The sequence below is a fragment of the Bdellovibrio sp. SBM16 genome (assembly GCF_056175625.1).
In genome coordinates, this window is record NZ_JBJKJG010000015.1 from 57672 (window position 1) to 115038 (window position 57367).

A 57367-nucleotide genomic window follows, 5' to 3' on the forward strand; every position below is an offset into this window, starting at 1 on the left:
TCAAAAAATCCCAGCTTCTGGGCGGGCAAAGCGGTGGTTTCGGTTAAAAACCAAAGATGGTGGGTCAGCACTCTGGGTATGCGCTGGGTTTTTTCCTGGATAACATAAGCCAGCACCATGGCATCCATCGCCGTAAAGCCGGAGTGGTTAGGTGCAATGATGATCGGTCCGCTGGTGGGGATATTTTCTACGCCTTCAACTTCGACGCGAAAATATTTTTTAAGAATTTCCATGAACAATCTGGGAAAAACTTTATACAGCAAATCATCGGCACCGAGTGACTTGAGGTTAAAAACTTTTTCGTTGGGTTTTTTAAAAAAATTGATCATGATTATTCTATGAAAAAATATATCATGGCCATCGATCAAGGAACAACCGGTTCAACTGTCATTTTAGTGGATCAAGGCGGAGGTCTGGTCGCATCAGCGGATCAGGATTTTCCCCAAATATACCCGAAGCCGGGGTGGGTCGAACATGATCCCCGCGATATTTGGGAGTCGGTGTCGCAATCGGCGCGTAAAGCGTTAAGTCAGATCGGTGCCAATCCCGGTGATGTGTTAACGATCGGCATTACCAATCAGCGCGAAACTGTCGTTGCGTGGCGCAAATCAAATTCGGAAGTTTTGCATAATGCCATTGTCTGGCAGTGCCGCCGCACAACCGAGATGTGCAATAAATTACGTGCTAACTGGCAACGTAAAATCAAAGAAAAAACCGGACTGGTATTAGATCCGTATTTTTCAGCGAGCAAAATGCGCTGGATGATCGAGAATGTTCCGGCCGTTAAAAAGGCCTTAAAAGAAAATGATCTGGCATTCGGTAATATGGATACTTTTTTGATGTGGAAGCTCTCGTCAGGAAAGACTTTTGCCACGGATGTAAGTAATGCATCCCGTACCATGCTGATGAACCTAAAAACTTTAGCCTGGGATAAAGATTTATTAAAACTTTTCAAAGTTCCGCTTTCGGCACTGCCGCAAATAAAATCGTCGGCCGGAGCCTTCGGTGTAACCCATAATGCCGGTTTTGTGAGTGATGGCACGATGATCTCAGGGGTTGCTGGTGACCAACAGGCAGCACTTTTTGGCCAGGCCTGTTATCAGGCCGGCGAAAGCAAATGCACGTTTGGTACCGGCAGTTTTATCCTGATGAATTCAGGAAATAAAATTTTAAAATCAAAATCTAACTTACTCACCACAGTTGCTTGGAAAATCAAAGATCAACCGGTGCAGTACGCGCTTGAAGGCGGAGCCTTTATCTGTGGGGCTGCGGTGCAGTGGCTGCGTGATGGTTTGGGGCTAATCAAAGAAAGTTCTGAAGTTGAAAAATTGGCAGCAGAAGTTAAAAATACAAACGGTGTTGAATTTGTGCCGGCTTTAACGGGGCTTGGTGCGCCTCACTGGAAGCCTGAAGCGCGGGGAGAATTAACGGGTTTAACCCGTGGCACGACAAAGGCGCATATCGCGCGTGCCACCTTAGAGGCTATGGCCCTGCAAAACGCTGATATTTTATTATCGATGCAAAAAGACTTAGGTAAAAAAATTAAAAAATTGCGCGTTGACGGCGGGGCCTCGGCGAATAATTTACTCATGCAACTGCAGGCTGATTATTTGCAAACTCAGGTTGATAGGCCTCAGCAAATTGAAACAACTTCGATGGGGGCTGCGTACTTAGCTGGAATCGGTGCCGGGGTATGGAGTTCGACTGCCGAGATTAACAAAATCTGGAAGATCGACAGATCATTTAAACCGGCTATCGTTAAAAAAGATTTAGCAGCCAGACAGAAATCGTGGACCAAAGCGGTGAAAAAAGTCATGGTCTAGGGCTTGCCGTTATTTAAAAAAAATGAGCGTTAAGACTTATTCTTAACGCTCACTAAGGTGTGTTCTATTAAATAGTCTATCCATGATGGATCGTGAGGAGGGGCCTTGCGATCCATTTTTATTTAAACTACTGAATATATAAATCTGTGGTCACTGTAAATGGTGCTGGATCATTTAAGTCCGAACCAGACACTTTACGTTTAACGTCAACCTGGGCGCGGATTTGGTTTCCGGCTTTTAGGATTGAAGAGGCTTTGCTTCCTAATAATCTTGCCAGAGTTACTTCACCGTTAGCTGCTTGCGCTTGTTCGCGCGTTACAGTTTGTGGTGTGTTGATCGCACGCAATTTTCCGTTTTTAACTTCAAATAAGCTTAATACGTATTTAGTAGAAACTTCGGTAAATTGTTCAGTGGTATCAGTTAATTTAATATATGCATTGATGCCTTGTTGGTTTGGCGCAGTTAACTGAACTCTAGAAGAGTCAGATAAAATCTGGATATCTTCTGCAGTTAATACACGGCGGTCGTAAACAGCAGTGCTTTGAAACGACAGTTGGCCGTTGGCGATTACCGAACCAGTGCGGGTCGTTTTAACTACCGCACGGATCTTTGAGTGCGCAGGGATTTGCGCCTGCACAACTAAACCGGTTTTGCCGTTAGCTAATGATGTCGCAATTCCGGTTTCAATAACAGCATCAGTTGCTAAATCGCGAACTTCAATCTCAGAAGTAGTTTGTACTTTAGCGTGCGTGATTAAATCGTTAAAGCTTACTACAAATTGATTTAAAAGCGGTGAGTACACAACCTGTAAACCTTTAAGTGTACCAGCACCTGCATTTGTAGCATCAAACAGCGGGGTTAAGCCTAACTGCACGTTGATGATCTCGCCTGATTGCGTTTGTGAAATCACTTTGTAACCATATAGTGAATTCACCGTGGCAACAGAAACTTGACCCGGTTGGGCTGAAGTTAAAGTGACTTTTAGGGTCTCAGATTCATGAGCAGCTAACGCGGCATCTTGCGGGAACGAAACGATAACCTGGAACTGCAGCTGGCGGTCAAAAACCGTTTGTGTTTCGGTTTTGCAGCATTTTGTTTCTTCACGGTATTTCGTTACGGTACGCGTGCGGGTTTCTTCACGGTAGCGGGTTTCATCACGGTATCTGGTCACTTCGCGCTGGTACGGTACACGCACGTTACCGCATTGTTGATCAGTGTAAGGAACCTGAACTGTGCGGCATTCACGTTCACGGTAAGGAACCTGAACTGTGCGGCATTCATGACGGGTGTAAGGAACGTTGTTGCAAACCTGTTGGTTTTCGCAACGCTGAGTTGGGCCTGTTCCGCTATCGCAAACACGACGGGTTTTGCAGACTCTTTGGCCATGGGCGTTTGTGCCACATTCTTCAACGTCGCGGCACTGACCTGGTTCGCCGGGAACTAGGTAACATTTCTGTTCGTTGCGGCATTCGCGGCGGTAGTCAGTCACGTTTTCACAGCGTTGTTCGTTGCGGTAACGGGTCACGTCTTCGCAGCGTTGTTCATTGCGGTAGCGGGTGACATTTTCGCAGCGGTATTCATCGCGGTAGTCAGTTACATAATCAGTGTAAGGAACTTGCACAGTGTATGGAACCTGAACTGTGTATTGTTCTTCGACCTGATAAGGTACCTGCACTGTATATGGCACCTGTACTTGCTCTTGGCGGTACAAGTTTTTTGATAGACGTGCCACGGCCTGGTGAGCAGATGCCGCTGTGCGAGTAATCACCTGAGAAGTTTGCTCAGATGGTGCCGAATTGGCTGTAGCAGTCATGCTTAATGCGGTGATGGCTGCAGCAAATAAAGGCAGAAATCTTTTAAATTGGATCATTGTGTCCCCCTTTTTTTTGAACGGGAGACATAAGAGCAACAAGAGTGCCGAAATTTGTCGGCTCATTTGGTGATAAAATGGCTATTTTTCAAATATTATTCTTCAAGTTGAGTTTCTAAGAACTCAACTTCTTCGATTTCATCGACATCGCCCTGAAACTCGCGCTTAGAGGCCATTTCGATTTTTTGCGATAACTTGGTTTGTAGCGATCCATCCGAGTAAGCGGCTAAGACTTTAGAGTAACGGGTGGTGGCTTTAAAGATGGCCGGGCTCGAGGTGAGCAGGATCGTAAGACCAACGGCAGCCAGCAGGATAGTCTCAGTTATGGCGGAATTAATGACCTGCACATTCTTGCTGCGCGCGACCGCAGAGTAAATTTTTTTGTAGAACAGCAAAGGGATGACCGGTGCCAAGAATATCATTAGCACGTAAAAGAACATTGTGCTGATCGACCAAAGCTGCTGGGCACATTGCACGTTGCAGCTGACTTTGATGAGAAACTGGTATTTCTGGATAAGTAGCGAGCCGAAGTATTTGAATTGAAAATACATGAACGACAGGGCCAGTAATCCGATGATAAATTTTAAGCTGATCACGCCGTATCGAAGATTGGGTTTTACGCTTTCGACCAGGATATCTTTATAGAACTTGTAGCGGTTGGGGTGCGATTTTTCCGGGTTTTCATGCAGGTAGTTTTCAAATTCAGAGAGATTATCCACCTCTTCGGCAAAAAAGCTCATGATGGTTTTGTAACCATCACCGTTTATGAACTCAATGACAAAGTGGCGCTGTTTATCTTCGGGAAAAACCAGGATTTCGTTGATGTTTTCCCATGCAATGACAATGGGCTCACGGCGATAGACTTCTTTAAGGGCCTGCCAGCTAAATACGCGGCATTGCAAAGCTCTTAATTTTGAGTTTGGCCTGATAATCAATCCCATAACTGCTTATCGGTATTTTAGAGTAAAAACTTGAAATAATTCCCGGCAACTGTCAAAGCTTTGGACAGCGGTTTTTGCCTGTAAAGCTATACCGTTAAGCCTACATTTGGCGCACATTATGTACTAGTAGAAATTGTCAGAACATTGGCAACAATCGACTGGTACCTCATGTGTTTAAGCCCCTCTTGAACCATGAGGTTTTTTTGTTTTTTCTCCTCTGAAAACGCACTGTGACACATAGAGAAATTAGTTACCTCTTTGCAACGCTCAAGATACGCTATTCAACATCGTATTTTGACATTGCGAAAGGATTGCCAACGTGTCTGCAGATTCAAAACCAACACCTATCCCAGAAATCAGACGTCTAAAAGATTTAAATACTCTTGTGAGCTTATCAAAACGCCGCGGCTTTGTGTTTCAAAGCTCAGAAATTTATGGCGGCCTTGGTAGCTGCTGGGATTACGGTCCGTTAGGATCGCTCATGAAGCTAAACGTTAAACGTGCCTGGTGGAATGCCATGACCAGAAGAGCTGATATCGTTGGTCTTGATGCCGCTATTCTTATGCATCCAACAGTCTGGAAAGCTTCGGGCCACGTTGATGGTTTCTCGGATCCATTGGTTGACTGTAAAGACTGTAAAACACGTTTCCGCGCTGATAACACAGAATCATACATTAATAAAAAGCAATGTCCGGTTTGCGGCAGCAAAAACTTATCCGAAGAGCGCCAGTTTAACCTGATGTTTAAAACCCACATGGGTCCATTGGAAGATTCGGGCTCGGTGGTTTACCTGCGTCCTGAAACAGCTCAGGGCCACTTTGTGAACTTTCAGAACTGTCAGCAGTCGTCTCGTTATAAAATTCCGTTCGGGATTGCAGCGATTGGTAAATCTTTCCGTAACGAAATCACGCCGGGTAATTTTATTTTTCGTACCCGTGAATTCGAACAGATGGAGATGCAATATTTCGTAAAACCGGGCACTGATGAAAAATACTTTGCTGAATGGAAAGAGCGTCGCTGGAACTTCTATACAAAATACGGCATCCGCGAAGAAAACTTAAAATTCAAAGATCACGATAAATTGGCTCACTACGCGCGTGCGGCAGTGGATGTTGAGTACAAATTTCCGATGGGTTTTTCTGAGTTGGAAGGTATTCATAACCGTTCTGATTTCGATTTAACCCAACATGCGAAATTCTCTGGTAAAAACCTAGAGTACTTCAACGAAGCAGAAAAAGAAAAGTATATCCCGTACGTGATTGAAACTGCGGTGGGTTGTGATCGTTTATTCTTAGCGTTTATGTGCGATGCCTACCGTGAAGAAGTCACAGTGACAAAAGATGAAACCGGTAAAACTTCAGAGGACGTGCGTGTGGTGTTAGGCTTACATCCTGATATCGCGCCGATCAAAGTAGCAGTTCTTCCGCTATCGAAAAAAGATGAGTTATCACTGCCGGCTGAAGCCTTACGTGATCAGCTCGCAGAAGATTTTGATGTGACTTACGATGAAACCGGTTCGATCGGTAAACGTTACCGCCGCGCTGATGAAGTGGGCGTTCCGTTTTGTGTTACTTACGACTTTGACACGATCAATGACGGTGCCGTGACAGTACGTCACCGCGACAAGATGACTCAAGAACGTGTTAAAATTAAAGAATTAAATGCTTACATCGCTGTTCAATTAAAACAGTTTAACAACTAACGAAAGAAAAGGATTGTGTAATGGAGACTACAAACACAAAGACTTATACTAAACCAGAGAAGTTCGTTTATTACTTCGCAGCGGGTGAAGCTGAAGGTAATGCGGGCATGAAAAACACCCTTGGTGGTAAAGGGGCCAATCTAGCTGAAATGACAGCGATCGGCTTACCTGTACCTCCGGGTTTTACGATTTCTACCGATATCTGTACAGCCTACTACGCTGAAGGTGGAAAATTGCCTGAATGGGTAAGACCAGAGGTTTTAAAAGCCTTATCTCGTGTTGAATCTAAAATCGGTAAAAAATTCGGTGATACCAATAACCCGTTATTAGTGAGTGTCCGCTCCGGTGCACGCGCTTCAATGCCGGGGATGATGGACACGATCTTAAATCTGGGCTTAAACGACCACACGGTTGAAGGTTTAGCAAAATCTTCAAACAACCCGCGTTTTGCCTGGGATTCTTACCGCCGTTTTATCCAAATGTATTCTGATGTGGTGATGGGAATGAATTCATCACTTCTTGAAGTGACTTTAGAAGATTTGAAAGCTGAAAAGGGCATTCACTTAGATACCGAGCTTTCAACTGAAGATTTAAAAAAATTAGTTAAAAAATTTAAAGATATGGTTCAGCAAATGACCGGCCAGAGTTTTCCAGCTGATCCGATGGAGCAACTGTGGGGGGCGATCAGTGCAGTATTTAAATCATGGAATACAGCGCGCGCGATCACATACCGTGAGCTACACGATATCCCGGCCTCGTGGGGAACTGCAGTTAACGTACAGTCGATGGTGTTTGGTAACTTAGGTGATGATTCAGCGACCGGTGTTGCATTTACCCGTGACCCTTCAACGGGGGCAAAAAAATTCTACGGTGAATTTTTAGTCAACGCCCAGGGTGAAGATGTGGTGGCGGGAATCCGCACACCACAGCCGATTTCATTATTAAAAGAAATCATGCCTGAGCCATACGCTGATTTAGAGACCATTTACAAAAAATTAGAGACTTACTTTAAGGATATGCAGGATATCGAATTCACAATTGAAAAAAACAAATTGTGGATGTTGCAAACCCGTAACGGTAAGCGCACGGCAAAAGCGGCTTTACAGATTGCCTGTGACATGATTGATGAAAAATTAATTACTGAAGACGAGGCGATCTTACGTTTAGATCCGTCATCGTTAGATCAGTTATTGCATCCGACTTTGGATCCAAAAGCTGCAAAAACACTGTTGGCTAAAGGTCTGCCTGCCAGCCCGGGTGGTGTGTGCGGACAGATCGTGTTCACGCCGGAAGATGCCGTTGAGTGGAGAGAGCAGGGTAAGAAAGTTATCTTGGTTCGTGTTGAAACTTCTCCAGAAGACATCGCCGGAATGGTAGCAGCCCAAGGTATTTTAACTTCTCGTGGTGGTATGACGTCGCATGCGGCAGTTGTTGCGCGCGGTATGGGTAAATGCTGTGTAGCTGGCTGTTCAGAAGTTGAAGTGGATTATACGAATGAACAAATGCGTGCCAAAGGGTACAACCTTAAAAAAGGCGATGTAATCACATTAGACGGTAGCACCGGTGAGATTTACTTGGGTGAGGTAAAAACAATCGAACCTAAATTAGACGGGGCTTTTGATCGTTTGATGAAGATGGCTGACGGTGTTCGCAGATTAAAAGTTCGTGCTAACGCTGATACACCAAAAGATGCGCAAACGGCGCGTAATTTCGGGGCAGAAGGTATCGGTTTATGTCGTACTGAACACATGTTCTTCGGTGCAGATCGAATTGATGCTGTCCGTGAAATGATTATTTCTGAAACTAAAGTTGAGCGTGAACGTGCATTAGAGAAATTACTTCCGATGCAAAGAGATGATTTTTACCAGTTATTCCAGATTATGGACGGGTTTCCGGTGACGATCCGTTTATTAGATCCGCCGTTACATGAGTTCGTGCCGCACACTGATGAAGAAATCCAACATTTCTCTCAGCGTGTAAAGATGGATGCAAACCGCGTAAAAGCAAAAATTCAGGCTCTACATGAGTTTAACCCGATGTTAGGTCACCGCGGTTGCCGTTTAGCGGTAACCTTCCCGGAGATTTATCAAATGCAGTCACGTGCTATCGCCGAAGCGGCAGCAAAGTTAGTGCAAGAAGGTAAAAAATTAGTTCCTGAAATCATGATTCCGTTAATTGCCACAGCTAAAGAACTGGAAATGTTACGTGCGCAAACGGTTGAAGTTGTTGAAACAGTGATGAAAGAAACTAAAACTAAGTTTGATTATCAGGTAGGTACGATGATCGAGCTTCCGCGTGCAGCAGTTACAGCGCACGAGATTGCTAAACACGCTGATTTCTTTAGTTTCGGTACTAACGATTTAACGCAAACAACTTTAGGTCTATCGCGTGATGATTCGGGCAGATTCCTAAGCAGTTACGTAAGCCAGGGTATTTTTGCCAAAGATCCATTTGTTTCTATCGATCAGGTAGGTGTGGGTACTTTAGTGAAGACAGGTGTTGATCTTGGCCGTCAGGCAAAGGGTCAGTTAAAAGTCGGTGTTTGTGGAGAGCATGGCGGTGATCCGGATTCGATTGAGTTTTTTGAAAATGTAAATTTAGACTATGTCAGCTGTTCACCGTTTCGCGTACCAATTGCCAGACTTGCGGCAGCTAAAGCACATTTAAAGCGGAAGAAAAAGTAGCTGGGAGTAATGGTAGTGCAGAAGTTGTTACTTGTAGAAGATAATGAAGTCATAAGAGTGTTAGCAGCTAACACTCTTAAAGAGTTTTCGCTTTCGATGGCGTCGTCGTTAAAAGAAGCGCAGTCTTTAATGCAAACTAATAATTTCGATTTAATTCTTTTGGATATCGGCTTACCTGATGGTGATGGCTTGGCATTTTTAAATCAGCTAAGTTCAAACTCTGAATTTCAGGTTCCTGTGATAATTATTAGCGGTAAGACTGATATCGCCAATAAGGTGACAGCCTTTTCATTTGGTGCCGAAGATTTTATAGGTAAACCATTTGACCCCATCGAATTAAAAGCTCGCGTGGCCGCAAAGCTTAAAAAACTCGAACAGGCCAAAACCAATTCAGACATATTAAAAATCGGTGACCTTTTGATAACGGTTAGTAAGCAAAAGGTCGTTATCCAAGGGGCCGGTTCTGAGCAGCTGCCGGTTGATCTCACAACTTTAGAGTTTAAACTTCTCTTAGCATTGGCCAAACATCCCGAGCGTGTTTATTCGCGCGAGCACTTGTTAGCCGAAGTGTGGGGCGATGATTTGTCAGTTACTTCACGAAGTGTCGATACGCATGTAGCGCATTTGCGTAAAAAAATTCATAAATCAACAGTTAAAATCGATACTGTGATTCGCAGTGGTTATCGTTTGTTGTTAGGTTCCTAGTTTTTTACATCGCATTTTCTCTGAGGTCGTGGCGAAAAATTGCAGACAGTAGTTCGGTACAGTAAGTCGGATTTAATGGTTTATGGACGAAACAATCTGCTTTTCTTTTTTTGATGCTAGTAAACTCAAAATACGCGTCTTCGGGAATGCTTGAAGCAAAAATAAAAAAACTTCCCTTGATGTCTGCTTCTTGTAAGAGGTCGATGCCGGTTTTTCGGCCTGACAATATAATATCGGAGATAATAAGATCATAGGTGTTCTTTGCTAACATTTCGCTGGCGATGAAGTCATTATTTGCCCAGTCTAATTGGAATGGTGAGCTGGTGGCGCGCGCAATGATGTCGCTCCAAAGGCCTTTAAAAAATGGATTATCTTCGATAAGTAGTATTTTAAAAGACTTCATATGCGAATCTCCTGTTTGGTTAAAAAAATCATCGGCCGCCGCAATCCTGCATTAACCGATGATCAAGATTTGTGGCACACACGTGACCTTGTTAAAACGTATGTACCTGTACTTGATATATTTATCGGCAGGTCCTGTGTTTCTGGGATTGTGCTGATGTTAAGATATCTAAATATTAATCAGCTAAAATAGTGGGCGTTGTCTCAGAATAGGATTTGAGCACACTAATCATGGGATGTGCGGCGTTGCGGCATGTTGGGGAGAATCTCTCATGTCCACCACTTTTCATCATTGACTCAACTCACCAGACCAAAGGACAGTTATATATAGTTATCCGTTCTATCCCTTATCCGTGGCCGAGCCGTGGATTATAAACCATTTTCTTCGCAAAAGGAGTTTTGCTTTGAGAATTAAAAAACTAGAACTTATCGGTTTTAAATCATTTAAAGATCGTACAGTTATTCAATTCGACGCAGGAATCACAGGTATCGTTGGACCCAACGGTTGTGGTAAATCTAATATCGTAGATGCCTTAATGTGGGTCATGGGTGATCAATCAGCCAAAGACTTACGTGCATCGCAAATGACAGATGTTATCTTTGCCGGCGCAGAAAACTACGCCCCATTAGGGTTATGCGAAGTTTCCTTAACTTTAGAAAATGATGGCGGTCCATTCCCTGCCAAGTACTTAAAACACTCTGAGATTATGGTGACTCGTCGTCTTCACAGAAACGGTGAAGGTGAATACTTTATCAATAAAGAGCCATCACGTTTAAAAGACGTGCAAGAGATCTTTATGGATACGGGTGCTGGTTCGAAAGGTTTCTCGATCATCGCCCAAGGTATGATCGGTAAAATTGTAACCTCTAAGCCAGAAGATCGCCGCATGTTAATCGAAGAAGCGGCAGGTATTACGAAGTTCAAAGCCCGTAAAAAAGAGTCGCAACGTAAATTACAGTCAACAGATCAAAACCTGGTGCGTTTACAAGATATCATCGGCGAATTAAAACGCCAAATCGATTCTTTGCAGCGTCAGGCTCAGCGTGCTGAACGTTACCGTACCATCAAAACTCAAATCGAAGATTTAGAGTTATGGTTATCATCGGCGCAATACGTTGAATTAGCCCGTGCGGCTAATGAAGCCCAGGCTATTTTTAACGAAGCGCAGGCTCTGGAAGTCGGTTCTGAAGCTGATCTTTCTGCCATGCAATCACAACTTGAAACAATGAAGTTGTCGGTGCTTGAACAGGAAAAAGCCGTTGAAGACCGCCAGCAAGAATTTTTCAATCAGCAAAGTGCCGTTCAAAAGAAAGAATTAGAAATTCAAGAACTACGTTTTACCTTAGAACAGGCTAAACGTAATGAACAAATGACGGGTAATATCTTAAGCGAGCAGCAAGCTCGCTATGATCTATTGGCCCGTGACCAGGAAAATCTTCAGGCTCAGGCTGATGAGTTAAAAGCGGAATCAGAATTTTTAGCTGAAGAATCATTAACTAAAGCGTTAGCTTTCAGTACTAACCAAAAACGTTTTACTGAAATTGACGAAGAACTAACTGTTAAGCGCCGTGAGCAATTTGCTTTAGGCCAATCTGAGTCGGCTTTAGATGCTAAATTAAACTCTTTTAACGGCCAGCGATCGGAAGTTGCCGACCGCTTAGCGGATGAAGAAATTAAATTAGCTGAATTACGCGAAACACATCACGAGTTTGAAATTCGTCGCCGTAAAGTAACCAATGAATTAGACCAGCAACGCCAACTGCAGTTAGACTTGTCAAATGATGCTGAATCATTCGAGGCGAATAAAAAGATTTTGACTGAGTCAGTTCAGAAAAAACAGATCGAAGTTCAGGAATTTAAAGACAATTTAAATGAAACTGCTTCGCGTCTTTATGGTTTAGAAAACTTGGCGCAAAACTTCGAAGGGTTCGAAGAGGGCGTTAAGCAGGTTATGCTTTGGTCAAAAGCACGTACTGAATCATCAATGAACGCCGATGGGACAGTAAATGAAACTTTCCATCCGGTATCAGAAGTGATCGAAGTTCCAAGTGAATTTGAAATCGCCATGGAGGCGGCTCTTGGTTCTAAATTACAGATGCTTTTATCAAGCAAACAAGAAACAGCTTTAGAAGCTGTTGACTATTTAAAAGCAAACAACACCGGCCGTTCTTCGTTTTTTGCAGGCCAAGGTGAAAAAGCCTTAGCACCTGCCGGAAACCCGGAAAATGAATCTGGTGTTATCGGTTTATTAAATAAAGTAGTTCGTTCAGATGAACAATTTTCGCAATCAGTAGAAAACATCTTATCCGGTGTGGCGATTGTGGATTCAATCCGTACGGCGTTGAACCTGCGTCCAAATTACGCCGGTTGGACTTTTGTTACGACCGATGGTGATACCTTATCAGCTGATGGCGTATTAACTGGTGGATCAAAAGATTCGGCAGAGTCAGGTGTTTTAAAACGTCGCCGCGAAATCAAAGAGTTATCTGATAAGAAAAACGAATGGTCTGGTAAATTAGCTTTAGCCAATGCCGCTTTAAAGAAAACTGAAGAGCAGTTGGCTAATGTATTAAATGACTTTGAAGGCGCACAAAAACGCCGTTTAGAGCAAGAAATCAAAGTAGCTGAATTACGTAAAGACTTAGAGCGTGCTGATAATGAACTTCAACAGGCAGCCAATGCTGTTGAAAGACAGGATAAAGAAGTTCGCCGTTTAACAGAGCAGTTGCAAATGTTAGACGAAAAGATTTCTGAAATGACAGAAAATCTTGTGAATTTACGCACGCAAAAAGTTGATCTTGAGACATCAATCACATCATTATCGTCTGAGTACGAAGCGATGAAAGATGGTTTTGAGACCCAGCAGGCGGAAGTGACTGATTTACAAATCAAGTCAGCTTCTAAATCACAGGAATACCAAGGTTTAGTGCGCCAATTAGAGATGGTAACTAAACAGGTGAACGAGCTTTCGCACCAATTAAACCGTATGTCTGAAGAAGCTGAAGGTTATTCTTCACAGATGACCGAAGGTTCTTATGCGCTTGAGCAGGCGAAAATCGATTTTGAAAGAATGGTTCAGGATATCGAGCATAAACGTTTGGATTTAGCTCAGTTTAAAAACCAATTCGAAATCGAAACTGCGGATATTCGTGCTTTAGAAGAAAAAGTGATCACGACTCAGCGTGAACGTAACGAACGTTTACAGCGTATGTCTGAGTCACAATTAAAACTTGAATCAGCAAAAATGAAAGAGCAGAACTTGATCGAGCAAACTCGTGAAAAGTACATGATCAATCTTCCGGATGTTATTGAAAAATACATCGGCCGTGAAGGTGATCCGGTTGCTGCTGTTGAAGAGCTAAAAGAATTACGCGAAAAATTAGCAAAAATCGGTGAAGTGAACCTTTCAGCAATTGCTGAGTTCTCTGAAACCCAGGAGCGCTATGCGTTCTTAACCAAGCAGCACGAAGATCTGACTGAGGCGAAAGAACAACTTCGTAAAGTGATCGATCGTATCAACAAAATCTGCTCGAAACGTTTCAAAGAGACTTTTGATCTTGTTAACGAAAGATTCCAAAAAGTGTTCCCTGTATTATTCGGCGGCGGAGAGGCGATGCTTCAGATTATCCACGACGAAGAAAAAGGCGAAATGGGTATCGAAATTATTGCCAAACCTCCGGGTAAGAAAATGCAAAGTGTAACGCTAATGTCGGGTGGTGAAAAAGCCCTGACTGCGGTTGCCGTCGTATTTTCGATCTTCTTGGTTAAGCCGTCTCCGTACTGCTTACTGGATGAGGTTGACGCGCCACTTGATGATGCCAACGTTTTCCGTTTCAATGACTTAGTTCGTGAGATGGCTAAACGTTCACAAATCATCGTTGTGACGCACAATAAGCACACGATGGAAGTTGCTCAGAAACTATACGGTGTGACAATGCAGGAACGTGGCGTTTCTACCATGGTTTCTGTAAGCCTTGCCGATATCAAATAGCAGTGTTAAAACTCGGCGGACTGCCGAGGAGGCACAGCTAAACTATGAGTGAGTCGCATTCTTATCAAATGAATATTCTTTTAATAGCCATCGTGGTCATCGCGCTGGCTATTTTTATTCCGGTTCTTTTATCTGTATTTAAAAAGAAAAAGCCTTATACGCCGCCGCCGTTAGATAACGCGCAGGCCGATCAGTTTCCTCTTCACAGGGAGGAGCCAACGCCGCCTACCGAGTTGCCTGAGTTTATCGCGCAGACTGCGCCTAAACACGAAGAACCGGCGCTGTACAAGGCGATTTCAGTTGATGAGTTTGAAACCAAGGTTGATATCCATCAGGCACTTTCAAAAACGAAAGACAGTTTTTTTGGCCGCATTAAAAATGCATTTTCAAACACGGATAAGAAAAAAGTTTTAGAAGAAATTGAAGAAGTTCTTTACACCAGCGATCTTGGTCCTAAGACGGTACAAAAACTTTTAGATAAGGTAGATTCTGAGTTATCAAATTCAGAGATGGCCGATATCAGTAAAGTAAAAAATGCTTTATCGGAGCAAATGCAGGAGATTCTGTTAAATATCCACGCTTCACAGAAAGATTCAAAACTGGTTTCAGATCTTGTAAAAAAGCAAGCTGATGGGCCTACGGTTTTAATGATCGTCGGAGTAAACGGTGCTGGTAAAACGACTTCAATTGGTAAAATTACGGCGCAACTGGCGCATCAGGGTTTTAAAGTTTTAGTTGCTGCCGGTGATACTTTCCGTGCGGCCGCCGGCGGGCAGTTAAAAGTCTGGACTGAGCGGGCCCAGAACGCCAATGGTCATGTCGAAATTTTCTGGCCCGATAATGTAACTGATCCGGCGGCAGTGGCTTTTGATGCTGTTAATAAGGGTAAAGCCGGTTCATATGACTTCGTGATTTTAGACACTGCCGGGCGCTTACATACCCAGGGTCATCTGATGGAAGAGCTTAAAAAAGTAAAACGTGTAATGGCAAAAGTGATCGCCGATGCTCCCCACGAAACCTGGATCGTGCTTGATGCCAACTCTGGACAAAATGCCCTGAATCAGGCGGTCGAATTTAATAAAGCTTTAGAAGTGACCGGTGTGGTGTTAACCAAAATGGACGGTACGGCTAAGGGTGGTGTTGCCCTGGGTGTTGTCGATCAGCTGGCTAAACCGATTCGTTTAGTGGGTTTAGGTGAGAAAATCGGTGATTTAAAAGTCTTTGAACCAAAAGAGTACATTGATTCCATTCTGGGTTAAGGGTTTAATATCTTTCTAGATGTTAAAAGTTTTCTGGCCCGTTTTCTTATTTTCGTTTGTTACTTTTGCGCAAAAGGCACCGTCGGTTATGTCTCTGCCAAAGCTTTCGGTGCTGCAGACCCAAATCAGCAGTTGCGGACTGGCATTTCCTAACTTAAGTAAGATTACCAACTACAATCAGCTCTATGCGGCCATAGACGCTAAATATCTGCTTTTTTCAGAGAAAATACTCGAGCGCGAGCTGCGTTACCGCTCAAAGGGCGTTGATTACAAATTGCGGGTTAACAACGATATCATGTCGCTGTTTCGGGTTGGCGAAGAAGAGCGCGTAACGCCAATGATGATTGATATCCCTAAGCCTATTGATGCAAAGCAGAAAATCGCCACTGTTAAGGGTAAAATCCGACAGCTTACCCTCAATGCAAAAATTGAAGAGGACTGGGGCCAGTACTTCGAACAGCGTGAAAACGGTGTTCAGATCGAATACAGTATCCGTAATTCTAAAGTCAGCCAGATGAAAATCAATCTGACCAAAACTAAGCAGGTTTTGGATTGTAAAGTGAAGAATAATTCTGAAGTTTGTTTTTGTCTTAAATAATACCTAGAAAAAGCACTTGCGCAGGCCTTCTTTAGCTCCTTATACTTATCTATGTAAGTCATTGTTTACTTTGGAATTTTCCAGATTTTTAAAGAGATAAAAAACAACGGCGAAATTAAGTGAGCTGCTTACCGCAGCTTTGGAAACTACAGCATGAAGCACGACGCAAAAAAGGTAGATCAGATAAAGGCAACAACTAAGCCCACTTTCGATTTTAAAATCGCAGGTGTTTCTTATAAAATTAAAACGTCGCACGATGAACAAACACTGCAACAGCTTGTTGAGTACGTGGACGGTAAAGTCTCTGAAGCCATGAAAGCGACAAAAAACTCTTCTTTTCAAAATGCGGCTGTACTAGCTTCCCTTAACATCGCCGAAGAAATGATTCTTCTTAAACGCAGAGCCCAAGCCGAACTAGAAAAACTAGAACAAAAAGCCCTTAAGCTCGCCCAGGAAATCGAAAACACCAAAGCCAACAAGACATTAAGTATGTAATTTAAATTACATCGATACTTTAACGTTTTGAGGTTTTAAAATGTCGCAACCGACGAAATCTTTAAAAAAAGATTTACGAACTGCTGTTATCGCCGAGACGCTTTCACGCAGTGAAGGTGAGCGTTGGCTTGCGTCTGAAAAAATCCAAAAGCATCTGTCACAGTTTTCACAAAATCAATCCGGCTACTGGGGCGCTTTTAAACCGCTGCACTCAGAGCCGCAGGTAAACTTCAATCAATTGAATCCGGCAATTAAATGCTGCTATCCAAAAGTTAACGGCGATGACCTGGAATTTTATGCCGATGTTAAACAGTGGCACAAATCGGCGCTGCAGGTTGAAGAACCTCTGGATGGTCAGAAAGTGCCGCTTTCTGATATGGCCGGTATATTTGTGCCGGCTCTGGCTTTTCATGCCGACGGCCACCGCCTTGGCAGGGGCCGTGGTTTTTATGACCGCACGTTAACCGACTTTGTCGGCTTAAAAGTCGGCGTTTGTTATCACTTTAATATTTTAAAATCCGTACCGACTGAAAGTCATGATGTGGGTATGGATTATATCATTACCGATGAGAAAATTATTCAACCTCACGGGGGTAGGACCCCTCAGGGAAATACAGGAGATCAAAGATCATGGAACTAGTCATTGCCGCCGTCGCAGGATTAATTATTGGCGCATTCGTAGTTTTTGCAGCAATTCGCATGCATGAAAACAGCACCAAAAAAACAGCCCAGAGCGAAGCTGATAAAATTATCAACAAAGCAAAATCTGAAGCTTCAAAAATCAAAAAAGATTCTGAAACTAAGGCCAAAGATTTTGAAACTAAAGCGCGTAAAAATGTTGAAACCGAAATCAACAAACAAAAAGCGCAGTTAAAAAACAAAGAGTCGCAGTTAGAGCGCCGTTTAAAAGAAATTGAAGACCAGCATAAACACAGAAACGAAGAAAACGTCAAATTCGAGCAGTCGTTAAAAGACCGTCAGGAAAGAATTCATATTTCAGAAGCCCGCTTACGTGAGTTAGAAAAAAACACGCAGGATCAGATCCAGTTCGTACAAAAGAAATTAGAAAACGTTGCCGGTATGTCACAAGAGCAGGCTAAGCGTGAACTGTTTCAGGTCTTAGAGGAGTCAGCGAAAAAAGAAGCGGCTGCCAAAATTGCAGAAATCGAAGAGCAGGCAATGAAAGAGTCGGAGCGTAAAACCAGAAATATCATTGCACGTGCGTTAGCCCGTTTTGCTTCTGAATACACATCTGAGAGAACAGTTACAGTTATGCAACTGACTTCTGATGAGATGAAAGGTAAAATCATCGGCCGTGAAGGCCGTAATATCAGAACACTTGAGGCGATGTGCGGAGTGGATTTAATCGTAGATGACACGCCGGAAACAATCGTGATCTCAGGTTTTGATCCGGTTCGCCGTGAATTGGCCCGCCGAACAATTGATAAATTAATGGAAGATGGCCGTGTCCATCCGGCGCGTATCGAAGAGGTTGTTGAAAAACAAAAATCTGAGCTACAGAAATCAATGAAAGAAGAAGGCGATAAAGTCATTACTGAGCTTGGATTAGCCGGTATGCACGGTGAACTTGTGAAGTATGTTGGCGCGTTGAAGTACCGTAACTTGCACGCTCAGAATGCTTTAAACCATTCATTAGAAGTTGCTCATATCTCAGGACTTCTGGCGGCAGAACTTGGTTACAATGTAAAAATGGCTAAACGTGCCGGCGTATTACACGGTATCGGACTTGCTGCAGATCATTCAATGGAAGGCAGCTACGCTCAGGTCGGCGCAGAGATTGCGAAAAAACTTGGCGAAAATGAAGAAGTTTGCCATGCGATTGCCTCACACAATGAAGATAAACATCAATCAGTGTTAGCGTGGATCGTGCACGCAGCAAATATTTTATCAAATGCCCGCCCAGGGGCCCGCCGTCCGCAAATGGATAGCTTTATCAACCGTCTAAAAGAGTTAGAATCTATTTCAAATTCTTTTGATGGCGTTATTAAATCGGTGGCGTTACAAGCGGGTCGTGAAGTGCGCGTGTTAGTTGAAAGTTCACGTGTAACGGATGACCAATCAGTGATGTTAGCCCGTGATATTATCAAAAAAATCGAGCGCGAGATGCCGCATGCCGGTGGTGTAAAAGTGACTGTAGTACGTGAGTCACGCGCAGTTGAGATTGCGAGATAGTTAATGTCGTTCTTAGACCCTAAGGAGCAGTTAGAGTTAATCAAGTTTGGCACGGTTGATTTTATTTCTGAAGCTGATTTTTTAAAGAAACTTAAAAAAAGCAAAGAAACCAACAAGCCGTTGCGAATTAAGTTAGGGGCTGATCCGAACCGTCCGGATATTCATTTAGGTCATACGGTGGTCATCAACAAACTTAAGATCTTGCAGGATCTTGGCCACCATATTCAGTTTTTAATCGGGGATTTTACAGCGTTAATCGGTGATCCTACCGGTAAGAACACCACACGCCCTATTTTGTCGCGTGAAGAGATCGAGGAAAATGCCAAGTCGTACGCGACGCAGATTTTTAAAATCTTAGATCCAGATAAAACCGAAATCGTTTACAACTCAGCGTGGTTGTTAAAATTAACGTCGATTGATTTCATTAAGCTTGCCGCCCAGTGTACGGTCGCGCAGATGATCGAGCGCGATGATTTTACCAAGCGCTATAAAGCCGGTACACCGATTTCATTACACGAGTTTATGTATCCGCTTTGCCAGGGCTATGACTCTGTGGCGATGAAAACCGATTTAGAACTGGGCGGAACCGACCAGAAGTTTAATTTACTTATGGGACGCACGCTGCAGGGATCATACAATCAGGAACCGCAATGTATTTTAACGATGCCGATTTTGGAGGGCTTAGACGGTGTAAATAAAATGTCTAAGTCGTTAGATAATTATATCGGAGTGAATGAGTCGCCGAAAGACATGTTCGGTAAAACGATGCGTGTATCTGATGATCTGATGTTTAGATATTACGAGTTATTAACTGATCTGCGTCCAAACGAAGTTGCACAGTTAAAAGCCGATGTCGAATCGAAGAAAAAACATCCGCGCGAAGTCAAAGTGAACTTAGCTAAGTTTTTAGTGGCGCGCTTTCACTCGCAGGCAGCAGCACAGGCCGCTGAAGATGAATTTAACCGAATTTTCGTCGAAAAAGGATTACCTGATCAGATCGACGATTTTAAAATCAAAGCCCAGAATATCGGTTTAGTGCAGTTAATGACTTTAACTGGAATGACTGCGTCTAACGGTGAAGCCGCACGCTTAGTGGCCGGTGGCGGTGTCAGCATTGATCAGGAAAAAGTATCTGATTCAAAATTAAAACTGGATCTTAAAGCCGGGGAGTCATTTGTACTTCGCGCCGGTAAGAAAAAATTTATAAAGATCGTGGTGGAGTAGACTATGCGTATTAAGTTTTTACCTTCGGGTACAGAAATTCCAGTCGATCCGTCAAAAAGCCTGTTGCAGTTGGCAACAGAGAACGGCGTAAAAATTAAATCTGTTTGCGGTGGGGTGGCTTCATGCTCTGAATGCCGCATTAAAGTTATTGAGGGGTCTCACTGCATACCTGAACCGTCTAAAGCAGAGCTGAATCTGATCGGCACTTCGTATTACTTAGATGGCCGCCGCCTGGCCTGTCAGATGCGCTGTTTTGGTTCGATCACGGTAGATTTAACTGAGCAGTTAAATAAGGCCGACACGCAAAAGAAGATCAAGGGTATGAAGATCAAAGATCAAAAAGAAATTCATGCAAAACAAGACACAATGATCTTAAGCGAATCTAAAGATAAAAAAGGTTAGCCGTAGGCTTTATCAATAGTAAAATTTTTGATTTTACCGTTAACGGCTTCGTATGTTAATTGGATCGGGTTGCAGCAAACTTCACAATCTTCGATATAAGTTTGCGAACCTTCTTCGGATACATCCAATAACATCGAGATTTTTTCCAGGCAGTACGGGCACTTAAAGAATTTTTCAACTTCCATTTCTGTATCATATCGAGACACCCGGATATCGGGAAGTGACATTCGACGTCTAAAAGCTGGAATCTAAACGTTTTTTTGTCTTGAGCTGCGATTTACGAGCTTTAGGATGGTCGATAGATTGCTCTAAATAGCTGTCTATGGGCAAAATAATCTTATTTTCATTAGTTTTATGTACCTGCGTTTTGTTCGGCTTTACCGACCAGGCTATGGCGCAAGGCATGTGTGTAGACATGTTTAAGCAAGATCAGTCGGCACTGGTTATCGAGCGCATGACCCAGATCGAAAATAGCGAGTACACGGCAGAGTTTAGAAAATTCGACCTAAAAGTGCGTAACTTAGAAAAACGTATCCGTAAATACGCTGAACTTACCGGCTCTGAAACCAATCGTTCACTGGTTGAAGCTGAAACCTATGCCGCAAAAATTAAAGATCAGGTGCGTTTAGGTTTAACAACCAAAGTGGTCGAAAAAATCGGACCGTTATTCAAACGCTACGAAGTAGATATTCGGCTTTCGCAACGTCTTAAGACTGAAATCGACTATTTAAATTTACAACTGACCAATGAAGCTTCGCCGGTCCGCAAAAGCGAAATCGAAAAACTAATCCGTGGCAAACAAGCCGAAAGAAACGTCTTAGATAAACACATCGGCCAGAACTACTACCGTTATGTCACTTTAAAAGAAGCCTTAAACCACATGGCAAACTCTAAAATCACCGTCGTTTCTGAGCGCGCTAATACGGTGCTGGCCGAGTTAGAAGCCTTGGCCACCAACCATGCCGCCACTTACAAATTGCAGTTTAAAAAATTCAGTGTTGAGGATGTAAAGCGCTATGTGCAGTCAAATATTAAAAGCCAACACGCTTTATTAAAAAAAGCGGCCATTGATGAGTTTTTCCTGATGTTACGTTTAATGACGTTCTCTGGCCCGATTGTTAACGGCATTAAATCTGTGCTTTATAAAATCCCGGAGAAAATCGTGATGGGTCCATTTATTGTGCCGGCAAGAAAAGTAATTACCGAGGCTTTTAGCGTTGGCTACAACAAGCATTTACGCAGCACTTATCTGGAAGATATCGAAATGATTATCGAGGCAAAATCGCCGCATGAGCAGTACGAGTTACTGCGCTCGTTGAATGTTAAATCAGAGCGCCCGAATGAATTATTAGAGTTATTTTCGCGTGTTACTGAAAACACGGAAGAGTGGGAAGCTATTAAATCGGTAGCTTCAACCAAAGCTTCTGAAAACGTGCACTACCAGAAATTTTATGAGCGCATTTTGGAAGCCGATAAAGCGGCATTAGAAAAAGATGCGTTTCCATTATACTATCAGGAATCAGGTGCCAACCAGTTTGGTAAAATAGTTTTAGGTACTTATGTTGGCGGCTATATGGGGCATAAATATTTGCAGGCTAACCCTGAACTTACACAGTCATTCCTTGATGGGTTAAACACTTTTACCACAGCTATTCACGGTTTGTTTTAATTTTAAAAACTAACTTATAAAAATAAAAAGGGAGAGTTAAAAAACTCTCCCTTTTTATTTTAATTGCGAATTAAAAACTAATCGCGGGCGCGTGATCTTTCAGAAGGACGGCCACTTGGACGGCCACCACGGAAACCACCGCGAGATCCGCCGCCAGAAGCCGCACGGCCTTCGCTGCTACGACCGCCGCGGAAACCACGCTCAGGACGATCACCGCGTTCAGCGCGCTCACCACGGTCATCACGACCGCGGAATCCCCAGGCACGGCCTTCGCCGCTACCGCGTTCAGCACGCTCACCACCGCGATCATCACGATCACGAGAAAAACCGCGTCCGCCGCCACCACGGCCACCGCGGAAACCGCGATCGCCACCAAAACTACGGCGCTCGTTGCGGCCTTCGCCACCACGGTCGTCATAGTTGCCTTCAGATCGGCGGCCTGTTGATTCACCACGCTCACGTAATTCTAATGAACGAGGTTGTTTCATGCGCAGCTCTTCGCCTTGACCGAAATAGTTTAAAGCTTTTGCTAACCATTGTTTAGTTTCATCAGATAAATCAGTAAAACCCTCTAATTGGCCAATCGCTTTTTCAAACTTAGCTAAATCAGTCTCACGCATTTTTGTAGCCGCGATCTGTTTTAACCAGTTTAATTTTTGGTTGATTTGAACTTCTTCAACTAAAGGAATTTTTAAACCTTTGAATTTGAAATTTAAAGCGCGCTCAAAACGCACAAGTTTGCCAGATTCTTTTGGTTTAACCATTGTCCATACGGTACCGGCTTTACCGGCACGGGCTGTACGGCCGATACGGTGAGTGTAGGTTTCAACATCCCAAGGGATTTCAAAGTTCACCACGTGAGTTAAATCCTGGATATCTAAACCGCGGGCTGCAACGTCAGTCGCAACTAAGATTTTTGTACGTTTAGATTTCATGCGCTCGATCGTGCGCGTACGGTCTGCCTGAACTTTATCGCCGTGTAATGAATCAACATCTAAACCAAGACCACGTAGTTTAATTTCTAAATCAGCCACTTGTTTTTTAGTTGTCGCGAAAATGATGCCGTAGAAATCTTGCGTGTTTTTGATTAATAAAGATAAAGCATCTTCTTTGTCTTCTTCAAAAATCACGCAGGCAAATGATTCAACATTTGTTTTTTCAGTGTGCGTATTTAACGTCACTTCTTCTGCATCTTTTAGATATTTGTTTGATAATGATTTGATTTGTTTCGACATTGTTGCCGAGAATAACCAAGTACGTAATTCAGTTTTTGCCGAAGCTTTCCAGATAGTCTCTAGTGCTTCTTCGAAACCGAAAGATAACATTTCATCAGCTTCATCTAAGACTAAGTATTTTACATCTTCTAAATCAACGATGTCTTGTTCCATTAAATCCACTAAGCGGCCCGGAGTTGATACTAAAATCTCTGGATTTGCTTTGATTGATTTAATTTGGCGATCGTAAGATTCACCACCGACAACGGTTGTTACTTTTAGTTTTTTGAACTCACCGAAGCTACGTAAGTTGCCAGCAACTTGCTGAGCTAATTCACGTGTCGGGCAAAGTACTAACGCTTGTAAGCCAGCGCCAGCTTCTAAACGCTCAACGATCGGAAGACCGAACGCTGCCGTTTTACCGGTACCGGTTTTAGCTAGTGCTACGATATCGGTTTCGTTTTCTAACAAAAGCGGGATACAGGCTTTTTGCACCGGCGTCGCTTTTGTAAATTTAAGTTTTTCTAGAGCCTTTTGAACTTCAGCAGATAAGGCAAATCCCAGGAAATCGTTTGCTTCGATTTCGTTACCTTCGGTGCTGTCTTGTTCAATAATGGGCTCGATATTTTTCTTCGATGCGTCTACATCAGTAGGCGGCATCACATTTTCTGTGTTGTTCACAATTTTCCTTCTTGCGTGCCTAATACGTTAGGTATGGCACGACTTTTTGCACATTTGCTCAATGCATATCTGCTGTTTATTGAGGGCACACAGTCGCACCAAATTGCTTAAGTGTAAAGCAATGCGTAGCTCAAAACGATTTTAAGCCGCTTTGGTGTAATAGTTATATGATATCTGCGTCCGGCAGATTTTATATATTTGGACGCGTAAGAAGAAGGGGGTTAGGCTGTCTTTATACGTTGAAGCTAGAACCACAGCCACAATTCTTCGTGGCGTTTGGGTTATTGAAAACAAAGCCTTTTCCGTTTAGTCCGCCAGAGAATTCCAGCGTCATCCCAATTAAATACAGAAGACTTTGACCATCAACAATGAGTTTTTGTCCGTTTGATTCAAAGACTTGGTCGCCCTCTTTGGCCTCAGAGCTGAAGTCCATTTTATATGATAAACCAGAGCAACCACCTTTTTTTACTTCTACTCGTAAAGGTGTTTCCTCGGGCTTGCCTTCCTCTTTTTTAAGGGCGGCTAATTTGACTGCAGCGGATTCTGAAATTTGAATCATGGGCCCACTATACCCCAAGATAGGGAGTTTGGCTAGGACCCATAATCGATTTAAATAGAATATATAGGATTAGAAGTGTCTAACGGCTTCACCCCAAACACGAATCTGTACTGAATCTTGTTTGAACTGAAGAACGAAATCACCGGAATCATGACCCTCGAACGCCGGCCAATAAGCGATCTCGAACTGGCAGCGTTGTTGTGGCAGCAATGTGCCCATGCAGTTGTGGTAGGCTCTAAAGTCAAAACTTCCCCACATATTAGCACTTACGTAATCAAGAGGCTCGGTGCCGGTGTTAGTTACCGTGTAACGGACCACGCTGCGGGTGTTAACGAAAACACGGCCAAACCAGTGTGAACCGTAATCCATCGGTTGTACTGACTCAGTCGTCGTAACCGGAGTTACCTCGATGGCAACGCCGGCCTGTGCAGTTGCGTTTACGCAGAAAGCTGCTAATAGCGATAAAATAACTTTTGTCATTGGAAAATCCCTTTCACAATAGTGGTTGATGACTAAATTGCATCAACTTTTTTTGTCTTTGTCCAACAAAGATACTGTGCTTCAATAAAATCATGGCTAAATCACGACCGTTCTTTCAGCCGTATTTCACGGCCAACCGTAAATCACCGTATTTTAAAGCGAAAAGCTTTGAGGCTGTGATCAAAGATCAGCAAAACCGTATCTATTTTGAAAAACACGGTGTGGCAGCGCCAGAGCACTGGTCGCAGACGGCGGTTGATATCGCAGCCAGTAAGTACTTCCGCAAAACCGAAAAACGTGAAAACTCCATATTCGCCCTGGTTAACCGCATCGCTGCGGGGCTAAAGACCGCAACCCAGAATGCCAAACTTTTTACTTCGGCAAAAGAAACTGAAAGTTTTCTAAATGAAGTGAAGTTCCATTTACTTAATCAATCGGCCGCGTTTAACTCTCCGGTGTGGTTTAACTGCGGGTTGTATGAGTCTTATAAGGTGACATCGAACAGTCATCATTTTGCCTGGGATTATAAAAAGAAAAAAGTCACCGAAATAAATGATGCCTTTAAACGTCCGCAGTGTTCGGCATGTTTTATTCAGTCGGTTGATGATTCGTTAGAATCGATTTTTGATCTGGTCAAAACCGAAGCGAAGCTTTTTAAATACGGTTCCGGTTCGGGAACCAATTTTTCAGCCTTGCGCAGTAAATATGAAAGTTTAAATTCAGGGGGTACAAGTTCCGGCTTAATTTCTTTCTTAGAAATTCTGGATAAATCAGCGGGGGCGATTAAATCCGGAGGCACGACCCGCAGGGCCGCTAAAATGGTCTGTGTGGATATGGATCATCCTGAAATTTCAGAATTCATTGCCTGGAAAATGAAAGAAGAAAAAAAAGCGCACGCTTTAATCGCGCAAGGGTACTCGGCTGAACTTGACGGTGAGTCGTACCACACGGTATCGGGGCAGAACGCTAATAACTCGGTCCGCATTTCTAATAAGTTTATGCATGTTTTAGAAAAAAACGGGCAGTGGTCTCTCAAGTCACGCTTAAACGGGCGCACGGTTTCGGAAGTATCTGCTGATCGGTTATGGCAGCAGTTGTGTAAGGCGGCCTGGCACTGTGCTGATCCGGGGGTGCAGTTTAGTGATACCATTAATAAATATCACACCTGTAAAGAAACAGCCCCGATCAATGCAAGCAATCCTTGCTCTGAGTATATGTTTCTTGATGATTCGGCCTGCAACCTAGCTTCATTAAATCTGGTCAAATTTTTTGATCAGGCCAAACCCGGCGATGAAAAATTTAAGGTGCATGAGTTTCTGATTGCGGTAAAAACTTTTATTTTGGCGCAGGAATTTCTGGTTGATTATGCCAGCTATCCAACGGCAAAGATTGCGCAGAACTCGCATGATTATCGTCCGCTCGGACTTGGGTATGCCAACCTGGGCAGTCTATTGATGCAAATGGGCTTGGCCTATGACAGTGACCACGCCCGGGCTTTTGCCGGTGCAATTACTGCAATGATGACCGGTATGGCCTATTACACCAGTAGCGAAATGGCTGCAAAATTAAAACCTTTTACAGGCTTTAAGAAAAATAAAAAATCGATGCTGTCAGTTATGAAACTGCATCAAAAATCGCTAAAAAATATCCGCTGGGAACTTTTGCCTGCGGCTTATCGTGAAATCTGTTACGAACTCTGGGCTGATGTACTGACGATGGGTGAAAAACACGGCTTTAGAAACGCACAAGTTACCGTTATCGCCCCGACAGGAACGATCGGACTGGTGATGGATTGTGATACCACCGGAATTGAGCCGGACTTTTCGTTAATTAAATATAAAAAGTTATCGGGCGGAGGGCAGCTTAAAATCGTCAACCAATCGGTAAAGATAGCACTGGATAATCTGGGTTATTCAAGCACTGATCGTGATAAAATTTTATTTCAGATCGAAACCGGCGAAGACTTTATGAGTAACGGAATTTTGCAGGAACAGCACAGAAAGATTTTTGCAACTGCCGCTGGAACTACCCAGAACGCAAATGATGTTCTTTCTCCTGATGCGCATATCCTGATGATGGCTGCTGTGCAGCCGTTTATTTCCGGAGCCATTTCTAAGACCGTAAATCTTCCGCATTCGGCCAGTGAAGCCGATATTGCCGATGTCTATCACAAAGCCTGGCGCTTAAATTTAAAAGCTGTAGCCGTATACCGAGACGGAAGCAAGTTTGTGCAACCGTTAAACCGCAGTAAGCCAGAGCTTCCGGCCTGCACCGAGTGCGGAAGTCCGACGATTCTTGAGTCGGGTTGTTTTCGTTGTGTTAATTGCGGCACGACCACTGCCTGTTCGAGTTAATGGGGCAAATGTCGTTAAAATGCAGTTAAAAATGCCCCGTATTCACTGTAAAAATAGGTAAACTATAAGACAACAGCTAGGAAATCCCTAGGGGTTATGCTAGTTTTCAGGCTATGTCGAGGCCGTCTGCTATTCTTGTTATGGATGATGATATTGATTTACTGGAAGTGCTTCAGGAAACCCTTCATTCATTGTGTAATATCGAACATGTCATCACCGCCACATCTTTAGAAGGGGTGATGCAGCAGCAGGAAAAAATTCTCAATTGTAAACTCGCGATCTTGGATGTGAATCTGGGTGCTGAGCGCCCCTCTGGTGTGACCGTGGCGCAGTGGCTGCGTGATCATGGCTTTCAAGGTAAAATCGTTTTTCTGACCGGACATGCGGTCTCTGATCCCGAAGTTTTAGCGGCGACAAAAATGCCAGATACAAAAGTCGTGGCAAAACCGATCGGCTTGTCGCAGCTGTTAAGTTTTGTTGAGGGAATCTAAGTTGCGATGATTAAACGTATTTCTGAAACACATATGGAAGCTTACCGCACTTTAGTTTTTGCTACGGTGGCTTCATTTATTGTTCAGACAATTTTTATTTTTATCGATGGCTCGACCATCGGGCCGTTTATGGTGTGGTTAAACGCAAGTCATGTGCTGTTATCGCTAACGATCGGGATATGGCTGTTTGTTTTTCGAAACAACCTTCCTTCGATCAAAGCACTTGAGGCTGCATTTTTAGTTTTATCGGCGCCGTTTATTTTGACCACGTGGTTTGGTGAATTACTGGCTTTGCAGCAGGGGCTGGTCCGTCAACCGCTGGTGCCGTTTCAGTTTCTATGTATTTATATTGCTGTGCTGTCGCCAGGAAGAGTCTGGATTGCGGCCTGTGAAATCATCGTCACCCTCATGTTTGCTGTCGGTTTTTGGTTGTTTTTAAAATCGCAGTTTGTTTTAGAGGGGGTAACGGGTGAGCCCTGGGCTACGTTAACCTTCGGTTTGATTTCGTTGATGCTTCTGGGCGCGCGTGCATACCGTAAACGCTTAATCCAGAGCCTGGAAAAAAGCCGTGCTGAGGCCAAAGCTTTTGAGCGGGCGGGTCGTTTATTTTTAGCCGTGCGTGACCGTGCGAATTCGCCGCTACAGGTGATTAACCTGTGTGCCACATTGATCGAATCACGTAACCCGGAAGAGGTTGTGACCGTTGAGCGTTTGCGCCGCTCGCTGATTAAACTTCAGGAGCTCACCGAAATTCTGTCCGAAACCGATAAGTGGCGCGAAACCTATGAAGCGGGCGGCGATATTTCCAAAGAGATCGATAAAACCTTCAGCAAGCTGGTTTAAATTAAAGACTGCGCGAGTGGACTTTTATGCCACGCAAATATTTTTATCCGGGGATTATTGCCCCCGGATTTTCACAGCATTTATCCGCGGAGAAATAGGTAAGTTTTAATAAGTGGCGTTCATATTGCTAATGAATACTCGAATCATACTGTAATACCGAAAAACGAGGACAACATGCCCCACACACAGTCAAACAAAAGTCAGGTCACACGTCGCAGTCATATGAATAAAACCGATATGGAAAGATCGACGCCGACGAGCCGCCCACGTGACGACTTGAGGACTGCATACGGCGGGGATGAAAACCAAGGTCCGTCTGGTGATCATAAAGCCAAATCCGCAAATAGCGGGCGAACCAAAGGCCGAAGACTTCGCTCAAGTTCTGGAAAAACGCCGGTCCGTTAGACCCAGAATGGAACCTCGCACTTAAGCGCAAATATAACCGAGTCCGAAATGGAACCGGTGAGATAAATTCTTCCTTGTTCGGAATTTGACCTCAAAAAAAATTGCCTGAAAGCCATCGGTTCCCTTAAAAGAAAACCATCAATTTATATTTATTTACTGATTTTATGGAGTAGACATGAAACAAATTTTAACGATCATCTTGGTTTTAACAATGGCACAAGTCGCAAAGGCGCAAACTTGGGAATACATGCCGGAAAATCTTTCGTTAGTTGAGCAGAATCTGAATAAAGATCTATACACTCATAAAAACGTTTTCGTTAATTTTTCGATTTCTAAAAACCGTCAGGTAGCTCATTTACAGATTTTAAATAATATCTGCCCTAAGGTAGAAGGCGGCTTTTCTTGTATGGCTATGCCGTCTTTAGTGCTGAACGCGAAATACAGCCTAAAACACATTGAGACAGATTCTTGCGGTATTCAAACGTTTGTATCAAACAATGTTGAAGTGGGTAGCCGCTTTATGCGAAACCTACGTCGCTTTGCACAGGTTCGTATCAGAGATTTCTCGCAGTCAATTTGTGAAATGGTTTACCCATCAGACGTGCAGGTGGATTTAAAAGACACAACTTTAGATTCTGAACTGAATAAAGTTGAAATTCACTATTCGACAATGTCATTTAATTATTTAAAAGAAAGTGGTCCTGTAGCTCAGTAGTTGTTGTCTGATATACAGATATCCCCCAAAAGGAAAGAGGCGATCATTTGATCGCCTCTTTTTTTGTGCGGGTACTTACGGCCTGTTTACGCCAGTGTATTTGCTAATAACATTTCGCGGTACTTAGGTAGCGGCCAAAGTTCATCAGCAACGATGAGCTCGGCCTGGTCACAGGCAGCGCGTAGTTTAAAGCTCTGTGGCTGCAGAGTCTCGACGATATCACGCATACGTTTTTCTTCGTCAGTTGATTTTTTCGATTTTTCAATCATGCCTTTGAATTTTTCCAGCTCTAAAAGCACGTTGCCTAAAACTGTATCCAGGGTATTTAAGCGTGTCTCATGTAGCTTTGCAGTTGCTTTAGAAGGAATGGCCGCATGCGCCTGCGCTAATGCCGCAAATTGTTTTTCAATCGCCGGTACAACGTAAGTTTCGGTCAATTCGATTAAAGCTAAATGTTCGATATCTAAAGTTTTAACATAACGCTCAACCGCGATGTGGTAGCGAGAACCGATCTCTTCCTGAGTTAAAACATTGGTATCAACTAAGAACTGGGTTTTCTTTTTGTCTTTAAACATCTCTAAAGCTGACGGTGTGGTGTTTAAGATCGGAAGACCACGCTTTTTGGCTTCAGCTTTCCACTCATCTGAGTAACCGTTGCCGCTGAAACGGATGTGTTTGGTTTCTTTAACGATCTGGCGAACTAACTCCATAACGGCTTCGTCACGTTTTTTCTTTTTAAGCAGTTCTTTTAAACGGGCAGAGCACTCTTTAAAGGCGTTGGCCACCGCTGCATTTAGGATCGACATCGGAACCGCAACATTTTGTGTAGAGCCAACCGCACGGAATTCAAATTTGTTGCCGGTGAAAGCAAATGGTGAAGTGCGGTTGCGGTCAGTGTAGTCTTTAGAAACGTTAGGGATTTTATTTACACCTAAATCGATGATCGATTGCTCAGTGGCTTTTAAAGTTTTACCGGCGTCAATGGTATTTAAAATTTCTTCCAGTAAGCTTCCTAAGAACACGGAAATGATTGCCGGTGGCGCTTCGTTAGCCCCTAAGCGGTGATCATTGCCAGGTGAAGCGATGGCTGCACGTAAAACCGCAGCGTTGTCATACACGGCTTTTAAAGTAACAGCTAAACATGCCAAGAATCGTAAGTTTTGATGAGGCGTATTGCCGGGCTCAAGTAAATTTTCGCCTTTGTCATTAGCCATAGACCAGTTGTTGTGTTTACCTGATCCGTTAACGCCGGCAAATGGCTTTTCGTGCAATAAACACACTAAACCGTGCTTAAGTGCGGTACGTTTTAAAACTTCCATGGTCAATAAGTTGTGATCTGAGGCGATGTTCATATCTTCAAAGATCGGTGCAAGCTCAAACTGGCTTGGAGCAACTTCGTTATGGCGGGTTTTAATCGGCACGCCTAGTTTGTATAATTCAAATTCAACTTCTTGCATGAATTGAGTAATGCGGGAAGGAATGGCTCCGAAGTAGTGATCTTCTAATTGCTGGCCACGGGCTGCAGAAGAACCGATTAAAGTTCTGCCAGTCATGATCAGGTCTGGGCGAAGTGCTACGAAGTTTTTATCAACTAAGAAGTACTCTTGTTCAGCACCTAAAGTTGTAGAGATTTTTTTAACATCAACATCGCCTAACAATTTTAAAAATTCGCAACCGGCAGAAGAAATGGCCTCAGTAGAGCGTAACAGTGGAGTTTTGTTATCTAAAGCCTGACCATGATAGCCGAAGAATACGGTAGGTATGCAAAGTGTTTTACCGTTGCCTTCTTCGATAATGAATAACGGCGATGAAGGGTCCCAGGCTGTGTAACCGCGCGCTTCGAAAGTAGAACGCATTCCGCCAGAAGGAAATGACGAGGCATCTGGTTCACCCTGGATCAGTTGTCCGCCGGTGAATCTTTCAATTACACGTAGTTCTGAGTGGTTAGAATGTTGAATCGTGATAAATGCGTCATGCTTTTCGGCAGTTGATCCGGTCATCGGTTGGAACCAGTGACAGTAATGTGTAACGCCTTTAGTGATCGCCCATTCTTTAATGGCAGAAGCGATTGACTCAGCAGTTTCTTTAGGAAGTTTTTTTCCCTGATCTAATGTTTTAATTAAATTATTGTAAGCGTCTTTAGGAAGTTTCTCGCGCATCTGCGCCAGACCGAAAGTCATGCAGCCAAAGTATTCAGATATCGGAGATTCTTTGCCGAACTGATCTTTGATTTTTACGATTGAATTTGTTCTTGTTTCGATGGCGCTTTTAAAAGCGTTTAGACGTGCAGTTGCAGCAGTAGATGCTGCAGACTCATTATGAGCTTGCATAACTGTTCCTTCGCGTATCATGAGATACGACTTCCTTCAGTCTCTAAGAATTTGTTATTGTCGAATCTGGGATTCGACTTCACTCTTAGAAAGTTAATGTTAAGGGAGAGCTTGTAGAATTAAACAACTTTACAAACTTTCCACGAACACTAGGCTAACGTGGCCGGGCGGATTTCGCAAGCGCAGCTTGGTAAATTGTTTTCGGATTAATTCATTGCTTCATAGAGCATTTTGCCTAAAACTGGTTATACGAGGTTTAAGAGGTTTAAGATGTCGAATAACCAGTTTAAAAAGGTCACCCGCCAGGAAGTCGAGCGGATTATGGCCCACGGGCTTTTTCAAAGGGGGCAGCTCAGTCTTAATTTTGCCGATTTACAAAAGGTCATCAAGATCAAGCTGGCGACGATCCCCGAAGATCGGTTTAAACGGATTTATATTCTTCCCCAGGAAGTTGAAGAGCTTAAAGATAAGCTGTGTGCGTTCAGCTATAAAATCGGGACTCAGATGTACTTTTTTAAATCGCGGATCAGATTTAATAACCGCGGTTTTTTTGTGGAATCGCCGATTGATCAGACTTTCGAGCTGGCCCGCCGTAAACATATTCGTTTTGAATCAAACCCCAAATACCCGGTGTACTGCTCGGTGGTGGTCTCCGGCGATGGCAAGGCCAAGGTTACCGGTAAATTAATGAATATCTCTTTGGCTGGCGCCAGTCTGCAGTTGGGTGATGATGCTACGCTATTTAAGAAAAATCATGTCGTGCACACCTTGATTAAACCTGAACACAGCGCGGGTTTTTCGGTGCAGGGGACGGTTCGTTATATCAAGAAAAAAACGGGAAAGCCCACCGAAGTGGGGCTTGAATTTAGTCAGTTAGATAACGTGCAAACCAATCGCATTGTAAGAATTTGCGAAGATTTGTCATTCTACGTTTTTGCCAGGTAATTTGCGGCCTTTATTTGATTTGTTTAACAAATGTGATCAAAGCCATTTCGGCAAAGTACTGTTTGCGGCGTTCGATCATCAGCGGTGATGTCGATGGCGCCGTCAGCTCTACGGTAAAGCCCTGGCCATTTAGATTACCCATCACGACTGCGCGTTCCAGATTATCGTCCTGCGGAAAAAGGGCGATAAAGTTTTCTTCATGCGAGAAAAAGTCAGTGTCTAAAGGCTGAAGTGATTCTTTCCACACCCAGTTTTTATATTTTTTTAATTCATTTGCCAGACGGTAGTGTAAAAAACCACCGCTCACGAAATCATAAAAACCGAATTCAGTGTTTGCAGTTAATTTGCTAAAAGCCTGGGTGATGTCGGTAAAGTTTTTTAATGCCGTAATCGAAGCTAAGGCATTATCAATTTTTTCGACGATCGCTTTAGCGAAGTTTTCCTGTGATTTGTAGTAAGAAAATTTAACTTCCACATACGGGTGGTGTACGCGGTAACCTAAATCAAATTTTAAATCCGGCCAACGCCCTTCAAGACATGGTTCAGTCCGTGACGCCACTTCTGATTCGGGTGTGCCCAGGGTATCCCAGGCTTTGGTGATTTTTTTATCGAACAGTTGGGTTTCGACAAATAACCATTTGGCGATCGATTCGTTCCAGATAGCTTCGATTTCTTTCGGCGGTCCCGGCAAAACAAAAACATCTTTGTTGCCAAAGCTTGTCTGGATTTCCATCTGAAAGCCGTTGGCCGTACCCAGAGAATTATTTAAAATTACCGCTCCTTCAGGAAAGTAGCACTGTTGTTTCTGAATTTCTTTAACTTCAAGATTACGGCTGGTCATGCGCACTTTAATTGACTGCCAGGATTTGTCGTCAAAATGCATCGGCTTTTTAGACCACTCGGAAATTAAATCGCGGGTAAAATCATCACTGGTCGGCCCAAGGCCTCCGGTTACAAAGATATAATCAGAATTTTGGGCGCAGTAGTCTAAAGCCTTCAGGATTAAGGCGCGGTCATCCGGCACCGTCAGTTGCAGCGAGGTTTCTAGTCCAAACGGGATTAATTTATCTGAAATCCAAGAAGCGTTCTTATTGGTGATTTGGCCGGTGGTTAATTCGGTGCCAACGCCTAAAATAGTGGCTTTTTTCATGCTCGAAATCCTTATTTTGGCCTTTATCAAGCCTTATACCTTTGCTACAGTCAACCCCGCTACGCGGAAAAGTAATACAGGAATGTAAAGCTAGACAGCGCCCGCCAAGCTTAAAAAGGAACACTTTATGAACACAGTAGATTTAAAAACTTTTGATTTAACTAATCCTACAGAAACCCACCAGATGTTGCGCGATACCTTAAAGTCTTTTGTTCAGGCTGAAGTTGAGCCGCAAGCCCACGACTTTGATAAAAAAGAATTATTCAATTTACCACTTTTCAGAAAATTAGGTGAGTTGGGATTATTAGGGCTTACTGTGCCCGAGCAGTACGGCGGATCAGGCCTAGATGCGACGGCGGTTGTTTTAGTGCATGAAGAATTATCAGCATCGGATCCGGGTTTTGCATTGGCTTACCTTGCCCATTCCTTACTTTGTGTAAACAACTTAGCGGTGAACGGTTCAGAAGTGCAAAAACAAAAATACCTACCTAAACTTTCTTCAGGTGAATTCGTAGGCGCGATGGCGATGTCTGAGCCGGATTACGGGACTGATGTTATGGGAATGCAGACCACGGCGGTTAAAAAAGGCGACAAGTATGTTTTAAACGGCCGCAAAATGTGGATCACCAATGGTGCTGTCGACGAGAACCGCACTCCCAGTGATGTCGTTTGGGTGTACGCAAAAACCGGTGAGAAAAACGGCCGCGCGCAGTTATCAACGTTCATCGTTGAAAAAGGCGACATGGGTTTTTATGTCGGACAAAAAATCCAGGACAAACTGGGCATGCGTGCCTCAAACACTGCTGAATTAGTTTTTGAAAACTGTGAAATCCCGGCTGATCGTTTAGTGGGTCACGAAGGTGATTCGATGTTGCATATGATGCGTAACCTTGAGCTTGAGCGTATTGGTTTAGCGGCGATGTCGTTAGGTATCGCGCGCCGTTCGATCGAGATTATGAACAAATATGCCAATGAGCGAAAATCTTTCGGTAAACCATTAAGCTTTTACGGCCAGATCCAAAAGTACATCGCTGACTCTTATGCTGAATACAAAGCCAGCAGCGCTTACGTGTACGATACAGCCCGTAAACATGATCTGCACAAAGAAGGTAACCGTTTAGATTCAGACGGCGTTAAACTAGTAGCTACAACAATGGCTAAAAACGTGGCTGACCGTGCGATCCAGGTCCTTGGTGGCTTTGGTTACGTCGGTGAGTATGTGGTTGAGCGTCTTTGGAGAGATTCTAAATTATTAGAAATCGGCGGCGGGACCTTAGAGGCCCACCAAAAAAATATCACACGTGATTTATCCCGCTTAGGTTTCTAGTTTAAGTTTACCTGTGGCGCCGACAAATCACTTTCCGTTAACAACACCGTTAGAATATAAACCGGGGCACTTTGCTTCGGTTGATACAATTATGGAAAAGATCTGGCCGCTACTTACGCCAGAGCGCCAGAGAAAAATCGAAAATGTAGTGGCTAAGCGCTGCTTTTCGATTCCGGTGGTCTTAGAAAGCATCTATGACCGCGGCAATATTTCGGCGGTGATGCGAACTGCCGAAGGCCTTGGTTTTTCCAACTTTCATATTATTGAAACGCAGGAAAAATTTAAAAACTCTCAGCGTGTTACCCAGGGTGCCGATAAGTGGGTCGAGACCAAAAAATGGAAGTCGACCACTGAAGCCATTAAATACTTTAAAGACAATAAAATCCGTTTATGTGTAACGTCGCTTGAGGCTGCAAAGCCGCTTCACGAAGTTGATTTTTCGACGCCGTTGGCGCTGGTCTTGGGCAATGAAAAAGACGGGGTCTCTAAAGAAATGTTAGAAGCTGCGGACGAGCGTGTGATCATCCCGATGCCGGGCTTTGTCCAAAGTTTTAACATCTCGGTGGCCGGCGCTTTAAGCCTGTACCAGATCTTTCAGACGCGATTACATCGACTTGGCAAAAATGAGGATGTAACGCCCGAGCAGATCTCGATTTTAAAGGCATCTTATGCGTTAAGAACCCTGGATTCAGCCGAAGACATTTTACGCCTTGCCGCTAAGTAGAAATACCAGCGGCTATTTTTTTTTGACGATTAGGCCTTTAAGTAAATTGTCATAGGCATCGGGAAACTCAAAATCCAGATCAGGTATCGGCAATTCTTCAAACTTAAACTGACCCTTTGGCAGCACTTTTTCAAATTGTTTTTGGATATCGTTTAAGCTCCACTTTTCAAAGTTGCAGGTAAAAAGAATTGTTCCTTTACCGTTTAAACAGGCCCACATTAATTTAGCAAGCTGCGGAAAATCCTTATCTAGCTTCCAGGTGGTGGTCTTGGTGCGGCCGAAAGATGGCGGGTCGCAGATGATGATATCCCATTTGCGGTTACGCTTGATCGAACCCTCTAAAAAGAGCAGTGAATCCTGCGCAAAAAATTCGTGCTTTTGGACATCCAGCTCATTGTGGGAAAAATTATCTTTTGACCAATCCAAAAAGGTGCGGCTGGCATCGACAGTGGTGATCTGCTTAGCGCCGCCAACACCGGCAGCCACCGAAAACAGAGATGTATACGAAAACAAGTTCAGGACATTTTTGTTCTTCGCGTGCTGCAGAACGTACTGACGGTTATCACGCTGGTCTAAAAATAAACCTGGTGAAAAACCCTGGTCGCGACGAAGTTCGGCGATAAGGTTATGTTCTTTGGCCGTCCATTTTTCGGGAGCGGTTGAATAATATAGATCTTTTTGCTCTTTGCCGCCGACGCCGGTTCCGCGGTTAATCATGTGGCGCACAACATAGTCGAGATTGTGTTTTTTGCAAAACTCTGAAAGCGAGGTCAGATCGCCTTCTGTTGGTGCATCTTTTTTGTACCAGTAAACCCAGATGATCGGGCCGTACAGATCGGCTCTGATTTCGACCTCCTGGTTGGTGCGGTGGTAAAGACGGTAAGTCTGGCCTTGTTGCACCGGCATTATACTGTTGAGGTCAGAGTATTCATTGGCAACAAATTCACCTAAAAGCTCAACTTTGTGTTCAAAACAATAAGGTAATGCAGCTTCAAATGAATGCGTTTTGCCAGCAAAAGAAAAACTGATCGCACCGGCATGCAGGGCTAGGCGAAACCAAGGGCTTCCGCCATGTTCGTGATCACCTAAGACCGGGATACCAAGTTTTTCAGCATGCAATCGGATCTGGTGCGGTTTGCCGGTGATCGGTTCGGCTTTCCATAAGTACAGATTTTCTGAAATTTTTTTGCTTAAGCTAAACTTGGTTTCAGAGTTGTCCTCTTTACCGGGAATATTGGTGAATTTTTTGTCGACCCTGTCGATATGTGATTTAACTGTTACCGGCTCGTCAGTGTTTTTAAGATTTTTATCGGTAAGAAAGAAATAGGTTTTCTTAACTTCGCGGCTTTCAAACTGCTGTGCCAAGGCTGCCGCCGCCGCTTTTGATTTGGCAAACACGATGAGTCCGCTGGTTTCTTTGTCAAGGCGGTGAACAACAAATAATTCTTGTTTAAGTTTGCCTGATAATACTTCAACTAACCCCAACTGGTTCTCATTCACTCTGTGGGTGCGAAAGCCAGATCTTTTGTTAAAGACGATGAAATCGGGCAGATCGGTATAACGTAGATTGTAGGGGCTGCCAGACTGTTGCATAGAGTTAAAGATTAGCTGTTTCCTTTATTTCGCGCAAGCAGCTTGATAGATTGGTTTTACTAAATCTTATGATTAGCCTTTTTATAAAGGGGAGAGAACACCATGAAAAAGATTTTATTATTAACATTAGCCTTAATGCTTACGGGTTGCGGATTACAAAGCATTCCACAGCAAAAAAATGAGGTTGATGCCTCATTAGCTGAAATCACAAATCAATACAAACGCCGTGCTGATTTAATTCCGAATTTAGTTAACGTAGTAAAAGGTTACGCTGGCCACGAAAAAGATACTTTACAAGGTGTCGTTGAAGCGCGTGCTAAAGCGACTTCGGTACAAATCGATCCTTCGAAAGTTTCTGCAGAAAAATTAGCAGAGTTTTCAAAAGCCCAGGGCGAACTATCGCAGGCACTAGGCCGCTTAATGGTGATCAGCGAAAATTACCCTAACTTAAAAGCGGATCAGAATTTCCGTGATTTACAGGCGCAGTTAGAAGGCACGGAGAATCGTATCACGGTAGCCCGTAACCGGTACATCGAGCAGATCAAAGGGTTTAATAACCTGGTCACGGTTCCGCCGACAAACATCACGAACATGATTATCTACCGTTATGAAAAAATGCCTCAGTGGGATGTTACCGAAGCTGAGAAAACAGCAAACGAAAAAGCACCTGAAGTTAAATTCTAGTGACCAGTACGTTTAAGTCTTTTCTTTTTATCCTGGGATTTTTCTGGCTCAACTTTGCGTTGGCTTTTGAAGTCCCGGCTTTGACTGGTCCGGTTGTCGATCAGGCGGGTATTCTTTCGCCAAACGAAAGTAATCAGATTGCATCGCACCTGCGTTCGATCAAAAGTCAGGGCGGGGCCCAGATTCAGGTTCTGATTATTCCATCACTTGAAGGCAAGGCTATCGAGCAGATTTCCATTAAAGTTTTTGACCAGTGGAAACTGGGGGATGAAAAAAAAGATGATGGGATCTTGTTTGTTGTGGCCACCAATGACCGTAAACTTCGCATCGAAGTTGGTCAGGGGTTAGAGGGTAATGTTCCTGATATCATCGCTAAACGTATTATCAGTGAAATTACCCGGCCGATATTTAAGGCCGGTAACTACTTTGCCGGTATCTTACTGACGACCGAAGCGATCAACCGTGCAGCAAGCACCCCTGATGGCCAGATTTTTGATGTCTATCAGTTCAAAGAACAGATTCTGCAAAACCCGGATGCCCTGTTAACAGCGCGCGACCGTAAAAACCTGGCCGGCCGCCAGGAACAACCGGCTTCAGGAAATAAAATTTCCAGCACCAAGATATTCTTAATTTTAGGTGTGCTCTGGTTAATCATATTTGTCTTTAGCCCGTCGACGGCGATCTGGATATTGTTAAATTTATTCAGCGGTGGCCGCGGTGGTGGCGGCGGAGGCTTTGGCGGCAGGGGCGGTGGCTGGTCTGGCGGTGGCGGTAGTTCATCGGGCGGCGGCGCTTCAGGAGATTGGTGATGGGAAGAATTAAAATTGATGCAGCAAAAATTGAAGCAGCCATTGCCGATTTTGAGCAGGCCGTGGATTTTGAACTGGTACCGGTTATTGCCAAAAGCTCGACACCGACTTTACATGTGCCATGGGTTATCAGTTCACTGTTAATGGTTTTGGTCTTTGTCGGTTTTGAAGCTTACTATGTGGCCAACTGGCTTGATTGGGAGGCGCAAACCATCATCCATTGGTTAGCCTCGTTGTTTGCTTTGACGTTGGTTGCGGGTTTTATCTTAGGTCGGTTTGACGGGGTTCGTCGTTGGCTTACGCCGAAGAAAAACCGTCATCAATTTGCGCAACTTGAAGCGGAACAGGTTTTTTTAAAAAAACGCCTTTTTGAAACCGAAGCGCACCGCGGATTGCTGTTATTTATCTCTTTAATGGAACACAGAATCGTGATCCTGCCGGATTTTCGCGCCAACTTTGAAGGGGCGCAGAAATTAAGTGAAGATGTGCTCAAAATTTTACAAGATGATTTTAAATCGGGAAGTTACGAACAAGGGCTTTTAGATGCGATTGCTTACTTAAAAAAGACCCTGGCTCCGCAATTTCCGAAACAGCAAAATGCCCACGGCAACCAGCTTCCCAATAAGCTGATCTGGTGGGACGAGTAAGTCTTATTTTTTTCTGACCATCATCAGGCCGTCGCCAACTGTTAATAGGCAGCTGGTCACCAATAGGCCATGCAAGACTCCTTTTGGCTAAATCAAAGTCATTTTAAGGGCATTAGGAAGTGCATTACAAGTTGATTTGAGTTTAGCTATCATTTACGATTTTTATGATAACGCCGTTAAAAGCGTTGTCATAAAGCACCAGAAGGCAGTCGTAGTTCAATGGATAGAATTCCCGGCTTCGAACCGGTAGGTTGCAGGTTCGAGTCCTGCCGACTGCACCATATTTTATTTCGTTCACATCTAAATATTTGAAAACGTTTAATTTTTTCGAGCCTGTTACGACGGGCTTGACGAAAGAAAAAGTCATCTCATTTTAAATTTGTAAATACCAATAACAAAACAAACATCTAACAATAAAACCATAGGAGGTACAAAATGAGAATGTTAAGCCCTTTATCAACAGACTGGACATGGCCACGTCGCAATTTGTCCCCACTGTTGCTGTCAGACGTTTACGAAGATTTTGATCGCATCGTCGATAGTTTTTTGAAGCCTACGCACGCAAACTCGGTCAACTTTCTTCCGAGCTGCGATATTAGTGAGTCCAACGACCACTTTTTGGTAAGCTTTGATATGCCCGGCATGAAAAAAGAAGATATCAAAATTGAGGTGTTGGCAAATCAACTTATCATTGCCGGTGAACGCCAGCGCGAAATGAAAGCAAATCAAGCCGAGAATTCACTGCGCAACGAGAGAGTCTACGGAAAATTTGAGCGTACATTTACACTTCCAGCGAGCATCGATGCAGACAAAATTGAAGCGCAATATGAAAATGGAGTTTTGAACATCGCCCTCCCTAAAGCTGAAACAGCTAAAGGACGGACAATTGAAGTTCAATCAGGTCAGGGAAGTATTTTCAGTAAGCTTCTAGGATCAAAGAAAGAAAGCTTAAAAAATTAATAGACGCACATTAAGCTTGGTAAGCCAATGTGCTGTCAAAAGCGGGACTGGGATTCCCGCTCTTATCGAGGGAGGCTGGTTCGGTTGATCAGCCTCCCGATCTATTGTGTTTTGCTTCCAATTATAAGTATTTAAAACTATTAACTTTTTACGGACAGTCCGGATTTTTTAAAAAAACGTAATTCCGACCACTTGACATTTTTTTCATAAAAAACAAAATAAAAATAAGAAAGCATAATAGAGGCTTAAACGGCTTTAGCTCTTTATTTAAATCGTATGAAGGAAACGTCTTAAGGAGGTATAAAGTGAGAATTCTATCTGGAGTGCCACCGATAAATCTAATCGGTCGCTAAATCTAAAATAATTTTAAAAATTAAATATTTTTGTGAGCCATTTTGAGTTCAAAATTTTTTTGAATTTCTATTTGGCGTGCAACTTATCCATTTGGAGGGATTATTGTTATGAGCAATCTGAATCCTGAGCTGATGTATGAATTTCACGCAAAGGAGCTGTCGCAGGTAGATGCTTTAAAGCAGTACGCAGATCATATCGTTAAAGAAATAAAATCAACGACGGGGTGGGATACCGATATTCACATCACCATAGAGCCTACGGTGAAAGATAAACAGCTGTTCTGCGTTTCGATGAATGTTTTTGGAATCGGCCAGCCAATAGTCGTTAAAAAAGACGGTAAAAACGTTATGGCTGTCTTAAAAAAAGTGCGCCGAGCGGTATTGCGCCAGATTCATCGAACCAACGGTAAAAAAATTTGTCTAAGACGAAAACAAATTCTGAGAGATAAACGATTAGCAAATGAAAGGGGGAACTATGAATACAACTGGTGCGAAAATTTTTGATCAGAATGATGTCAATGGCGAAAATGTCCTGAAGCCGGTAACTTTGACCGGCACGGTAGTTCCTTGGAAGGAGGAAGTTCAACACGGCCAATTTTCGGATCATAAACTTTTAGCTGCAAATGGCAGGGAGTACTTTTTTGTTTCAGATAATTATTGGAAAAATGTCTTAGCCTGCCATGTCGGGGATGAGGTCAAGGTTAAAGGATTACTCAATCCAGACAGTGGCATAATAGTTCCCCAGCTGATTTATCCGAAAGGCCCATTTATTCAGAATGAACGTCCGATCGATGATGCTGCTTTGGCTATTACGAAAATTGCAAGAAGGATTGGAAAGCATTTCAACGAATTAGTCATTGTACCGGCTGGTTTATTGGTCATGCTTATGGCCCTATAAAGATTGTATTAGTTTATTAAACGAGAGGAGGATAAAATGTATAGTCAGCAAAACCATGAGACGTTTTACGATGTGTTTCAACGGTCCCTGAACAATAAGGCGAATTCGCGTCCTCCGAAGATCGAGCTAACGGGATTGTTGATTCCTTGTCATAAAAGCTCTGAAGGATACCTTTATCGGTATAAACTTGAAACCGACAGCAAAGAGTATTTTCTTTCTATGAGTCATAGTCTTGCTGAGATCGCAAAAAAGGTCGAATGGGAAGAAGTCACCGTGAAAGGCTACCTGGATCTGGAAGCCAATGTGTTGGAAACAGAAAAAATCAGCCTTTCTGCGGTCAATGATTCAAATCGGTTTATGCAATTTATCCGCGATCCCTACTTTGAAATTGAAAGCTTTAAGACGGCTATTAAAAAATGTGGAAAACTTGAACCGGAATTAGACGATTTAGCGTCTTAGGAGGTTTGTTTGTTGAACTGGTTTTATAAACTCCTTAACAAAAACGAACACCCACGTCGGCGCGTGGTGCTCATTACCGGTGCAAGTACGGGATTAGGTTTGGCTCTTGTGAAAGAACTTAGCCAAACCAATCGCTACCATGTTATTGCAACAGCAAGGCAGGCATCACTTTTTCGTTTCAAAGCTGAAGGTATAACTGAGTCAGAAAACCTGTGGATCAGACCCTTGGATGTGCTGATGCAGGCAGAGCGCGATGCGGTTATTCAGGAAGCCACCGAAAAATTTGGCGGTATCGATGTTCTCGTCAACAATGCCGGCTATTGTTTGCGAAGTGTCGTCGAACAAGTCAATGAAACTGAACGACTTAAACAGATCGACACAAATTTCAGAGCCCCGATGGCACTGATTCGCGGGGTTCTCCCGTATATGAGAAAAAAACGAAGCGGTCATATTATTAATCTTTCTTCGGTCGGGGGGATGATGGCTATGCCAACCATGTCGATCTATAGTGCTTCTAAATTTGCGCTGGAAGGCGCGACCGAAGCCCTTTGGTACGAAGTTCGCCCTTGGAAAATAAATGTGTGCCTTATTCAGCCTGGATTTATTAATTCTGACTCTTTTAAAAATGTAAAACTAACGCGGGAAAGTCGAAAGTCAATCCAGGATAAAAATAACCCTTACTATTATCACTATAAGTCGATGGCCCCTTTTATTGAAAAGATGATGAGTTTATCTCCTGCGACTCCTGCATCTATAGCCAAAAAAATACGTAAAGTTATCGAATCTAAAAATCCGCCTTTGCGGGTTCCGGTGACTATCGATGCTCATTTGTTCGGACTCATGAGAAAAATTTTACCTCGCGGTCTGTATCACAGCTTGATGTACTACTCGTTACCTAAAGTTTTTCGTTGGGGTGAGGATGACCACTACTATTCAGACGAAGCTTATGAGATCGAGCAAAAAAGAGTCGAGAGTAATGCGGCAAGAACCTGGGTCAGGGAAGTGAACTCTGTTTAAAAGGCCGCTAATTTTGACTTGGCGTAGCTTTGCCAGAGTTGAATCCTTTGACATAAAAACAAGAATACATTTAGTCTAAAAGAGAAGGAAGTCTTCAATGAAAATCCAATGGAAGATATTTTACTGTCTCTTAACGATTGTGCTGTTTTTACTGGTTGTCGTAGCTGTTACGTACAAAGCCACAACCCAGGTTTCTTATTTTCGCGATCGTTCAGCAGCCGTTGAAGAACGACTTCTTTCGGCCACCGGTCTTCGTGCTCAGATCAGAAATCAGCTTCTGGAGACCTTCGATGTGCTGTATGTTGCGGGTATCGACCAGCATGAAAAACGGATGGATGAAGGTAAAGCCGGTATTCAGCAAAGATTTGCAGAACTTCAAAGTGCATTTTTTAAAAATGGATTTGATCAGACTCACCAGGAGGATCTATTTCTGCTTGAAAACTCGTATCAGGCCTTGCAAAAAGAACTTGATGCCGGGGTGGCCCTGGTCAAGGCCGGAAAAATGCAAGAGGCCCGTCGGGTGTTTCGTGTGGCCCGTGACACCAAGTTTGATAAAGATTTTATCCGCAGTATCACTCTCATCATCGACAAAGAATCACAAACCAGTAAAACTGAATCAGCAAATTTAGAGCGCAGTATCCGGCAACTACAGAAAATTCTCTTGTCCTCGGCTGCTGCTTCAGTGGTTTTAGCATTAGTTTTGTCTTCGATTATAGCCGGCGCGATCGGGCGCAGACTGGCCGGCATAGAAAAAGCGGCACTGAAAATCTCATCCGGTGATTTTAATATTTCATTACCGACGCATGGCAAAGATGAAGTCGCCACATTATCAATGGCGATGAATAAGATGGCCGTATCGTTAGCCGATGCCAAATCGCAGATTCTCAAACAGCAAGAAGTCTTGATTGCAAGTTCAAAAATGTCGTCGTTAGGTGAAATGGCGACCGGTATTGCCCATGAGATCAATACACCGCTTGCGGTAATTTCACTGCGGGCTGCTTTGTTAAAAGAAGCGGCGAATTCAGAAACTTTTGCGGTGAGCGGAAGAAAAATTGTTGCCGATACCGCAGAGATCATGCTGCGAACCATTGATCGCATCGCCAGAATCATTACCGGTCTGCGGGCATTTGCCCGTGACGGTATTGCCGATCCCATGGAAGAAGTCGCTTTGCAGACTGTTGTTCGTGATACGCTGGATTTATGCGGCGAAAAATTCCGCGAAAATGGCGTCGACCTGCAGCTTCAGCTTCCTCCGGAAGATGTCACGGTGACTTGCCGGGCCACCCAGATTTCTCAGGTTCTGCTTAATTTATTAAATAATTCGTTTGATGCTGTTCAGGAATTGCGTGAAAAATGGATTAAGATCGAAGTCCAGGATTTCGGAAACAAAGTCGAATTCAGTGTGACTGACAGTGGGCATGGAATCGCTCCCGCCGTTCGTGCAAAGCTTGCGCAGCCGTTCTTTACGACGAAAGATGTCGGTAAAGGCACCGGACTGGGTCTTAGTATCTCCCGCGGTATCGTGATGGATCACGGCGGGCAACTGGTGTTGGACGAACAATGCCCGAACACGCGATTTATCGTCATTTTGCCAAAATCGTAAAAAAATTAAAAACTCATGGCACTGCTTTTGAAGATTGGGATGGTTTTAAAATAATCCAGTCCAATAGGGGGCATCATGGGTCAAAAAATCTTAATCGGGGCATTGGCGATGGTTTTTCTAGCCACAGCCTGTGGTCCGATCAGAAATAAAAAACAAGTGGAGCCAGTCGCAGACGAAGTGGTTTCAGCCGGCTTTAATTCTGGATTTAACGGCGCCATTTATTTTAACAACAAAGAAAGTTACCAGCGCCTTGATATGCACAGCGGGCAGAGCGAAAACTTTCTGGCCAGCGGGCCAAACATGACCTCGTCATCGCACAGTGGTGATCGATTCGTGACCGTTAAACGTTCGAACAGTTATCCAGAAATTCTTATTCTCGGAAAAAATAAAGAAACGGTCGTACGTTTTCCAATTCCGGAAAATCCTGAAGGTACACCAAAGCTTTCGCCGAATGGTGAATTTGTGCTGGTCGGGGGTATTGCCGGCGATACCAAGATCTTTAATTTAAACGGACAGATGGTCGCTGATTTGCGCACCAATGTTTCCAGTTACGAGTGGCTGCCAGACGGAAGTTTTCTATTTTCACGCTTTGGCACCATTTACCAGATGCAGACTGATTTTAAAACCTTCGAGGTTTATCGCCAGTTACCGGGATCGATCAGTTCGTTATCGTTAAATCCTGATCACACCAAACTTGCGTTTGAAATGCAGAAGTCGACCGGAACTCATGTCTGGGTTCTTGATCTGGCCGATAAATCACTTCGTCAGATTACAACCTCGACGGTCGGTGAGCACTTTCCGGCGTGGTCTCCGGATGGTCATCATTTGGTTGTGGCTAAGGGAAAGCTTGCGCCTATCGATTTGATCACGAGCGATCAGAAAGTAAAAGTGCAGGGTTGTCTTGAGCTGTGGATTGTAAAAGCAGATCGTGATTCGGTCAGTGATTTAAACTCTGAAGATCTGGCGCATACATTTAAAGTAAAGCAAAATGTGGACGGACAAAGTTCGCAGACCTGTGCGACGTCGGCACCGCTGTGGCGTGTAGACTAGTTTTGATCAGAACAGGCTTTGATATCCAGGTAAATATTTAGATCGTCTGAATCCGTCGAATAATCATTTACACGGTCGTAATTAAGCTTAACCGTATTACCGACGATTACACACGATTTAACCGTGAAGGTGCCATGATCGCCGGCTGCATAACGGCGGTCAGCTTCGGCCTGAGCCTGTTTAACCAGGGCGCAGACGCCTTTAACACTTCCCATGAAACAGATATTCGGCGCACGGGTAAAACCATCTTCTAAAAATCCGGGATAGATATTGGCCACGATTTTTCCATTGGCCTGAGTGGCCGGGTAGTAGGAAAGAATCTGCGTGGCTGATGCCGCCTGGGCAATTAACATCAGCAAAGAAATAATGGCCGCGCTTTTCATGAAAAAAATCTCCTTAAATAAACACGGCCATTTTACCATAGCAGAGCAGTTTTTAAGGGCGAGATTTTCACTCTTGAAAAGGATTACCGTTCGTCAAATAAATAGACAGCTTATCCCGAAGATAATGAATATGGCACTGGCCATACGGTGGATCCATGTCATCGGAATGCGGTCAGTAAACCAGCGCCCAAAAAAGACAACCGGTGCGTTGGCAAAGATCATCCCTAAAGTAGATCCAAGGGTGACGGCAAAAGTTTCAGTGTATTTCGCACCTAAAGCTACGGTGGCGAGCTGAGTTTTATCCCCCATCTCGGCCATAAAAAAAGCCACCAAAGTCGTAAGGAATGCGCCCCATTTATAATTTTCTTTTAAGCCATCATCCTTATCCGGAATCAGCATCCAAAATCCAAAACCGATAAACGAGGCAGCTAAGACTAACTTTAAGGTGCTCGCAGAAAAGTACTGGGTAACAAAGGCGCCGATATAGCTAGCCAAAAAATGATTTAACAAAGTCGCTATAAGTATACCGAATAAGATCGGTACGGGTTTTCTAAAGCGGGAAGCAAGAACTAGCGCCAGTAACTGGGTTTTGTCGCCCATCTCGCTGATAAAAACTAATAATGTTGAGTTGATGATTGCTTCCATTTTTTATCCTCACTTTTGCACCGTGAGATCGAAGCTTTAGACATTGCGGAGTAAAGCGTAAGACGACACGGGCGTTAAATTAACACCTACATCAGTCTCGTCGAGAAAGTTGCAAACCGGTTTTTAGCTTGTCACTTTCTTAGTTGTGCCGGGGGTTATACCCAGTATGTCGACACAGCCCACGTTGTCAGTAACAACATGTAACTACTCCCTAACTACTGTGATCTTAAGATAAGCCGCCTGAAAATTCAAGTCTAACTTACTAATAAATTATTTGTTTAGAGTACAGTTGTCGCCAAGCCAGCAAGCGAGTTAGAGTACAGTTGTGTACAGCCCTAGCAAACTCACTTATGATGTTTTTTTATGAGCCTATTTCGTCGCGGATTTAAAAGTATGTTACCGATTGCGCCGGGAATTATCCCGTTCGGCGCTGTCATGGGTACCGTCAGTGCCGATGCACAAATGAGTTTTCTTGAGACTGTGCTGATGAATGTTTTTGTATTTGCCGGCGCATCGCAAATTGCTGCCGTAGAGCTTATGAAACATCAGGCAGCCATCTGGGTCGTGGTCGCGACCGGATTGATTATTAACTTACGTTTTTTACTGTACAGTGCGGCACTCTCTCCGGTGGTGCAGCAGGAGTCTTTTTTACGAAAACTTTTTAGTGCCTTTTGTGTGACTGACCAGAGTTATGCCGTGATGTCGGCCCATCAGGACAAGTTTCGCACCAATGCTGAAGCGGTTCAATTTTATATCGGGTCTTGTATCTGTATGTTGATGACCTGGCACTCGGCAGTCATTGCCGGATTTATCTTCGGAAATTTTGCCCCGAAGGCTATTTCGTTGGACTATGCCATTCCGATCAGCTTTGTGGCGTTGTTGATTCCGACGTTAAAAAATTATAAGTACATTTTAGTTGCGGTGTTTTCTTCAGCGGTGTCATTGCTGTTGCATAATTTGCCGTTTCGTACCGGTCTAATGGCGACCGCTCTGCTGGGAATTGCGCTGGCGTTTGTGCTCACGCATAAAAAAGGAAACGTATGATTCCGCAGGGCTATTTCTGGATTAATGTTTTTTTGTTAGCGGCCGGAACCCTGGCGATCCGCGGTTCAATCATTGCACTTTCGGCCAAATTTAAAATTTCTGAACGGCTAAAAGAGTTATTCACTTTTATTCCGGCAGCCATTCTGCCGGCGTTTGTGGCGCCAGCGGTATTTTTTCACGAGGGTTCTGTGAGCTGGCTTTTGGGTAAGGAGCGGGTCGTTGTTCTGGTGCTTACCACCATTTTGTGCGCCGTTACGCGCTCGACACTGGCGACAATCGCTTTTGGTTTGATCGCTCTTTATTTATTTACGAATTTTTGATTTTTTCTTTTTCGATTTATCGCGCAGCTCTTTGGCATAAGCTTGCGCTTCTTTTTTTAGCTCGTCGCTGATGGCGTTCCATTCTTTGTTCTCTAAGGCGCCGATAATCGCATAGGCAAATAAAGCATGATTGTGTTTGGGATTAGCGGCGCAAAGTTTGGCAAAAGTTTTTCTCCAGCCAAGTTTGATAAACTGTGCCGGGGTTTTGATGCCGGCCTGGGTAAATATTCTAACTGTAGCGGGTCCGAAATTTTTAAAATCTTCGATCGTCTTGATCTTATCCATCTTTGCCGTCAGGGGCTCGTCGCCGAACATGCGCGGCTTAGGCATGTCTTGCGCTGAAACGGGTTCGACTTTTAATGGTTTAAGTTTTTTAGTTTTGCCGCTGGTTTTTTGCTGAGCTTTTTTCTTGCGGTCGGGAATCGTTCCCCACAAAGAGTGCGGACGGCTGAGTTCACGCACCACCTGCTTAGCAAAATCTTCGAAGTTTTCGTGATTGAGAGAAAGAAATAGCCACTTGGGAAGTACCGAATGATTGACCAGAAACGGAAACTGATTGAGCAGAGTTTCGTGATGCTCTTTTTCGGCCGGGAACATGCAGCCTTCCCATTTATCCGATCCGCCCTCAAACATCACAAGTTTTAAAAAAGGGCCGTCATAATAGGCAAATCCCCCGAACATGGGCCGGCGGTCGAAGCTTTCCGGAAGCATATCTTCGATCCACTGAAGTTCATGAAGTGTTTTTTTCGGTCGGGTGGCCATGACACTAGTTTTAGCTAAAAATTCTCTTTTACTCAAAAAGAATTCAGGACTAGAGTGAATTTAACCGTTTTAAAGGGGTTATCATGGCTAAAGTATTCTCACTTTGTGCGTTAATATCTGTTGTTTTTGCTTGCTCGTCGTTACCGAAAAAAGAGGTTTATTCGGCCAACTCGAAAGGGACCATCAGTAATCCAAAAGAAGTTGTGTTCATCCACGGCATGTTCATGACGGCAGATAATTGGTCAGAGTGGCAAAAGTATTTTGTTAAACACGGTTACCAGACTTCAGCACCGGCATGGCCACTGCATGATAAATCAGTAAACGAAATGCGCGACCCGAAAAACGGCGAGGCGTTGGCGCAGCTTACTTTGACCGAAGTTGTAAATCATTACCGCACAATCTTACGCGAGAAAAAAATCAAACCTATTTTGATCGGCCATTCAATGGGTGGGTTAGTGGCGCAGATTTTATTAAGCGAAAACCTGGCTTCTGCTGCCGTGGTGCTGGATTCGGCGCCGCCGCGCTGGACGTTTGTGATCAGTCCGACATTTTTAAGTTCGAACTGGAAAATTTTAAGTCCATTTAGCGGAAACCCGATTGTGCAGACGCAAGAAAGCTTTGGCAAAACCTTCTGTAATATGCAGAGCGAAGCTGAGCAAAAAAGAATTTTTGAAATCTACGCAGTTCCCGAGTCTAAAAAAGTTGGCCGTGGTCCTCTAACTAAAGAAGGTGCGTTAAACTATGAGACGGCACGCGGGCCGTTGCTGCTGGTTGCGGGCAGTGAAGATAATATTATTCCGGCCAAGCTGACTTATGCTAATTTTGAAAAATACGAAGATACGCCGGGGTATACTGAATTCTACTTAAGCGAAGGGCGTGACCACTGTTTATTGCTGGCGCGTGGCTGGGAAGAATTGGCTGAAATGTCGCGTAACTGGTTAGAAACGCAGTTGGTGAAATAATGAAAGCTGAAGTTGTTCAGTATAAATTTGAAACTGTAGTCGGTCCGATTTATCTGGAAGCCTCAGAAACCGGCTTACGCGGTTGTCATTTAGAAAAACAAAAGACCCGGTTGGTTAAAACCGTAGGTGATGCCGGTAAAGGCGAAAAGTTTTTGGCTCAGGCCGAAAAAGAAATTCTGCAATATTTAAAAGGTGAGAGAAAAAAGTTTTCGGTAAAGCTTGAAATCATCGGTACTGAATTTCAAAAAACGGTGTGGAATGAGTTACAGAATATTCCGTTTGGTAAATCGCTTTCCTACAAGGAGCTTGCAGCCAACATCAACAAGCCAGCGGCCGTACGGGCGGTCGGTACGGCTAATGGTCGCAATAACTTTTGCATTCTTATCCCGTGCCATCGTGTAATTGCCGCAGACGGTACCTTAGGCGGCTATTCCGGGGGATTGCCGTTTAAGAAGCATTTGTTAAATTTGGAAAATATTGCCTTTAAAGATTAAGAAAATCAGGACCAGTTCAAGACCAGTTCAAGACCTGTTCAAGACCTAGGACCCGTTTAACAAAGTCTTAAAAATCACGATAATTATCACATGATAGTTTCACTTTGGATCACCATAGGTCTTATTATTTCAGCAGCGCTCGTTTCAACACTCGGTGCTTATTTTTCTATTATTGGTATCGGTGCTTTATTCAGCGGTGCTCTTGTCGCAGTTTGTTTAATGGCCGGTTCGCTAGAGTTTGCCAAGTTCGTCTTAGCGGCCTATCTGCATCAAACCTGGAAGAATGTTAACTTAGCTTTTAAAGTGTACATGACTTTTGCGGTCATCACTTTAAGTTTGATCACCTCAATTGGGGTCTTCGGATTTTTATCTGATGCTTACCAATCAGCCTCTACCGTGTTGGAAGGTGAAACCATCAAACTAGAAAATTTAAAAAAACAACAGGAAATGATCACTGCGGAAGTTGAACGTTTAAACTATTCTGTTGAAGAGATTCCTGAAGAACGTATTTCAAAAAGGCTGGCAGCACGTCAGGCAATTGAACCGAAGATCTTAGAATTAAATAAGAAATACGAGAACAACGAAAAAGCCATTACCGAATCGAATTTACAGATTTTAGAAGTAAAGAAAAAAGTCGGGCCGTTAATCTATATTTCGCGTAACTTTAACATTCCGATCGACCGGGTGGTTCAGTACTTAATTTTAATTTTCGTATCGGTCTTTGACCCGTTGGCGATTTGTTTAGTTATCGCCGCGACGTATTCGATTGAATCCCGTAAAAATAAACATCTTGTCGAACACATGCAACAAATGCAGGAAGCTGAACTAGAGGCTAAACTGGCTGCCGCAAGAAAAGCGGCCGCTCAGAAAATTGCTGATGCCGCAACTGAAGTGGCACAGACAACGTCAACAGTCGAAGTTGAAGCGCAGGCAAGCGTAAAACAAGCTGTAGATAACGTAGTGGCAGAACAGAATAACGTCGCTGCCGTTGAAGAAGAACACGCTAAAGCGGTTGAGACGCAAGTTAAAGCCGAAGTCGCTGCAGAAACGCCAGTAAAAACTGAAGAGGTAAATCCGGAGAATCAGGCCACGGACGAAGATGTTATTGTTCAAATGAACTTTAAAGACGAACCGGCGACTGAAACAGCGGCAAAAGACGGCTCAAAAGTGGTTTAAGGCATGATCATAGTCACCAGATTTCTTGAGCGTAAATGGGTTATCCAATTATTCGGTCTGGGACTGATCATTGCTCCATTTGTAAATATTTTTATTCAATTTTTGGTTTTAAATTCTAAATCGGGTATTTCCTGGAGATATATCAGTATCTCTTCATATTTAATGAGCGGCTCTATCGCTAATTATATTCTGGCATTCGGCAGTATCGTGATCGGCTGTATCATGCTCTCGGGCTCAACCAAGGCGTGGAAAGCGGTTCTGGTGTTAGTTGGAACCCACCTGGTCATGCAAATTCTCAATTACAAATCGAAAGAATGGCAAGGGGCTCTGGGATGGGGCGCGTTTGCAGTTAACCTTTCGGTATTTTTATTTATCGCCGATCAGTTGGTGTGGCGTATTAAATCAAAAGAAGAGTTGATGAGTGAAGCGATGGCGCGAGCGGCAGCGCTTAAACCAAAACCGAAACCACAGGTTCCGGCACCGGCACCTTTAGTGCCAGAAGTTAAAACTGAACCGGTACCGGCGCCGGCACCGTCGAAGCCAGCTTCTGATTTTGTACTTGGGGCGGGCAGTGGTCCGGTAGAAAAGATCCTACATTTAAAATCTTACCGAAAAATTTTCTTTAGCTTTGGCAGTGATCGCCCTTGGGGCCGACTGATGACTTTGACCAGCCACCAGCTGATTGTGAACTGTTTTGCCAAAGCTCCGGAATCAATTGAAAACAAAACGGTGCAAATCAGTTTTACTAAAGATTTAGTGATTGATATTAGGTTCGACCGCAAGGAGAGTAATTTGTATTACTTTACTCCCCTGGATATGACACCTGATCGAGTCGCTGAACTTAATCAGTGGCTCAAAAAGATCGCGGTTTAAACTATTTAGTTGGCGCAGCAGCCGGAGCCTGAGCTTTTAATTTGTTCGTCTGTTTCACAATCATGAATAACACAAACGCAATAATTAAAAAATCGATAAGGCCCTGTACGAAATTACCGTAAGCTAGAACGGCAACACCTTTGGTTTTAGCTTCTTCGATCGTGGCATAAGTGCCCCCATCTAAAGCAATGAACTTCTGAGTTACGTTCACACCGCGCATTAACAAACCGATTAGCGGCATTAAAATATCATTTACCAGTGAATTTACGATTTTTCCGAACGCGCCGCCGATGATTACACCGACTGCTAAATCCATTACGTTACCCTGGGCGATAAACTTTTTAAATTCTTCCATCATAATAACATCCTCTCTGTATATATGGTCTTTAAATTAGTATCGTGCAACCAAGGCTGTTGTCCATGTTGTTGTATCTTTTTTCGGCCCCACTTCACGGTGGTAAATTTCGTAAGCAGTTTTAAGCGACAAGGTGCTGTTCATGGTGACTGACAGTGAAGCTTCAGCTTTGGTGTAGTTAAGGTCGCTGTCGTCAAAATTCGGTACGTGTTCAACCCAAAGTTTGCCGGCAGTGGCTTCGTTAAACTTATGCGAGCCTTCCACGTAAGCACGGCCTGCAGTTGTTGATTTTTTTAATTCACCATCAACAACATAATCCGGAATCTGTGATGAGTAACGAACACCCAGTTCAGTAAAAATCGTTGTCGCATCAGATTTCATGAAGAAGTACTTCGCACCTAAATCGGTAGAATCTCTTTGCGTAAAAATACCATTGTAGGGATCAGATTCAGCCTTATGTTGAATGAAGCCGTTTAAATTTTCAGTAAACGATTTTTCGTATCTAGCACCAGCTTCCCAGTTTAGCGCAGTTTCAGTTTCGGCTGCAGCACCGGCTGCTTGGGTAGCTGTTCTTAGGTACTTACCGAAGATCGATACATTGTCGTTGCTTTCAAACGTGTAGGTGTTCTTTGATTTTGCGCCGTAAGTTTCTGATTTTGACAGACCGTCGATCATCACGACTGAGGCTTCTGATTCACCTTTAAAGCCCAGTTGATCGTTGGCCATTGAGTTAAAGGCAGTAAATACTGCACAGACAAATAACATTCTTTTCATTTTGGTTCTCCTCGATAAAATTTGTTGAATAAACTAGGCATAGCGCAGAAATAAAAATCGTCCTAGGATTAACAGATGGAAGCGGTCAGATGATGGCCTGCAGCGTGCGTATGGATTTGAATTGAGCACTTGGTGCTGCTTGTAAAGGCTTGCAGGTTAATTATGGTAATTTGTCAACCTGTCTTATTCTTAGACAGCAGGCTTCGTTAATTTGGAGCTAACGACGGAATAAGAACTGCACTGTTTTTTCAGCATGCAAATATCTCGCATTTTACACTTATCGCTTTTTTCATTGGTCTTTCTAGCTTCGGCTGTTGGGTTGGCTGCCGGTAAAGCGGCCGCAGCTGTAAAGTCAGCCGATCTAAAAGGCACACGCTACTGCAGGGATGAGTTTAAGCTGCGCGAACTTACCCCAATCACCCATCTGGATGAGCGTAATAAGATCGACCGCATTGTTATTTCTAAAAAAGGCCGTAAGTTATATTTACTCAGCGGGGAACGTGTCTATAAATCTTATGATGTGACCTTCGGGTTTGGTTTTTATAACGGCAATAAAATCCGTCAAGGTGATGGGCGCACTCCCGAGGGTATGTACAGAGTCGAGTTAAAAAATGCGAAATCATCGTATCACAAAGCCTTGCGCGTTTCTTATCCGAATGCCCGTGACAAAGCTTTTGCTAAAGCCAAGGGTGTGGATCCGGGCGGTGATATCATGATTCACGGATTACCGAAGGATGAAAGCTCTGAGATTCGTCGCTGGGCAATGACGCAGGCCCATACCTATTTTAACTGGACCCAAGGATGCATAGCCGTTACCGATCAGGAAATTGACGAGATTTTCTCAGTGGTCGGCGTAAATACAGAAATTGAAATCTGCCCACGCTGATTAATTCACCCAAGCACTGTCGAAAAGTTTTTCACTGCTGACTAAACCAATTTGATTATAAGACCAGCCTAAGCTGGTCTCTGTTTTGGATTTCATATTACATGAATCTTTAACTAGAAAAGGTGTAGCAAAATGAAACACTCAGTAATCATTAAAAATCTGGTTCTTTTAAGTCTAATTGCTACGAGCCCAAAGGTTAGCTTGGCTCACGTTAACACCAAAGGCAGCTACCGTATTGAAATTACGATGGATCAGCCCTCGCGCGAAGCCCTTACGGCGGATAAAAAAGTTGAAGTGTCGAATGTCAACATGCAGGTCTTTTCTGAAGGCAACTTGACCGATCAAGAGCAGGTTCAGTTGTCGTCGCGCGGGCAGAGTTCAATTAAGTTTCCGCGCAAGAATTTTAGCGTCAAGGTATTAAAAGAAGAAAATGGCGAAAAGAAAAAGTTAAAAATCGGATCGCTTAAATCAAAACAGATAGTTTTGTCGGCGGGCGCGATGGATAAATTGTTTGTTAAAAACAGCATTGGTTACAGTTTACTAAAAGCCATTGGCATTCATTCACTTCAGACACAGTTTGCCGAAGTTAAAATCAACGGTTTATCGCAGGGCCTTTATATGTTGACCGAAAATCAGACGGATAACCTAATGAAAGAGCAGGACGCTGAAGTCGTTTTCCGTCGCCGCTACAATGATGATTTAGAACTTAAAGGCGCTAAAAAAGATTTAACTGAAGCCCAGGTGTTAAAATACCAAAAAACCTTAAAGGCCGTACATAGGTCAATCCGTGAATTAGAAGGCGATGAGCTGATTGCTGCTTTACAGAAAAATTTAAACCTTAAAAACTATCTGAAATGGCTGGCGTTTAATTATATTATTAAAAACGGTGACTACACGGATGAAGTTTATTTCTTTGGTAAAACCAACCCACAAACCGGCGCAATCGTTTTTGATATAAGCCCGTGGGATATGGATGATTCGTTCTCTGAAAAAATGCATACCAGCTCTATTCCGACTTTTCCGAACTGGAAAATGACGAAGAATTCTGACAAGCAGCTGATTTATAGTTACGAAAGCCGCATCGATCGTAAAGTAGCCGGTGATGAAAAACTGTTACATATGTACTTTGAAGCTATGACTGAGGTGGTAGATACCTTGTCGCAGAACAGTGTGCTTTGGGATATCCAGAGTCAATTGTTAACAGATTTAAATCCATATTTGGATGATGCCGACATTCAGGCCAATGGCCGACTTGATGAAGGTGCGATGGTGCACTCGCGGGCGATGATCGAGGACGAAGTCAAAGTTAAAATGGCAAAAATCTCTTCGCGCCTGCAGGATATCAAAGCCGAACTTGATGTGATTAAAACCGAAGAGAGTATTCATCACCGCGTGCTGGATCTATCAGGTTTACGTAAAGTGCTTATTAAAATTGATAATGTTTTAATGCGACAGTTCTCGAAATAATAACGGAGTAAGTATGTTTATCAGAAAATTAACAACCGTATCGTTGATCACTGTGATGGCTGCATCGGCGGCATTTGCCGGTAAGAACACGCGCTCAGACTGGCGTGATGTGCCTGAATACTTTTCCAGATACTTTAAATATCATTACAATGTCGAGTACGATCATAACTCTAATTTTTTACGCCGCTTCAGAACTCCGCACCGTTCACATGAAAAAGGGCCGCAGCACGACCTCAGTTTGAACTGGTCATCGATTAAATTAAAAAAAGATACCCCGCAGGATGTGCGTGAGTGCTGGAATGTCTTTGTCAGCGGCGGTGAGTGCGGTAAGCCGGTGGCAGCGCCAGCACCAGAGCATTATACTTTGCAGGGAAATTTAGACTTACTGGCTTATATCCGCCAGGTGTCTGAGGATAACGGCCTACGTGTGGCGCGTGATGTTTTAGTGCAGGAGCTGGCAAAGAAAGATGCTTCGCGGGGACAGCTATTGGAGCGCATTTTAAAGACCACCGCCGATAAGAATTTTACTTATGCAGATTCGTTTGCAACTATTCCTGCGGCTGAACGCCAGAATATCGGCGTGTACTTAGTCTTAGGAATCGGCGGCGAAAAAAGTGCGAATGCAGCATTAATCCAAAAGGCTGCCGCCGAAATCCGCGCTTTAGGTTTTCAGTCAGAAATGTTAATGGTCGATGCCAACCTGGGCAGTGACTACAACTCGGTGATGTTAAAGCAGATGATGCATGAGCGTTTACCGAAATTGAATAAAGTTATTCTGGTCGCAGCCAGTAAAGGTGTGGCCGATTTTATCAAATTCTTTCTTGAGCAGAGTTCATCGTTATCACTTGAACAGCGCGAGAAAGTTAAATTAATGGTCTCATTAAGCGGCGTGATCCGTCCGTCTTTTGTGGCCGATTACCTGGTTAACTCGAACCAGCCGATTCCGTTATTCGTGCGTGGCTTATTACGTTTAACC

The 57367-nt window shown here is 43.6% G+C and carries 56 protein-coding genes and 1 tRNA gene (2 of these 57 only partly in view); 41 read left to right on the forward strand and 16 right to left on the reverse strand.

All coding sequences use genetic code 11. The features are described from left to right. Positions 1 to 329, reverse strand: partial view of a lysophospholipid acyltransferase family protein gene (locus AC04MM_RS14200; protein WP_475381041.1) — the start only. 442 nt of this gene lie to the left of the window's left edge; the window shows 329 of its 771 coding nt (coding positions 1–329); its start codon is at positions 327 to 329; the stop codon falls past the left edge of the window. 9 nt (positions 330 to 338) lie between these two features. On the opposite strand from AC04MM_RS14200, the gene glpK reads away from it, so the two are divergent. Then, positions 339 to 1823, forward strand: coding sequence for a glycerol kinase GlpK (gene glpK / locus AC04MM_RS14205; protein ID WP_475381042.1), 1485 nt, complete (start codon positions 339 to 341; stop codon positions 1821 to 1823). 127 nt (positions 1824 to 1950) lie between these two features. Here the strand turns inward: glpK and AC04MM_RS14210 are convergent, their stop codons facing one another. Further along, positions 1951 to 3693 (reverse strand): hypothetical protein, encoded by a 1743-nt coding sequence (locus AC04MM_RS14210; protein WP_475381043.1) that lies wholly within the window; start codon positions 3691 to 3693, stop codon positions 1951 to 1953. A 95-nt stretch (positions 3694 to 3788) separates the two neighbouring features. Further along, entirely contained in the window at positions 3789 to 4634 is an 846-nt protein-coding gene (locus tag AC04MM_RS14215) for a hypothetical protein (protein WP_475381044.1), read from the reverse strand. A 319-nt stretch (positions 4635 to 4953) separates the two neighbouring features. On the opposite strand from AC04MM_RS14215, the gene AC04MM_RS14220 reads away from it, so the two are divergent. The 3 genes from AC04MM_RS14220 to AC04MM_RS14230 are packed head-to-tail and all read left to right on the forward strand — an operon-like array spanning position 4954 to position 9725. Then, positions 4954 to 6336 (forward strand): glycine--tRNA ligase, encoded by a 1383-nt coding sequence (locus AC04MM_RS14220; RefSeq protein ID WP_475381045.1) that lies wholly within the window; start codon positions 4954 to 4956, stop codon positions 6334 to 6336. A 20-nt stretch (positions 6337 to 6356) separates the two neighbouring features. Then, positions 6357 to 9020 carry a pyruvate, phosphate dikinase gene (ppdK, locus tag AC04MM_RS14225; protein ID WP_475381046.1) on the forward strand — a complete coding sequence of 888 codons (2664 nt, stop codon included), beginning with the start codon at positions 6357 to 6359 and terminating at the stop codon, positions 9018 to 9020. A 15-nt stretch (positions 9021 to 9035) separates the two neighbouring features. Beyond that, on the forward strand, positions 9036 to 9725 hold the full coding sequence (locus tag AC04MM_RS14230) for a response regulator transcription factor (RefSeq protein WP_475381047.1): 690 nt from the start codon (positions 9036 to 9038) through the stop codon (positions 9723 to 9725). A 4-nt stretch (positions 9726 to 9729) separates the two neighbouring features. On the opposite strand, the gene AC04MM_RS14235 is transcribed toward AC04MM_RS14230, so the two are convergent. Then, positions 9730 to 10128 carry a response regulator gene (locus AC04MM_RS14235; RefSeq protein WP_475381048.1) on the reverse strand — a complete coding sequence of 133 codons (399 nt, stop codon included), beginning with the start codon at positions 10126 to 10128 and terminating at the stop codon, positions 9730 to 9732. A 403-nt stretch (positions 10129 to 10531) separates the two neighbouring features. Here AC04MM_RS14235 and smc point away from each other — a divergent pair, with 403 nt between their 5' ends. The 8 genes from smc to AC04MM_RS14275 all read left to right on the forward strand — a co-directional run bounded on the left by smc (position 10532) and on the right by AC04MM_RS14275 (position 20290). Continuing rightward, entirely contained in the window at positions 10532 to 14119 is a 3588-nt protein-coding gene (smc, locus tag AC04MM_RS14240) for a chromosome segregation protein SMC (protein ID WP_475381049.1), read from the forward strand. A gap of 44 nt (positions 14120 to 14163) precedes the next feature. After that, positions 14164 to 15378, forward strand: a complete 1215-nt coding sequence (ftsY, locus tag AC04MM_RS14245; protein WP_475381050.1) for a signal recognition particle-docking protein FtsY — start codon at positions 14164 to 14166, stop codon at positions 15376 to 15378. Between the two features lie 19 nt (positions 15379 to 15397). Next, on the forward strand, positions 15398 to 15976 hold the full coding sequence (locus AC04MM_RS14250; RefSeq protein ID WP_475381051.1) for a hypothetical protein: 579 nt from the start codon (positions 15398 to 15400) through the stop codon (positions 15974 to 15976). 153 nt (positions 15977 to 16129) lie between these two features. Next, the gene (locus AC04MM_RS14255) at positions 16130 to 16471 is read left to right on the forward strand and encodes a cell division protein ZapA (RefSeq protein WP_475381052.1); all 342 of its coding nucleotides are present in this window, start codon (positions 16130 to 16132) and stop codon (positions 16469 to 16471) included. Positions 16472 to 16511: 40 nt separating this feature from the next. Continuing rightward, complete coding sequence (locus tag AC04MM_RS14260; RefSeq protein WP_475381053.1) at positions 16512 to 17111, forward strand: 5-formyltetrahydrofolate cyclo-ligase; 600 nt, start codon at positions 16512 to 16514, stop codon at positions 17109 to 17111. Further along, entirely contained in the window at positions 17102 to 18664 is a 1563-nt protein-coding gene (rny, locus tag AC04MM_RS14265) for a ribonuclease Y (RefSeq protein ID WP_475381054.1), read from the forward strand. Before AC04MM_RS14260 ends, rny begins: the two co-directional genes overlap by 10 nt. Before the next feature lie 3 nt (positions 18665 to 18667). Then, a complete protein-coding gene (gene tyrS / locus AC04MM_RS14270; protein WP_475381055.1) occupies positions 18668 to 19888 on the forward strand; it encodes a tyrosine--tRNA ligase in 1221 nt (406 codons plus the stop codon). Positions 19889 to 19891: 3 nt separating this feature from the next. Then, the gene (locus AC04MM_RS14275) at positions 19892 to 20290 is read left to right on the forward strand and encodes a 2Fe-2S iron-sulfur cluster-binding protein (protein ID WP_475381057.1); all 399 of its coding nucleotides are present in this window, start codon (positions 19892 to 19894) and stop codon (positions 20288 to 20290) included. Here AC04MM_RS14275 and AC04MM_RS14280 read toward each other — a convergent pair. Further along, positions 20287 to 20517 carry a CPXCG motif-containing cysteine-rich protein gene (locus AC04MM_RS14280; protein ID WP_475381058.1) on the reverse strand — a complete coding sequence of 77 codons (231 nt, stop codon included), beginning with the start codon at positions 20515 to 20517 and terminating at the stop codon, positions 20287 to 20289. The genes AC04MM_RS14275 and AC04MM_RS14280 overlap by 4 nt on opposite strands. Positions 20518 to 20612: 95 nt before the next feature. On the opposite strand from AC04MM_RS14280, the gene AC04MM_RS14285 reads away from it, so the two are divergent. Continuing rightward, complete coding sequence (locus AC04MM_RS14285; protein WP_475381059.1) at positions 20613 to 21959, forward strand: hypothetical protein; 1347 nt, start codon at positions 20613 to 20615, stop codon at positions 21957 to 21959. Positions 21960 to 22036: 77 nt separating this feature from the next. On the opposite strand, the gene AC04MM_RS14290 is transcribed toward AC04MM_RS14285, so the two are convergent. The 3 genes from AC04MM_RS14290 to AC04MM_RS14300 all read right to left on the reverse strand — a co-directional run bounded on the left by AC04MM_RS14290 (position 22037) and on the right by AC04MM_RS14300 (position 24893). Continuing rightward, on the reverse strand, positions 22037 to 23854 hold the full coding sequence (locus tag AC04MM_RS14290) for a DEAD/DEAH box helicase (RefSeq protein WP_475381060.1): 1818 nt from the start codon (positions 23852 to 23854) through the stop codon (positions 22037 to 22039). A 232-nt stretch (positions 23855 to 24086) separates the two neighbouring features. Next, positions 24087 to 24413, reverse strand: coding sequence for a HesB/IscA family protein (locus AC04MM_RS14295; RefSeq protein WP_475381061.1), 327 nt, complete (start codon positions 24411 to 24413; stop codon positions 24087 to 24089). Positions 24414 to 24482: 69 nt separating this feature from the next. Then, a complete protein-coding gene (locus tag AC04MM_RS14300; RefSeq protein WP_475381062.1) occupies positions 24483 to 24893 on the reverse strand; it encodes an Ig-like domain-containing protein in 411 nt (136 codons plus the stop codon). 92 nt (positions 24894 to 24985) lie between these two features. On the opposite strand from AC04MM_RS14300, the gene AC04MM_RS14305 reads away from it, so the two are divergent. The 5 genes from AC04MM_RS14305 to AC04MM_RS14325 all read left to right on the forward strand — a co-directional run bounded on the left by AC04MM_RS14305 (position 24986) and on the right by AC04MM_RS14325 (position 29701). After that, a complete protein-coding gene (locus AC04MM_RS14305; protein WP_475381063.1) occupies positions 24986 to 27247 on the forward strand; it encodes a vitamin B12-dependent ribonucleotide reductase in 2262 nt (753 codons plus the stop codon). Positions 27248 to 27387: 140 nt separating this feature from the next. Beyond that, positions 27388 to 27738, forward strand: coding sequence for a response regulator (locus AC04MM_RS14310; protein ID WP_475381064.1), 351 nt, complete (start codon positions 27388 to 27390; stop codon positions 27736 to 27738). A 6-nt stretch (positions 27739 to 27744) separates the two neighbouring features. Continuing rightward, positions 27745 to 28581, forward strand: coding sequence for a hypothetical protein (locus tag AC04MM_RS14315; RefSeq protein ID WP_475381066.1), 837 nt, complete (start codon positions 27745 to 27747; stop codon positions 28579 to 28581). Between the two features lie 174 nt (positions 28582 to 28755). Next, positions 28756 to 28986, forward strand: coding sequence for a hypothetical protein (locus AC04MM_RS14320; protein ID WP_475381067.1), 231 nt, complete (start codon positions 28756 to 28758; stop codon positions 28984 to 28986). Positions 28987 to 29161: 175 nt separating this feature from the next. Next, complete coding sequence (locus AC04MM_RS14325) at positions 29162 to 29701, forward strand: hypothetical protein (protein ID WP_475381068.1); 540 nt, start codon at positions 29162 to 29164, stop codon at positions 29699 to 29701. Between the two features lie 86 nt (positions 29702 to 29787). On the opposite strand, the gene AC04MM_RS14330 is transcribed toward AC04MM_RS14325, so the two are convergent. Next, positions 29788 to 32031, reverse strand: coding sequence for a glutamine synthetase III family protein (locus AC04MM_RS14330; protein ID WP_475381069.1), 2244 nt, complete (start codon positions 32029 to 32031; stop codon positions 29788 to 29790). Between the two features lie 270 nt (positions 32032 to 32301). Between AC04MM_RS14330 and AC04MM_RS14335 the strand changes: the two genes are divergently transcribed. Next, entirely contained in the window at positions 32302 to 32976 is a 675-nt protein-coding gene (locus tag AC04MM_RS14335) for a PilZ domain-containing protein (RefSeq protein WP_475381070.1), read from the forward strand. 10 nt (positions 32977 to 32986) lie between these two features. On the opposite strand, the gene AC04MM_RS14340 is transcribed toward AC04MM_RS14335, so the two are convergent. After that, a complete protein-coding gene (locus AC04MM_RS14340; protein WP_475381071.1) occupies positions 32987 to 34126 on the reverse strand; it encodes a competence/damage-inducible protein A in 1140 nt (379 codons plus the stop codon). Between the two features lie 127 nt (positions 34127 to 34253). Here AC04MM_RS14340 and AC04MM_RS14345 point away from each other — a divergent pair, with 127 nt between their 5' ends. Together AC04MM_RS14345 and AC04MM_RS14350 are read left to right on the forward strand one after the other, a co-directional pair. Further along, a complete protein-coding gene (locus tag AC04MM_RS14345; protein WP_475381072.1) occupies positions 34254 to 35453 on the forward strand; it encodes an acyl-CoA dehydrogenase family protein in 1200 nt (399 codons plus the stop codon). Between the two features lie 13 nt (positions 35454 to 35466). Next, a complete protein-coding gene (locus AC04MM_RS14350; RefSeq protein ID WP_475381073.1) occupies positions 35467 to 36177 on the forward strand; it encodes a TrmH family RNA methyltransferase in 711 nt (236 codons plus the stop codon). Between the two features lie 12 nt (positions 36178 to 36189). Here the strand turns inward: AC04MM_RS14350 and AC04MM_RS14355 are convergent, their stop codons facing one another. After that, complete coding sequence (locus tag AC04MM_RS14355) at positions 36190 to 37770, reverse strand: pseudouridine synthase (protein ID WP_475381074.1); 1581 nt, start codon at positions 37768 to 37770, stop codon at positions 36190 to 36192. Between the two features lie 102 nt (positions 37771 to 37872). On the opposite strand from AC04MM_RS14355, the gene AC04MM_RS14360 reads away from it, so the two are divergent. From AC04MM_RS14360 to AC04MM_RS14410, 11 genes are all read left to right on the forward strand, one after another. Next, on the forward strand, positions 37873 to 38454 hold the full coding sequence (locus AC04MM_RS14360; protein ID WP_475381075.1) for a LemA family protein: 582 nt from the start codon (positions 37873 to 37875) through the stop codon (positions 38452 to 38454). Continuing rightward, complete coding sequence (locus tag AC04MM_RS14365) at positions 38454 to 39263, forward strand: TPM domain-containing protein (RefSeq protein WP_475381076.1); 810 nt, start codon at positions 38454 to 38456, stop codon at positions 39261 to 39263. Before AC04MM_RS14360 ends, AC04MM_RS14365 begins: the two co-directional genes overlap by 1 nt. Continuing rightward, the gene (locus AC04MM_RS14370) at positions 39263 to 39910 is read left to right on the forward strand and encodes a hypothetical protein (RefSeq protein WP_475381077.1); all 648 of its coding nucleotides are present in this window, start codon (positions 39263 to 39265) and stop codon (positions 39908 to 39910) included. The genes AC04MM_RS14365 and AC04MM_RS14370 overlap by 1 nt, the downstream gene beginning before the upstream one ends. Before the next feature lie 205 nt (positions 39911 to 40115). Continuing rightward, a tRNA-Arg gene (locus AC04MM_RS14375) sits at positions 40116 to 40191 on the forward strand. Positions 40192 to 40345: 154 nt separating this feature from the next. Beyond that, positions 40346 to 40870 carry an Hsp20/alpha crystallin family protein gene (locus AC04MM_RS14380; protein WP_475381078.1) on the forward strand — a complete coding sequence of 175 codons (525 nt, stop codon included), beginning with the start codon at positions 40346 to 40348 and terminating at the stop codon, positions 40868 to 40870. Between the two features lie 461 nt (positions 40871 to 41331). Further along, complete coding sequence (locus tag AC04MM_RS14385) at positions 41332 to 41727, forward strand: hypothetical protein (protein WP_475381079.1); 396 nt, start codon at positions 41332 to 41334, stop codon at positions 41725 to 41727. After that, positions 41699 to 42121: a hypothetical protein gene (locus tag AC04MM_RS14390; protein ID WP_475381080.1), complete on the forward strand. Its 423-nt coding sequence runs from the start codon at positions 41699 to 41701 to the stop codon at positions 42119 to 42121. The genes AC04MM_RS14385 and AC04MM_RS14390 overlap by 29 nt, the downstream gene beginning before the upstream one ends. 36 nt (positions 42122 to 42157) lie before the next feature. Then, entirely contained in the window at positions 42158 to 42580 is a 423-nt protein-coding gene (locus tag AC04MM_RS14395) for a hypothetical protein (RefSeq protein WP_475381081.1), read from the forward strand. Between the two features lie 9 nt (positions 42581 to 42589). After that, complete coding sequence (locus AC04MM_RS14400) at positions 42590 to 43597, forward strand: SDR family oxidoreductase (protein WP_475381082.1); 1008 nt, start codon at positions 42590 to 42592, stop codon at positions 43595 to 43597. A 97-nt stretch (positions 43598 to 43694) separates the two neighbouring features. Further along, on the forward strand, positions 43695 to 45200 hold the full coding sequence (locus tag AC04MM_RS14405; protein WP_475381083.1) for an ATP-binding protein: 1506 nt from the start codon (positions 43695 to 43697) through the stop codon (positions 45198 to 45200). Between the two features lie 75 nt (positions 45201 to 45275). Next, entirely contained in the window at positions 45276 to 46250 is a 975-nt protein-coding gene (locus tag AC04MM_RS14410; RefSeq protein WP_475381084.1) for a TolB family protein, read from the forward strand. On the opposite strand, the gene AC04MM_RS14415 is transcribed toward AC04MM_RS14410, so the two are convergent. Both AC04MM_RS14415 and AC04MM_RS14420 read right to left on the reverse strand, forming a co-directional pair. Then, on the reverse strand, positions 46247 to 46633 hold the full coding sequence (locus tag AC04MM_RS14415) for a hypothetical protein (protein WP_475381085.1): 387 nt from the start codon (positions 46631 to 46633) through the stop codon (positions 46247 to 46249). The two genes, AC04MM_RS14410 and AC04MM_RS14415, sit on opposite strands and share 4 nt — an antisense overlap. A gap of 93 nt (positions 46634 to 46726) precedes the next feature. Beyond that, on the reverse strand, positions 46727 to 47278 hold the full coding sequence (locus tag AC04MM_RS14420) for a TMEM165/GDT1 family protein (protein ID WP_475381086.1): 552 nt from the start codon (positions 47276 to 47278) through the stop codon (positions 46727 to 46729). A 363-nt stretch (positions 47279 to 47641) separates the two neighbouring features. Between AC04MM_RS14420 and AC04MM_RS14425 the strand changes: the two genes are divergently transcribed. Continuing rightward, on the forward strand, positions 47642 to 48322 hold the full coding sequence (locus AC04MM_RS14425) for an AzlC family ABC transporter permease (protein WP_475381087.1): 681 nt from the start codon (positions 47642 to 47644) through the stop codon (positions 48320 to 48322). After that, positions 48319 to 48642, forward strand: a complete 324-nt coding sequence (locus AC04MM_RS14430) for an AzlD domain-containing protein (RefSeq protein WP_475381088.1) — start codon at positions 48319 to 48321, stop codon at positions 48640 to 48642. Before AC04MM_RS14425 ends, AC04MM_RS14430 begins: the two co-directional genes overlap by 4 nt. Here AC04MM_RS14430 and AC04MM_RS14435 read toward each other — a convergent pair. Continuing rightward, on the reverse strand, positions 48625 to 49404 hold the full coding sequence (locus tag AC04MM_RS14435; RefSeq protein ID WP_475381089.1) for a TfoX/Sxy family DNA transformation protein: 780 nt from the start codon (positions 49402 to 49404) through the stop codon (positions 48625 to 48627). The genes AC04MM_RS14430 and AC04MM_RS14435 overlap by 18 nt on opposite strands. 83 nt (positions 49405 to 49487) lie before the next feature. Here AC04MM_RS14435 and AC04MM_RS14440 point away from each other — a divergent pair, with 83 nt between their 5' ends. The 4 genes from AC04MM_RS14440 (at position 49488) to AC04MM_RS14455 (ending at position 52909) form a co-directional block, all read left to right on the forward strand. Then, positions 49488 to 50366: an alpha/beta hydrolase gene (locus AC04MM_RS14440; protein ID WP_475381090.1), complete on the forward strand. Its 879-nt coding sequence runs from the start codon at positions 49488 to 49490 to the stop codon at positions 50364 to 50366. Further along, entirely contained in the window at positions 50366 to 50860 is a 495-nt protein-coding gene (locus tag AC04MM_RS14445; RefSeq protein ID WP_475381091.1) for a methylated-DNA--[protein]-cysteine S-methyltransferase, read from the forward strand. The genes AC04MM_RS14440 and AC04MM_RS14445 overlap by 1 nt, the downstream gene beginning before the upstream one ends. Before the next feature lie 90 nt (positions 50861 to 50950). Continuing rightward, the gene (locus tag AC04MM_RS14450) at positions 50951 to 52036 is read left to right on the forward strand and encodes a hypothetical protein (protein WP_475381092.1); all 1086 of its coding nucleotides are present in this window, start codon (positions 50951 to 50953) and stop codon (positions 52034 to 52036) included. Positions 52037 to 52039: 3 nt separating this feature from the next. Further along, positions 52040 to 52909 carry a hypothetical protein gene (locus tag AC04MM_RS14455; RefSeq protein WP_475381093.1) on the forward strand — a complete coding sequence of 290 codons (870 nt, stop codon included), beginning with the start codon at positions 52040 to 52042 and terminating at the stop codon, positions 52907 to 52909. Between the two features lies 1 nt (position 52910). On the opposite strand, the gene mscL is transcribed toward AC04MM_RS14455, so the two are convergent. Together mscL and AC04MM_RS14465 are read right to left on the reverse strand one after the other, a co-directional pair. Further along, positions 52911 to 53267: a large conductance mechanosensitive channel protein MscL gene (gene mscL / locus AC04MM_RS14460; RefSeq protein WP_475381094.1), complete on the reverse strand. Its 357-nt coding sequence runs from the start codon at positions 53265 to 53267 to the stop codon at positions 52911 to 52913. Positions 53268 to 53300: 33 nt separating this feature from the next. Next, a complete protein-coding gene (locus AC04MM_RS14465) occupies positions 53301 to 54038 on the reverse strand; it encodes a DUF481 domain-containing protein (protein ID WP_475381095.1) in 738 nt (245 codons plus the stop codon). A gap of 253 nt (positions 54039 to 54291) precedes the next feature. On the opposite strand from AC04MM_RS14465, the gene AC04MM_RS14470 reads away from it, so the two are divergent. The 3 genes from AC04MM_RS14470 to AC04MM_RS14480 form a co-directional block, all read left to right on the forward strand. Further along, entirely contained in the window at positions 54292 to 54924 is a 633-nt protein-coding gene (locus tag AC04MM_RS14470) for a L,D-transpeptidase family protein (protein WP_475381096.1), read from the forward strand. Positions 54925 to 55056: 132 nt separating this feature from the next. After that, positions 55057 to 56391: a CotH kinase family protein gene (locus AC04MM_RS14475; protein ID WP_475381097.1), complete on the forward strand. Its 1335-nt coding sequence runs from the start codon at positions 55057 to 55059 to the stop codon at positions 56389 to 56391. Between the two features lie 13 nt (positions 56392 to 56404). Next, a protein-coding gene (locus tag AC04MM_RS14480) for a hypothetical protein (protein ID WP_475381098.1) crosses the window boundary here: on the forward strand, positions 56405 to 57367 show its 5' portion. It continues 441 nt past the right edge of the window; 963 of the gene's 1404 nt are visible here — the first part of the coding sequence; the start codon lies at positions 56405 to 56407; its stop codon lies beyond the right edge, outside the window.

Excerpts from the sequence above, each read along its gene's own strand:
- tyrS (WP_475381055.1), top strand. The coding sequence starts at position 18,668 with ATGTCGTTCTTAGACCCTAAGGAGCAGTTAGAGTTAATCAAGTTTGGC.
- AC04MM_RS14440 (WP_475381090.1), top strand. The coding sequence starts at position 49,488 with ATGGCTAAAGTATTCTCACTTTGTGCGTTAATATCTGTTGTTTTTGCT.
- AC04MM_RS14420 (WP_475381086.1), bottom strand. The coding sequence starts at position 47,278 with ATGGAAGCAATCATCAACTCAACATTATTAGTTTTTATCAGCGAGATG.
- mscL (WP_475381094.1), bottom strand. The coding sequence starts at position 53,267 with ATGATGGAAGAATTTAAAAAGTTTATCGCCCAGGGTAACGTAATGGAT.
- AC04MM_RS14310 (WP_475381064.1), top strand. The coding sequence starts at position 27,388 with ATGGATGATGATATTGATTTACTGGAAGTGCTTCAGGAAACCCTTCAT.
- AC04MM_RS14395 (WP_475381081.1), top strand. The coding sequence starts at position 42,158 with ATGTATAGTCAGCAAAACCATGAGACGTTTTACGATGTGTTTCAACGG.
- AC04MM_RS14450 (WP_475381092.1), top strand. The coding sequence starts at position 50,951 with ATGATAGTTTCACTTTGGATCACCATAGGTCTTATTATTTCAGCAGCG.
- AC04MM_RS14320 (WP_475381067.1), top strand. The coding sequence starts at position 28,756 with ATGCCCCACACACAGTCAAACAAAAGTCAGGTCACACGTCGCAGTCAT.
- AC04MM_RS14370 (WP_475381077.1), top strand. The coding sequence starts at position 39,263 with ATGGGAAGAATTAAAATTGATGCAGCAAAAATTGAAGCAGCCATTGCC.
- AC04MM_RS14335 (WP_475381070.1), top strand. The coding sequence starts at position 32,302 with ATGTCGAATAACCAGTTTAAAAAGGTCACCCGCCAGGAAGTCGAGCGG.
- AC04MM_RS14340 (WP_475381071.1), bottom strand. The coding sequence starts at position 34,126 with ATGAAAAAAGCCACTATTTTAGGCGTTGGCACCGAATTAACCACCGGC.
- AC04MM_RS14410 (WP_475381084.1), top strand. The coding sequence starts at position 45,276 with ATGGGTCAAAAAATCTTAATCGGGGCATTGGCGATGGTTTTTCTAGCC.
- AC04MM_RS14415 (WP_475381085.1), bottom strand. The coding sequence starts at position 46,633 with ATGAAAAGCGCGGCCATTATTTCTTTGCTGATGTTAATTGCCCAGGCG.
- AC04MM_RS14315 (WP_475381066.1), top strand. The coding sequence starts at position 27,745 with ATGATTAAACGTATTTCTGAAACACATATGGAAGCTTACCGCACTTTA.
- AC04MM_RS14355 (WP_475381074.1), bottom strand. The coding sequence starts at position 37,770 with ATGCAACAGTCTGGCAGCCCCTACAATCTACGTTATACCGATCTGCCC.
- AC04MM_RS14455 (WP_475381093.1), top strand. The coding sequence starts at position 52,040 with ATGATCATAGTCACCAGATTTCTTGAGCGTAAATGGGTTATCCAATTA.
- AC04MM_RS14300 (WP_475381062.1), bottom strand. The coding sequence starts at position 24,893 with ATGACAAAAGTTATTTTATCGCTATTAGCAGCTTTCTGCGTAAACGCA.
- AC04MM_RS14390 (WP_475381080.1), top strand. The coding sequence starts at position 41,699 with ATGAATACAACTGGTGCGAAAATTTTTGATCAGAATGATGTCAATGGC.
- AC04MM_RS14305 (WP_475381063.1), top strand. The coding sequence starts at position 24,986 with ATGGCTAAATCACGACCGTTCTTTCAGCCGTATTTCACGGCCAACCGT.
- AC04MM_RS14475 (WP_475381097.1), top strand. The coding sequence starts at position 55,057 with ATGAAACACTCAGTAATCATTAAAAATCTGGTTCTTTTAAGTCTAATT.
- AC04MM_RS14210 (WP_475381043.1), bottom strand. The coding sequence starts at position 3,693 with ATGATCCAATTTAAAAGATTTCTGCCTTTATTTGCTGCAGCCATCACC.
- AC04MM_RS14260 (WP_475381053.1), top strand. The coding sequence starts at position 16,512 with ATGTCGCAACCGACGAAATCTTTAAAAAAAGATTTACGAACTGCTGTT.
- AC04MM_RS14470 (WP_475381096.1), top strand. The coding sequence starts at position 54,292 with ATGCAAATATCTCGCATTTTACACTTATCGCTTTTTTCATTGGTCTTT.
- AC04MM_RS14295 (WP_475381061.1), bottom strand. The coding sequence starts at position 24,413 with ATGATTCAAATTTCAGAATCCGCTGCAGTCAAATTAGCCGCCCTTAAA.
- AC04MM_RS14255 (WP_475381052.1), top strand. The coding sequence starts at position 16,130 with ATGAAGCACGACGCAAAAAAGGTAGATCAGATAAAGGCAACAACTAAG.
- AC04MM_RS14345 (WP_475381072.1), top strand. The coding sequence starts at position 34,254 with ATGAACACAGTAGATTTAAAAACTTTTGATTTAACTAATCCTACAGAA.
- AC04MM_RS14215 (WP_475381044.1), bottom strand. The coding sequence starts at position 4,634 with ATGGGATTGATTATCAGGCCAAACTCAAAATTAAGAGCTTTGCAATGC.
- ftsY (WP_475381050.1), top strand. The coding sequence starts at position 14,164 with ATGAGTGAGTCGCATTCTTATCAAATGAATATTCTTTTAATAGCCATC.
- AC04MM_RS14465 (WP_475381095.1), bottom strand. The coding sequence starts at position 54,038 with ATGAAAAGAATGTTATTTGTCTGTGCAGTATTTACTGCCTTTAACTCA.
- AC04MM_RS14275 (WP_475381057.1), top strand. The coding sequence starts at position 19,892 with ATGCGTATTAAGTTTTTACCTTCGGGTACAGAAATTCCAGTCGATCCG.
- AC04MM_RS14435 (WP_475381089.1), bottom strand. The coding sequence starts at position 49,404 with ATGGCCACCCGACCGAAAAAAACACTTCATGAACTTCAGTGGATCGAA.
- AC04MM_RS14425 (WP_475381087.1), top strand. The coding sequence starts at position 47,642 with ATGAGCCTATTTCGTCGCGGATTTAAAAGTATGTTACCGATTGCGCCG.
- rny (WP_475381054.1), top strand. The coding sequence starts at position 17,102 with ATGGAACTAGTCATTGCCGCCGTCGCAGGATTAATTATTGGCGCATTC.
- AC04MM_RS14285 (WP_475381059.1), top strand. The coding sequence starts at position 20,613 with ATGGGCAAAATAATCTTATTTTCATTAGTTTTATGTACCTGCGTTTTG.
- AC04MM_RS14235 (WP_475381048.1), bottom strand. The coding sequence starts at position 10,128 with ATGAAGTCTTTTAAAATACTACTTATCGAAGATAATCCATTTTTTAAA.
- AC04MM_RS14405 (WP_475381083.1), top strand. The coding sequence starts at position 43,695 with ATGAAAATCCAATGGAAGATATTTTACTGTCTCTTAACGATTGTGCTG.
- AC04MM_RS14330 (WP_475381069.1), bottom strand. The coding sequence starts at position 32,031 with ATGCAAGCTCATAATGAGTCTGCAGCATCTACTGCTGCAACTGCACGT.
- AC04MM_RS14325 (WP_475381068.1), top strand. The coding sequence starts at position 29,162 with ATGAAACAAATTTTAACGATCATCTTGGTTTTAACAATGGCACAAGTC.
- AC04MM_RS14385 (WP_475381079.1), top strand. The coding sequence starts at position 41,332 with ATGAGCAATCTGAATCCTGAGCTGATGTATGAATTTCACGCAAAGGAG.
- AC04MM_RS14380 (WP_475381078.1), top strand. The coding sequence starts at position 40,346 with ATGAGAATGTTAAGCCCTTTATCAACAGACTGGACATGGCCACGTCGC.
- AC04MM_RS14360 (WP_475381075.1), top strand. The coding sequence starts at position 37,873 with ATGAAAAAGATTTTATTATTAACATTAGCCTTAATGCTTACGGGTTGC.
- AC04MM_RS14430 (WP_475381088.1), top strand. The coding sequence starts at position 48,319 with ATGATTCCGCAGGGCTATTTCTGGATTAATGTTTTTTTGTTAGCGGCC.
- glpK (WP_475381042.1), top strand. The coding sequence starts at position 339 with ATGAAAAAATATATCATGGCCATCGATCAAGGAACAACCGGTTCAACT.
- AC04MM_RS14280 (WP_475381058.1), bottom strand. The coding sequence starts at position 20,517 with ATGTCACTTCCCGATATCCGGGTGTCTCGATATGATACAGAAATGGAA.
- AC04MM_RS14445 (WP_475381091.1), top strand. The coding sequence starts at position 50,366 with ATGAAAGCTGAAGTTGTTCAGTATAAATTTGAAACTGTAGTCGGTCCG.
- AC04MM_RS14250 (WP_475381051.1), top strand. The coding sequence starts at position 15,398 with ATGTTAAAAGTTTTCTGGCCCGTTTTCTTATTTTCGTTTGTTACTTTT.
- ppdK (WP_475381046.1), top strand. The coding sequence starts at position 6,357 with ATGGAGACTACAAACACAAAGACTTATACTAAACCAGAGAAGTTCGTT.